The sequence below is a fragment of the Geodermatophilus sp. CPCC 205506 genome (assembly GCF_051383635.1).
In the GTDB taxonomy this organism is placed as follows: domain Bacteria; phylum Actinomycetota; class Actinomycetes; order Mycobacteriales; family Geodermatophilaceae; genus Geodermatophilus.
Genome location: NZ_JALPKP010000033.1, coordinates 1 through 55,515, shown reverse-complemented (window position 1 = coordinate 55,515; position 55,515 = coordinate 1). Strand labels below are relative to the sequence as shown.

Here is a 55,515-nt window from a genome sequence, read left to right as displayed (position 1 = left end):
GCGTTCGAGCTGCTGCAGCAGGACCCGGTGCTGGCCGGGGTCCACCTCGTCGCCGGACCGTGGGAGGACGGCGAGGCCGGGCCTGCCGCCGGCTCCGTCCCTGGGAAGTGGTGGGAGTGGAACGGCCGCTTCCGCGACACCGTGCGCCGGTTCTGGGCCGGCGCGCCGCAGCAGAGCGGCGACCTCGCCGGCCGGCTGTCGGGGTCGCCCGACCTGTACGGAGACGACGACCGGCGCCCCTCGACGAGCATCAACGTCGTCACCGCCCACGACGGGTTCACCCTCGCCGACCTCGTCAGCTACGAGCGCAAGCGCAACGAGGCCAACATGCGGGACAACGCCGACGGCACCGACGCCGACGACAGCTGGAACTGCGGCGTGGAAGGGCCGACCACCGATCCTGCGGTCACCGCCCTGCGGCGACGGCAGGTGCGCAACATGCTGCTCACGCTCATCCTCAGCCCGGGCGTGCCGCTGTTGCAGGCAGGTGACGAGCTGGAGCACACGCAGCTGGGCAACAACCACGCCTACTGCCAGGACAACGAGCTGACGTGGCTGGACTGGACGGCGGACGACGAACGCCGGTCGCTGTTCGACTTCACGCGGCGACTGCTGCGGCTGCGCGCGGACGAGCCGGTGTTCCGCCGTCGCCGCCACCTCTCCCCGGGCCGGCCGCTCCCCGGCGGGGACGTCACGGGCGTCTCCTGGCTGCACCCGGCGGGCCGGGAGATGCGGCAGGAGGACTGGACCACGCCGGTGCAGAGCCTGGGCGTCCTCCTGGTCGGCCAGGAGGTCGGCGAGCGGGACGAGCGGGGCCGTCCCGTCATCGGGAACAGCTACCTGGAACTCCTCAACGCCGCGGACGAGCGGGTCGACTTCGTGCTGCCGGCCGAGCTCACGGCCCTCGGCATCGACGTGGTGCTGCACACCGCCGGCACCGACACGGGGAGCCAGCGGGGAACGGGCGTCGTCGACCTGCCCCCGCACTCGGCGGCGGTCCTGCAGATCCGCCCTCCCGAGGCGGACTGACCGCCCACCCGGGCGGACGGACCGGCCGAGACGACTCAGGGGCCGACACGACTCAGGGCCCGGCTGCCGTCGCAGTCGGGCCCTGAGTCGCTGGTGGTGCTCAGTTCGCGGTCGCGTGCGACTTCTCCTCTTCGGAGAACACCTCGCGCAGCTTGTCCTCCTGCTCGTGGCTGAGGTTCGTCTCGACGAGGATCATCTGCTGGCCCTCGAAGGCCTCCCTCACCTTGTCGGTGACCGCGCCGGAGGAGAGGACGAACAGCGCCGAGGTCCCCGGCTGGATCTCGTCCCGCATCCGGCGGATGAAGGCGTCGTCGATGCCGACGTCGGTCATGCTGCCGGTCAGCGCCCCCATCCCGGCGCCGATCGCCATGCCCAGCAACGGCACGAAGAAGATCAGACCGAACAGCATCCCCCAGAACGCGCCCCCCAGGGCCCCGGCACCGGTCATGCTGGTGAGCTGGCGCGTCTTGGGCTTCTTCGCCCCTTCCGGGTAGGTGACGATGGCGGCGTCGTGGATCCGGATGAGCTCCTTCCGCTGAAGGGTCTTCAGCGTCTCCTCCGCTATCGCTGCGCCGTTCGCGGTCGGGAACTTCCAGACGGTCATGGTGGCCATCGATCTCTCCTTGGGTTGCGCGGCCGGAACCGTTCGGTCCGGGGTCATCGGGTCCGGGGTCAGGAGTTGAGGATCTGACTCTTCTGGAGCTCGAACTCGGCCTCGTCGAGGACGCCGGAGTCCCGCAGCTGGGCGAGCTCGCGCAGCTGGGCCAGCTTGGTGTTGGTGTCGGTGCGTTGCGGAGCCGGCTGGGCGTACTGCGGCTCGGGCGCGGCGGCGGCCTGCTGGCTCGCCCAGCGGTTGCCCTGGCGACGCGAGACGCGGTTGGACACGGCGGTGGCCGTTCCGGCGACAACGGCGGTGCGGGCCACCCCGCGGAGCAGTCCTGGCATGTCGACTCCTGTGTGGTCGGGGCAGCGCCGGTCCGCGGGCCGGCACTGCGGGGACGGGTCAGCTTCCGGTCGGAGTGGCCTCGCGTGCGCCGGGGTGCCAGAAGGCGGCGACGAGCAACAGCACGCCGAAGACGGCGATCTGCGCACCGAGGACGAGGGAGAGGACGAGCACGGTCGCCTCGGGCCAGAGGATCGCGAGCAGGCCGACGAACACGTTCACCGCGCCGGCGAGGGCGAGCCACCCCCAGCCGGGGATCTCGGCGCGACCGACCACGGCGATGCCGACCCGCGTCGCACCGTGGACGATGAGCGACAGGCCCGTGATGAGCGCCAGCGAGAAGAGGGTGATGCCGGGCCACACGATCGCGAGGACGCCGCCGAGCACCAGGACCGCACCCAGGACGAGCGAGCTCCACCGGCGCTGCTCCGCGCCGGCCCAGCCGACGGCGATCTCGAGCAGCCCTCCGACGACGAAGGAGAGACCGACCAGCAGCGCCAGGGTGCGCGCGGCGGCGACCGGCTGGAACAGCAGCACGATGCCCAGGACGACGGCGGCAAGGCCCAGCACGCCCACCAGGACGCGCACGCCGGTGTGCCTGCTCGGGGTCGAACCGGCGTAGTGGCTGGAGACGTTCGCGGTCATGCCGGCTCCTCCCCGGGCGGATCCATCGACGCCGACCCTGCCGCCCTCGGCCCCGGTCGACCTCATCCCCCGCGGATGACGCGGCCGCACGCCCCTGACCGGCACGGTCACGTCATGTCGATGCGTGTGGCCGCGGTAGCGACCGTGGTCGTCGGGGTGGGGCTCACCGCGTGCTCGTCGGACTCGGAATCGGGGACCTCCGCGGCGACCGCCACGACCCCCAGCGTGTGCGACTCCGCCGACGACCTGCGGACGTCGCTGGCCCAGCTGCGCGACGTCCAGGTGGTCCAGGAGGGCACCGGCGCACTGGAAGAGGCCTGGGCGACCGTCCAGGACGCCTGGGACCAGTTCGCGGACGCCGCCCGCACCGAGTACAGCGACGACGTCGACCGCGTGCAGGCCTCGGCCGACGGCGTCCAGGACGCGCTCGACGAGGCGCAGGACACCCCGTCCGCCGCCACGCTGAGCACGGCGGCCACCGCCACCGGGCTGTTCCTCCAGGATGCCGATGCCCTCGTGGACGAGACGGAGGCGACGTGCTGACCGTCGAACGCCCGGGACCTGCCCCCGAGGCCGCCACCACGCACGCGCGGCGACCGACCCCGAAGGAGCGGCGAGCCGCGGGCAAGGCCATCCGGGCGAGCGTGCCGCTCGCCGCGCACGCCGAGTTCTCCCGGACCCAGTCCTCGCCGGACCCGCTGACGCTGCTCGAGGAGCAGGCCGCCGACCGGCTCCCCGAGCTCGGGCCGATCCGGTACGGGCGCATGCTGCAGTCCCCGTTCGCCTTCTACCGCGGGGCCGCCCGGGTCATGGCTGCCGATCTCGCCGGCGCACCGCGGTCCGGCCTGACCGTGCAGATGTGCGGGGACGCGCACGTGTCCAACTTCGGCCTCTACGGGTCACCGGAACGACGGCTGGTGTTCGACGCCAACGACTTCGACGAGACCCTCCCGGGACCGTTCGAGCACGACGTCAAGCGGCTGGTCGCCAGCCTGGTGATCGCCGCGCGCGCCCAGGGTCTCGGCCGCAGGCAGCGACGCGTGCTCGCCGTGGCCGCCGGCGCCCGCTATCGGGAGGCGATGGCCCAGTTCGCCGGGCTCCGCGACATCGACGTGTGGTACTCGCACATCGACGCCGACGAGCTCCAGCTGAAGCTGGCCCCGCAGCTCGACGGCAAACCGCGCCGCCGGCTGGCGCGGGCGCTGGAGAAGGCGCGCTCCCGCGACACCCTCCAGGCCTTCGGCAAGCTCACCGAGGTGGTCGACGGCCGGCTGCGGATCCGCGCCGAACCGCCGCTGATCGTGCCGCTGCGGGACGTCCTCCCCCAGGCCGAGGAGCAGGACCTCGCCTCGGCGTTCCGCGGACTGATCCGGCAGTACCGGGGGTCCCTGCAGTCCGACCGCCGCACGCTGCTCGAGCGCTACTCGTTCGTCGACATGGCCCGCAAGGTCGTCGGCGTGGGCAGCGTCGGCACCCGCTGCTGGGTCGTCCTGCTGGTCGGCCGCGACGAGGACGACCCGTTGCTGCTGCAGGTCAAGGAGGCCTCGTCCTCGGTGCACGCGGAGTTCGTCGGCAGGAGCCGGTACACCAACCAGGGTCAGCGGGTCGTCGCCGGCCAGCGGCTGATGCAGCAAGCCACCGACATCTTCCTCGGCTGGCAGCGGACCACCGGCATCGACGGGATCCAGCGCGACTTCTACGTCCGGCAGCTGCGGGACTGGAAGGGCGCGATCGAGATCGAGGAGCTGCGTCCGGAGGGCCTGCAGAGCTACGGCGAGCTGTGCGCCTGGTGCCTCGCCCGAGCGCACGCGCGTTCCGGGGACCGCATCGCGATCTCCGGGTACCTCGGCTCCTCCGCGGGGTTCGAGGAGGCACTGGCCGACTTCGGGGAGACGTACGCCGACGCCAACGACGGCGACCACCGCCTCCTGGCCGAGGCCGTCGCCGCCGGTCGGGTGCAGGCGCACTCCGACCTCTGAGCGGCTCACCCGGCGCGGGTGACGCCGGTCCGGTCCCGCAGGGCGAGCATCCGGGCATGGACGCTGCCGCCCGAGACCGCCTGGAGCCGGAGCAGGGCGCCCCCGTCCCCGACCGGCGGGCCCTGCTCCTGGGCCTCGGCCGGACGTTGCTGACCGTCGTCGGCCTCCTCGTCCTCTACGGCACCCTGCCGCTCGACGGCCGGTTCGGCGCGCGGACCCTGCTCGCACTCGTCGCCGGCCTGCTGATCGTCGGTCTCCTCGTCGGGTGGCAGGTGCGCGCGATCCTGCGTTCCCGCCACCCCGCCATCCGGGCGGTGGAGGCGATCGCGCTGTCCCTCCCGCTGTTCCTGGTGCTCTTCGCCGCGGCGTACGTCGTCCTCGCGGGCACCGACCCGGACGCGTTCACCGAGCCGCTGAGCCGGATCGACAGCGTGTACTTCGTGGTCACGGTCTTCGCCACGGTCGGCTTCGGGGACATCTCGCCGGTCAGCGATGTCGCACGGGTCCTCACGTCGGTCCAGATGGTGGGTGACCTGGTGCTCATCGGACTGGTGCTCCGGGTCTTCCTCGCCGCGGTCGACCGACGCCGCCAGCGCCCGGAGGCGGACTCCGACGGCCTCCGCTGACCCGACGGGTCACGAGCCGAGGAGCTGGCCCTTCTCTCGACTGAACTCCTCGTCGGTCAGGACGCCGGCGTCGCGTGCCTCACCCAGCCGCACGAGCAGGTTGAGCCGGTCGTTGAGGGCCGAGACCGCCTCCGGCGTCAACGCGGTCCGCACCGGCGGCTCCGGAGCGGGCGCCGGGGGCGCCACCGTGTCGACCATGGTGAGGACCGACCCGTCCCTCGGGCTGCCGTCCGAGGACGGTGCCGCGACGGCGCGCGGGGACGGGACCGGGGACGCGACCACCGCCGACGGCACGGCAGAGGGGGTGCCGGGTGCGGCTGCGGACGTGGGCTCCGGCTCGCCGGTGACCGGCTCGGGGGCCCGGTTCTGCAGCCACTCCAGCGCGCCGAGGTAGAGGGCGACCAGCGCGGCGATCCAGATCAGCACCGACAGCGTCGGCTCGGGCCAGAAGAGCAGCACGACCGCGCCGATCACGATCCCGGTCCACCGGGCCGGGCCGAGGTGTGCGCGGACCTGCGCGCCGAGGCGGGCACTGCGCCGTGGCAGCTCCAGCCCGTCGGCGAAGGCCTGCGTCCACGCGGCGACCCGCCGGGTCCAGGGCTCCTCGGCGGCGGCGGCAGCGGGCTGGTCCGGCGTCCCGCCCTCGGCCGCGAGCGCCCGCGCAGCCTGGGCGTCCGCGCGCCGGCGTCGCAGCTGCGCCTGGGCCGACGCGATCCCGCTCCGCACGCCGGCCACGACGCCGAGCCGGCCCCACACCAGGGTCAGCACGAGCACCAGGAGCACGGCGGCCAGCAGCCACAGCGTCCAGGAGCGCAGGCTGCCGGCCACGACGTCGTAGATCGCGCCGACGGCGTCCCGGTTCTGCGGGCGCACCTGCGGGAGGAGCAGCCCTCGGGTCACCCGGAGGGCGGCGAGCACCAGCAGGGTGAGCACCGTGGCGGTCACCGCCCACGCGCGCAGGGTGCGGCGACGCCGGCGGGAGATGCCGAGGGCGCCGGCGAGCGTGCCCAGGGCGATCAGCCCGAGCCACCACCACACCGACCTCAGCAGGTCGATCGCCGTGTACAGCTGCGGCGCGTCGGCCGGGGTCACGATCGTCACGCCCACGTCGTCCGGCAGCAGGTCCAGCACCTGGCCGGCGATGCCGTCCTGGGCCGCGGCGGGCACCAGGTCCTTCGCCTGCCCGAGGGTGAACTGCACCGGCTCCCCGCCGACGAGCTGGTCGTGGGCGGAGGTCATCGCGGCGGTCGTGAGCGGCCGGAACGGGTCGTTGGACAGCAGCCGCTGCACGCCCGCCGAGATCAGTGACCGGATGCCGTTCTCCACGGTCGGCCGGAACTGCTGCAGCCGCTCCGGCAGCACCGTCACGGCCTCGTCGATGGCGTCCTGCACCTGCGGCTGGGCCATCACGGTCTCGGTCACGCGCTCGGTGATGCGGGTCTCGACCTCTGGCAGGTCGACCATGGTCTCGACGTTGGTCACGAACGTCTCGGTGTCGACGACGTTCTGGCGCGTCCAGAGCGACACGCTGGCCAGGAGCAGCGTGAGAGCGCTCACCAGGATCAGCAGGCCGGTGACGAAGCGGCGCATCGGCTCTTCCTTCCCGCAGCAGGCGGGCGGGGCGCCCGGTCGACAGGGATGAGGCTGGTCCCGGGGGGCGCGCCGCTCATCACCCATCGGGGATGATGACCACGAGGGGTCGGCGCACGGCCGGCGGGCGGCCGGGCGATCTCCCTCGGCCAGCAGAGCGGCGACTCCCCGCAGGCGTGCACGCACGTGGCCCTCGTCGACGCCACGGTCACCCGCGATGCGGCGCTCGACGGACCCGGCCCCCGCTGCCCATCGCGGCGTCGTCCGCACGGGATGAGGACCGACGGCGCGGCCTCTCCCGAGGCTGGGCACCGTAAGCCCCCGCCCGCTCAGGAGGAGCCATGACACAGACCACCCCGGACAACGCACTCGGCCGCATCGCGCAAGGCGAGGCCCCGGTCCTCGAGACGCTCCTGGCGATGAACCTGGACGCGCTGGAGCGCTCGGGGCTCGACGACGAGACCTACCTGCTCGTCCGGCTGGCCGCCCTCGTGGCCATGGACGCCCCACCGGTCTCCTACCTGATCACCCTCGGCGTCGCCGAGGAGGCCGGGCTGACCGTCGAGAAGGCGCAGGCCGTCCTGGTCGCGATCGCCCCCGTCGTCGGCAGTGCCCGGGTGACCGCGGCGGCCGGCGCCATCGTGCGCGGGGTGCTGGGGGCGGCTGCGCTCACCGAGTCGGGCCTCCCGGAGTAGCGCACCGGGTGAGGCGAACCCTCTCGCCCCGGCGCCGGCTCAGAGAGCGGGTTCTCGGGACGCAGGCCGCGGGGCGGGGCCCCTCAGCGCTCGTCCAGCTCCCAGCCGTGGACCGTCAGCGCGTAGAGGGCCACGACGGCCAGCGCGATCATGATCGTCGACCACACGGGCGAGGCACCCAGGAAGCCGAGGTTCACGACCGCGCTGACGCCCGCGACGACGATGGCCGTCCGCCGGGCCCACCGGTGGCCGCCCCACAGGATCCCGGCACCGGCGGCGAGCGCGAGCAGCCCGCCCAGCAGGTGCGCCCACCCCCATGGGGCGTACCCCTGGATGACGAACAGCTCGTTGGTCCGGTAGGTGAAGTACTCGTCGCCCAGCAGGGCGACCACTCCCAGCAGTGCCCAGACCATGCCCAGTACCGCCATCACGCCTGCGCCGAAGTACCCACGGTCCTGCCACGCCGGCGACGGCCTCCGCGCCGTGGCCGGTGAGCCGCGTGAGGCCTGGGACATGACCTGTCCTCCAGAGACGACGGACGGGTTCGGGCCGGCCGGACGCCGCGTCGCGGGCCGTCCGGCCGGAGGTCAGGCGCGTCCCGCCGGCACCATGTGGCGGTACTCCTCGGGCGTGATGGCACCGCTCTCCAGCAGTCCGCGGGCCTTCGCGAGCTGCTCGGCCTCCGCGCCGGCCGCCACGGACCGGACGTAGGCATCGGTCGCGGCCCGCTGCTGCTCGATCGCGCTCGCGGACCGCTCGACCATCCCCCGGCCCTGTCCGATCAGGTAGATGAACACCCCGAGGAAGGGCAGGACGAGGGTGAGGACGACCCAGCCGGCCTTCGACCAGCCGCCGATGTCGCGACGCGTGAACAGGTCCCCGTAGACGCGGAACAGCAGCATGAACCACAGGACCCAGCTGAAGATGATCAACGAGGTCCAGAACAGGTCGAGCAGGGGCATCGTTCCTCCTCGGAAGAGGGAGCTGTGGCAGATCGTGGCCACAGCGTCCCGTCGGCTCATCACCCCGACGGGGTGACGAGGTGCTCAGTCGCCGCGTTCCCGCGGCGCGTCGGGCAGCCTGGACAGGGCGGCCGTCAGGAAGGGGCCGACGAGGCGGTCGGCACTGTCGGCGCCGACGGCGATCTCCAGCTCACCGGCGTCCCTCAGGGTGAACCGCAGGGCGACCGGGTGCGCCCCCAGGCCACGGACCTCTCCCGGCTCGAGGGCCCGGACGGTCACGTCCCCGGCAACGCCGACAGGGAGCGGGTCCAGCCACAGCCGCAGCGCGCCGGCCCGGATCAGCAGCACGTCGCCGACCCAGGTGGCCCGTGTGCGCCGCAGGCGCCACCGCGCGCGGTCCCGGCGCCAGCCGGCGGCCGGCGGTCCGACGCGACAGGGGAAGGACGGCAGGCGGCGGGCGTAGCGGACCCTCCCCCACACCGTCAGGACGGCGAGGGTCAGCAGCACGGACGCGGCAGACCCGATGAGCACGGTCACCCCGGACGCCGCCAGGACGGGGGACACCGTCGCTCACGGGGAGCCGGTGTCGGACGGCTCCGGTCCCGCGGTGCGGACCTCCAACAGGTCCAGTCCCAGGCTGCGCAGCCGTTGCAACATGCCGTGCAGCCCCGGTTGGTCGGTCGGTTCCGTCCGCAGGATGGTCAGTGGCGGTTCCTCGCCGAAGTCCTCCGCGCCGATCTCCTCGAGCAGTTCGGCCGAGACTGGTCCACGCACCCGAAGCTCGTACACCTGACGTCCCATTCTGCGCGCTCCCTAGTGATCGGTGCGGGCTCGTGATCGGTGCGGGCACCATTCCGCAGGGCCCTGCCCCGAAGCCGCTCCGCCGGCCGAACCGCCGGGACGTCCGGCCCCGGGACGGTAGGCGGGTCCGATTCGATGGGCGGAGCCTCGTCCACCCCGGCGTCGGCGGCCTCCTCCAGCCCGGATGAGGCGAGCCTCTGGTCGCTCGACGGGCGTCGGCCACCGGTCGGCGGCAGGTGGTCGTCCCACCTCCGGTCCGGACCGGGCGTCCGGCCCCGCGCCGTCGGCATCACCGCCGGCCGGGCGCTGCGGCGGGACCCAGTCATCCAGGCGGGACGATGGTCGCCGGCCGGCTGGTCCTCATCCTGAGCAGGACGCATCTCTCACGGAGGTAGACCATGACCACGGCCGCTGACGACTACCCGCTCGTCGACCTGATGTGGACGTTCGTCCTCTTCTTCGCGTTGATGGTCTACTTCTGGCTGATCATCACGGTCTTCGGAGACCTGTTCCGACGACACGACCTCTCCGGCTGGGCCAAGGCCGGCTGGATCGTCTTCGTCCTCGTGGTGCCGTTGATCGGCTCGCTCACGTACCTCGTTTCGCAGGGACGCTCCATGGGCGACCGCGACGTCCGGCAGGTCCAGCAGGCGAAGCAGCAGACGGACGCCTACATCCGGTCGGTGGCTGCCCCTGGCTTCCACGGTGTCGACGAGATCGCCCGCGCGAAGGAGCTGCTCGACAAGGGCGCCATCAGCGAGGAGGAGTTCCAGCAGCTCAAGCGGCGCGTCCTCGTCTGAGCCCGGGGCCCACCACCCTGGCCCATGATCCAGCCGCGGACGGAGGGCCGCAGGATGACCGCACCACGGGACACCCTCTTCCGCCGGTCGCTGCGCCGGTTGACGCTCGGCTCCGGGCCGCTCAAGCGCCGCTCGGACCGGATCGAGGTGATCGGCCGGCTCGCCGTCGTCCTGTCGTTCCTCGTCGCCCCGCTGCTGGCCGTGGTCGCGTCGACCGCGACGACGGCGCACCTCCAGGCGGCCGCGGCCGCCCAGGCCGCGGAGCGCTCTCGCACCCACGCCGTCGTGCTGGTGGACGCTCCGGGACCGTTGCGGCCCGGGGGTGACGCCTACGGTGTCCCCTCGACCGACGACCCCTCGCCATCGGTGGTCCCGGTACGGGCCGCATGGTCAGCGCCCGGTGGGATCTCCCGGGAGGGCGTCGTGCTGGTGGAGCCCCGCACGCCGGTCGGCACGGCGGTGCCGGTGTGGGTCGACGGGGAGGGGCGCCTCACCTCGGCACCGCTCGACCAGGCGAGCATCTCGGTGTCGGCGACCGCGATGGGTCTGTTGCCGCTGATCGGCGTCCCCCTGGCGACCTGGACCCTCCACGTCTTCCTCACGATCGCCCTGGACAACCGCCGGGAGCGCGCGTGGGAGGACGAGTGGGCCGCGGTCGAGCCGGACTGGAACTCCCGGCTCCTCTAGGAGCCTGCGGGATGAGGGGCAGGGCGCCTCGTGGCAGTCTTCGCTGCAGTGCGGTCAGCAGCCAGGGGTGCGACAGAGAGGTCGCCCTGCCCGCGGCTCACGGTGGTGCGGCGGGTGGCGTGAGTCACGTGTTCAGCGCCCAGCGTCCGTCGGTGCCTGTCAGGCCGGGGATGAGCAGTCTGCGAAGGTCGGGCGCAGCGACCCGCGGGTGCAGCCAGGCGTCGTTGTCTGCCACTCCACGGTAGGACTCGCCGGTGGCCGCGGGTGAGCCAGGCGATGCTGCGTTCGTCCATCCTCCGGGTCGGGCACGTACTCGACGTCCTGCCCGTCGACCAGGGCCGCCCGGGCGGCCTCGTCCCAGGCGATCCGCGGCTTGCCGGTGAGAAGTAGTCGTGCCCCGCGGCGGTGCCCGCCGCGGTCGCGACCAGCTCGGCGCCGCCGGGTTGCGACCGACCCGGCGGATCGCCGCGTCAGCTGGGTGACGGAGTCCTGGGTGGCCATCGCGTCCTCCAGCACCGTGAGGTCCAGCGCCCGCCGCGTTCGCACCGACAGGTCACCGGTGGGGGCCACGACCTCCCGGACCGCGTCGAGGATCCGCTGCGGCCGCCTCGAGGCGGCCAGCCGGCGTCGCCAGTAGGTCAGCACCGTGGGATGGACCCGGCCGTGGCCACCGGCAGCCCGCAGGCGGCCCCGTTTCACCGCAGAGTGGTCATCGATCAGGGAGTGGTCGTAGCCGTCGCCGACTTCGGTGGCCCGGTCGTGGCTGGCGCTCCCGGCGCCGCAGCCGGTGCGCGCGCCGGCCACCACCATCGGGGATGCGCGGTCCGAGCAGCGGTGGGGAACCGACCTTGACCGAGCTCGTCGGGTCGACGTCCGGACCGCGCGTGGAGCGCACCTGCTGAGGGCGCCCCGTTCCACGCGGCCGGGAGATCTGCTCTCGGCCGATGCCGCATGGCTCCACGGGCACCGCCCGGCCGGCCCCAGCACACAGGGCGAGCCGGACGGCGCCCGGTCCGATCCGGAGGAGGGGCGGGGAGTGCCCGTGCCGTGGCCGGCGTCAGCCGACCGGTGCCCCCGGCGGAGAGGCGGGCACCGAGCCCACCGACTCCTCGGCCTCGACGGCGTCGAGGGCCGCGACGAGTGCCTGCACCGGGATGTGACCCGAGGCCACGAGCTGACCGCCGGAGCGGCGGAGCGCGGCGGCGAACGGGGTCGCCCAGACGTTCTCGTAGATGAGCACGCCGGCCGCCGTGCCGGGGTCGAGCGCCGCAGCGGCCTCGGCGACGTCGTCGGGCCCGAGAAGACCCGACGCCGCGCCGTCGAACAGCGCCGCCTCCAGGACCTTCATCTGGTCCAGGTCGACCTGGGTGAGCGTCGTGACGACGCCGTCGTGGTCCTTGCGCAGGAACACGAGGTCGAGGATGCGGATGATCCCCCGGTCGACCAGGTCGACCAGCAGGGGAAAGGCCTCACCCGTCATGCGGTCGGTCGGGAACGCCACCACGATGTAGTCGATCGGGCCCATCTGGTCGAGGTCGGAGGGCTGCTGTTCGAGGTCTACGGTCATGTCTCCCCCAGCTGACGAGGAACGGGAGCGGACGCCGCCCACCGTTCTGGAACCTGCGGACGGCGCACGTCACCCGCGGCGGACGATCCGGCTTCCACCGAGGCCACCGCGGCGGCCCGGGCGCACACGACGACACCTGCACTGCCGTGCACGGCCCGGGCGGGTGTCGCTCGTCGTCGACCGCCGATCACCGGGGACGACCGGTCCATGAGGAGGTGGCAGCGGTCTGGGTCACCGCCTGACGTCCCGCCCGTGGACCACGATCGCGTAGATCACGATCACATCGATGGTGATCATGATGGCCGACCACAACGGGTAGGCCGAGATGAACGTCATGTTCACCAGCGCGCTCAGGCAGGCGATCACGACGCCCACCACGCGGGCCACCATGTTCCCCGCGAGGAGTCCCAGCCCGGTGAGGACCCCGACGATGCCGATCGTCGTGTGGATCCAGCCCCAGGTGTTGTAGTCCACGTCGACGATGAGGCCCGCTGATGTGACCGCGTAGAAGCCGTCGTCGAACAGGGCCACGAGCCCTTCGATGATCTGGAAGGCGCCCAGCATGATCAACATGACGCCACCGAAGACCACCCAGCCGGCCCAACCCGACGTCGGTTCGCCGTAGGGGACGGCGGTCTCCGTGGATCTGCGATGCGAGGTGTCCGTCATCTGCCTGCCCTCCGAGGTCCGAGCCTGGCTCCGGCCGCCCCTGATCTGGAGACGGTCGGGCGAGGTCCTGATGGTGTGCGTCGACAGCGTGGGGACCCGGGCGGCCACCCCGCATCGTCCGCCCCGCATGAGACCGAGGACGACGGCGGGACCGAACTCTCCCCCAGGCGGGAGGATCCGCCGCGACGTCCTGCGGTGTGGGCTGCCCCCGCGGCCCGGGACTGCTCGATCGGTAACGACGTCCCCGCGCGCGAGGACGGAGGTCTGCGCATGCCGTCGGCCGGTTCCGACTCGCGAGCAGGTGATGACGCCTCAGCGGAGGCGCGACCGCGCCTGACCCGGGCCCGGGCGCGCGCGACCGGCGTCGCGCAGCGAGGCCGGCAGCGGGCGGCGGCCGCGGCCGAGCGCGCGCGGTCCGGGACCGTCGGCTCCGTGCGGGTCCGGATGCGCGATCTCCGGACGAGTCACCACGCCCTCGTCTTCAGCGCGCTGGGCATGGTCCTCTTCGTCCCGGCGATGATCACCTTGGCCACTGTGCTGCCGCTCGGCAGCGACCACGGTCTCGCCGACCGGATGGCCCACCACATGGCGCTGTCCGCGGAGGCCAGGGCGTCCGTCCGGGAGCTCTTCGCCACCGACGACACCGTCCGCACGGCGACCTCGGCCTTGGGCACCGTCGTCACAGTGCTCGCCGCCTACGCCTGGCCGGCCGAACTGCAGCGGTTCTACGCAGCCGTCTGGGAGCTGCCCGACCTGGGCTGGCGACACCTGTGGCGACCGCTGGTGTGGCTGGGCTCGCTCCTGGCGGTCCTGGCCACGGTGGCGGCCGTGGGCAGCCTCGCCGGCGGGGTCGCGGGCGCGCTCCTGACCGCCGTGCTGTGCTCACCGCTCGTCGTCCTGTGGGTCTGGTGGATGCAGCGGTTCCTGCTCGCCGGGCGCGTGGGCTGGGCAGCGCTGCTGCCGGGCGCGCTCGTGACCGCCGGCGGCCTGGCCGCGGTCAGCGTGGCGACGAGCGTCTACCTGTCGCGCGCGGTCGTCTTCAACGCCGAGCGGTACGGGCCCATCGGCGTCGTCTTCGTGCTGATGTCCTGGCTGACCTGGTTCAGCGTCGTGCTGCTCGGAGGTGCCGTGGTCGGCCACCTCCTGCACCTCCGGCGGATCGGCTCATCGGGCTGAGCAGTCCCTGGGGGGCCGGGCCCCCGTCCTCGGGACGAGCACCGGCCCCCGGCGTGGTGTCGTCCGCCGACCGGCCGTGCTCGGTCTCCGCCCGGAAGGGGACGACGACGCCGTCCTCGGCCGGGGTGGAGTCTCCGGTGTGCTGGTGGCACTCCCCCTCCGGGATCGGCGCCGGACCCCGGCCCCGGCGTGGTGGTTCGGGGCACCGGCGGATCTCCAGGACCTCCACGTCGCCCTCGATCAGCCGGTCGAGCACGTGGGAGAGGTCACGGTCGGCGGGGACACGGAACCGGTACAGCGTCTGGCGCGGCACCGCGGTCGATGTCACGGGGACCCGGAAGGTGGCGCACGCCGCATTGCTCACGAGCGTTCCCACACGGACCTCGTATCGGGTGGAAGCCGCCTCCATCACTACCGCCCCTCCATGACGTCTGCCCTCCATGCCATGTGCACCGACGTGAGGCCTCTGCCTGAGGTGGGTCCTCGGCCGGGACCTCTCCTGTTGGTCGTTCCGCTCGCGACGCTCCCGGGTGGGACGGAGCCGGGCCTCATCCGCAGCGCACGAGGCCGGCGGCGCCCCTCAGAGGAGGCCGTGCTCGCGCGCCTTCCGGACCGCCTGGTTGCGCCGGCTCACGGCGAGCTTGCGCAGGATGCTGCGGATGTGTGTGCGCACCGTGTTCACCGAGACGAACATCGTGGCCGCGATCTCGGCGGTGGAGAGCATCTCCGCCAGATGGCGGAGGACCTCCAACTCGCGCTCGCTCAGCTCCTGCACCACCTCGGACGCCGCCGGCGCCGCGGCCCTCTCGCCGGCACCGACCGGCTGCGCCCCGCTCGACGGGTTGAGCCACGCGCCGGGCGCCTGCAGCCGGGGGTGGGTGCGCAGCAGGCGGCGCGCCTGGGGCGGCGTGTCGACGAACGGCCAGCGGAGGAGCTCGGGGCGGGCACGTTCGAGTGCCACCGCGAGCTCCTCGGCCGCGGCGGTCACGAGACCGCGCTCCAGGAGCTGGCAAGCCCGGACCACCGTCGACTCCACCATCTCCGCGGCCGACCCTCCGGGCTGCTCGCCGAGCGGCACGTCGATCGCTGACGTCCCGGCGGCGAGGCTCACCGACGCCTGCAGGCGCCGGCTCCACGGCTCGTCGCGGCCCCGGTCCCGCAGCATGGCCAGTCCGTCCTGCACGTGCCCGCGTGCCATCGCCAGCCGCACCACCTCGGTGACCACCTGCTCCGCGACCCAGCGCGGCAGGGGCGGACCCTCCAGGTGGGGACGCAGCACCTGCTCCGCCAGCTCGTACTCGTGCCGCAGCCGGAAGTGCTGACCCTGCAGCACGGCTTGCAGCGCGCCGTGCCCGATCGCATCGGGGTGGGCGGCCCGTTCCCGCGCCCGGGCCCGTCCCAGCCACTCCCGCGCCTCGACCAGCGCGTAGCGGCGGAGGTGGACCCAGGCCAGCGCCGTCGCGGCGGCCGGGTCGAGCGCGGACTCGTCCGCGCCCTCCTCGGCGGCGAGCGCCTCTGCCTCCAGGGCGAGCCGGGCGGCCCGGGTGAGGTGCCCCTCGAGCGCCTCGAGGAGCGCGAGGTTGCCGACCGCACGGCACCGGAGCCGGCGCGCGCCGGCAGTGTGCGCCGCGGCCGCCGCCGCACGCAGCACGGGCAGCAGCTGGCGGGTGGGGGCATTGGTCCCGAGGACGGCGAGCGAGCGCAGGTGGCTCAGCACCGCCATGGCCTCGTTGCGCGCCCGTTGCTGGTGGTCCGGGAGCTCGGCGACCAGGGCGGCAGCGGCGTCGAGACGGGTGAGGAACGCCGTGGACGCGCCGTCCGTCCCTGCGCCGTCCGTCCCCGCACTGTCCGTCCCTGCACCGGCGGCCAGGCAGGCGAGGGTGGCCGAGATGCGCAGCGGCAGCCGGTTGCCGTCGTCCTGCGCGCCCATCGACACGGCGAGGTCGGACGGTGCCGGGTGGTCGCCTCCGGCGAGGGCGGCGACCACCCGGATGACCGCGGCTTCGGCGCCGCGCAGACCGGGCGGGAGCGACTGCAGCCCGCGCATGGCCGTGTCCGTGCCGTGCGCCAGCAGGCGCGGGACGAGGAGGTCGTCGATGAGCAGGCGAGTGGCGAAGCCCCAGTCCTCCGCGGCGACGGCGTGTCCCACCGCCCCCTGCGTCCGGCCGGCCGCCGCGTACCACGCGGCACACGTCCGGTGCAGCCCGGCGAGCTCTCCCGGGTGCTCGTAGGCGAGCTGGGCCTGCAGCATCTCCCGGAACAAGGGGTGCACGCGGAAGCCGCCGGGGGAACCCGGGGACTCCTCGACGAAGGCGTTCGCCCGCGCCAGCCCCGCGAGAACGCGCCGGGTGTTGCGGCGGCCAGTGAGCTGATCCACCAGGTCGGGCCACAGCTCCGGGGTCACGCTCGTGCGGAGCAGGACACGCCGGACGCTGGCCGCTTGACCCTCCAGGACCTCCGCGAACAGGTACTGCGCCACGCTGCCGTCGTCGTGCGCCAGCGACGTGACCAACCGCTCGGGTGGCACGCCCTGCTTGAGGGGGGCAGCGGCGAGCCGGAGGCCGACCGCCCAGCCCTCCGCCTCCGCACACAGGTCCCGCGCGACCTCCGCCGTCACCGAGACGCCCATCGCGGCGAGCAGGGTGCGGGTCTCCTCCGGAGTGAAGCTCAGCTGGTCACTGCGGATCTCCGACAGCGTGCCGGCGAGCCGGTACCGGTGCAGAGGGAGCAGCGGGTCGGCCCGCGTGCACACCACCAGCCGGAGCCGGCTGCCCGCGCGTTGCAGGAGCAGGTCGAGGCCGGCGGCGATGGACCGGTCGGTGATGTGGTCGCCGTCGTCGAGGACCAGCACGATCGGGCGGGGGCACGCGGCGATGTCCGCCACCAGGCGCGGGATCAAGGAGGCGGCCGGCGGCTTCCCCGGGATCAGCGCAGCGACCTCGGTCAACCGCACGCCGCCGCGGGCCAGGGCCTCGACCACGTAGCTCCAGAACGTGGCCGGGTCGTCGTCGTACTCGTCCAGCGCCACCCATGCGATCGGCCGTCCGGCCCCCTGGCTCTGACGCCACGAGGACGCGAGGACGGTCTTGCCCGAACCCGCGGGACCGCTGATGAGGGTGAGCGGGGACCGCTGCACCTCCCGTGTCAGCAGGTCCAGCAGGCGCCGGCGGAGCACGGTCGCGTGGGCCGGCTCGGGCGGCGCGAGCTTCGACGCCAGCAGCGCCAGGCCCTGCTGTTCGGCCGGCCCAGCCGGCTCTGCCATCGGGTCGGGAGCTCCCGCGGTCGACAGCCTCGTCACACGCACCCCCCGAGCTGCTCAGGAATCGCGTCCGTCCCGTTCCGTCCGCGGCCAGCTCGTGCCTCGGACTGCTGACCACCAGCGTCGCGAACGGCGATCGCTGCGGTCGGGGTCGGACGTCACGCGGTCGGGGTCGATTCGTCACGGCGCGGATCTGCTCCGCCGGGGCCACGTCGGCCCATCCGCGAGCATGGCCCGACCACCCCGGTGACCATCTCACCCATACCGGATGAGGGAGCCTCGCCTCCGCTTCACGATGCTGACGGCTCCGACGGACCAGGAGGCCGCATGAGTGGGGCAGCGGACGGCGGTCCACAGTGGCCGTGAATCGTGTGCACCCACCCCCGGGTGGGACCCGACGAGCCGGCCCGCCGGGTCCCCCGCGTGGCCCCGCGCTGCCGGCCGCCGGCAGCGCGGTGGACGACGCGGTGAACGGCGCCTACGCGGTCCTGGCGGTCGCGGCCGCACTCGCGCGGTGGGCCGCGGAGGCGGCCGCCGTCCACACGCGTCGCAGCCTCCTCCCTCGCCTGCCGTTCATCCGGCAGGACCCGGTCCGCCGGGCGTTGCACGGACCGGTGGCTCACGTGCTGGCGCATCCAGCGGCTGCCGCGGTGCGGGCCGTCACCGCGGCGGCGGACGAGCTGGTCCCCGACGTGGCCCGGGCGGTGCTCGCCCGGGTCGACGTCCCGAGCCTCGTCCGCGAGTTCGTCGACCTGGACCGGCTGGCCGCGTTGCTGGACGTGGACGGGATCGTGGCGCGGGTCGACCTCGACGCTGTGCTGCAACGGGTCGACCTGGACGCGCTGGTCGACAGGGTCGACGTCGCCCGGGTGATCGACCGGGTCGACCTCGACGAGGTCGTGGCCCGGGTCGACCTCGACCGGGCGGTGGCCCGGGTGGACCTGGACGCGCTGGTCGACAGGGTCGACGTCGCCCGGGTGATCGACCGGGTCGACCTCGACGAGGTCGTGGCCCGGGTCGACCTCGACCGTGCCGTGGCCCGGGTCGACCTGGACCAGGCGGTGGCCCGGGTGGACCTGGACGCGCTGGTCGACAAGGTCGACGTCGCCCGGGTGATCGACCGGGTCGACCTCGACGAGGTCGTGGCCCGGGTCGACCTCGACCGGGCGGTGGCCCGGGTGGACCTGGACGCGCTGGTCGACAAGGTCGACGTCGCCCGGGTGATCGACCGGGTCGACCTCGACGAGGTCGTGGCCCGGGTCGACCTCGACCGGGCGGTGGCCCGGGTGGACCTGGACGCGCTGGTCGACAAGGTCGACGTCGCCCGGGTGATCGACCGGGTGGACCTCGACGAGGTCGTGGCCCGGGTCGACCTCGACCGTGCGGTGGCCCGCGTCGACCTCGACGGTGCGGTGGACCGGGTCGACATCGACCGGGTCATCGCTCGCACCGACGTCGTCGGCCTCGCCCACTACATCGTCGAGGAGATCGACCTGCCGGGTCTGCTGCGAGCCTCGACGGGCTCGGTCACGGGCGAGGTGGTGCGCGGCGTTCGCGACCAGGGCGTGGACGCCGACCGGGCCGTCGAGCGGGTCGTGGACCGACTGCTGCACCGCAGCGGCCGGCGCACCGCGACCAGGCCCGCTGAGGACGGCACTCCAGGGGGTGCACCGTGACCCGCGCAGCGGAGCGCTCCTCCTACCCGTGGCACGACGGCCCGCACCCGGCGGGCGGCGTGGACGCGGTCCGGGCATCGGTCCGCGGGCGCCGCGCCGGCGTGGTCACGCGCTGCCTGGCGAACGTCGTCGACGCCGCGGTGGTGCTGCTCGTCCTGGCCGGTGGCTACGCCGTCTTCGCGGCGTCCCGTTTCCTCCTGTCGCCGACGAGCTTCCGGTTCCCCGCCCCGTCGCTCTCGCTCCTCATCATGGTGGGACTGGGGGTGCTGGCGGTCTACTTCGCCGTCACGTGGGCGGTGGTGGGCTCTACCTACGGTGACCGGCTGCTCGGGCTCCGCGTGGCGGACGACGAGGGTGGGAGGCTGGGTTGGGGCCGCGCGTGCGCACGAGCGGTCCTCTGCACGGTGTTCCTCCCGGGCCTGCTCTGGGTGCTGCTGAGCAAGGAGAACCGCTCGGTCCAGGACCTGGTGGTGCGTTCCTCGGTCATCTATGACTGACGGACACGGACCGGCGCGGAACGAGGCCGAGGCCGAGGGAGCTGAGCCGGAGGTCCGCGGTCCCCTCCCCCTCTGGCTCACCGTGGTGCTGGGTGTCGCGGGCACCGCCATCGCGTTGTGGGGTCTCCACGCCGCCTCCGCGATCCTCGGTCCGGTCGTCCTCGCGTTCGTCCTGGCCGTCGTCGTCCACCCGCTCATCGGTGCGCTGGTGCGCCGAGGGATCCGGAGGGGGGTCGCGGTCGCGGTCGCCGTCGTGGTCGTCGACGGCGGGTTGATCGCCTTCGCCGTCGCCCTCGCTGTCTCCATCGGCCAGTTCGCGACCGTGCTGCCCCAGTACTCCGCCGAGTGGCGGGCGCTGGTGGACGGCGTCCGCTCCCTGCTCGTCGGGGCGGGGGTCGGCCCCGAGCAGGTGGCGGACATGCTGCCGTCGGTGGAGCTGCAGTCGGTCCTCGCGGTCGTCGGGGACCTCCTCGCGGGCATCGCCGGCTCGGTCGGCGCCCTGTTCCTGCTGCTGGCGACGGCGCTGTTCATGACCGTCGAGGCGGCCGGGCTGCCGGAGCGCCTGGCGGCGGTCCCAGGGACCACGCGTCTTCGCGCGGCACTCGGGGACTTCGCGCGGTACACCCGTCGCTACGTGGTCGTGACGACGGTCTTCGGCCTCCTCGTTGCCGTGGTGGACACCCTGGCGCTGATCGTCCTCGGGATCCCGTTGCCCCTCGTGTGGGGCCTGCTGTCGTTCCTGACCAACTACGTCCCCAACATCGGCTTCTTCCTCGGGCTGGTGCCGCCCGCGCTGCTGGCGCTGCTGGTCGGGGGCCCCGGACTCGCCGTCCTCGTGATCGTCATCTACACCGTCGTCAACTTCCTCCTGCAGTCGGTCCTCCAACCTGTGGTGGTCGGGAGCGCCGTCAACCTCTCGGTCACGCTGTCGTTCCTGTCCGTCATCGTGTGGACGGCGGTCCTGGGTCCGATGGGCGCGATCCTCGCGGTCCCGCTGACCCTGTTCCTGCACGCGGTCCTCATCGGGCAGGACCCGGACCGCCGGTGGGCCAGGACCCTCCTCGCGGGCCCGTCCGGCACCGCGACGACCGGGGGACGAGGCTCCGCATGGCGCCGCCCCGGCCGGCCGGCACCGGCTCGTCGTGACGGGGAGGACGGCGGCGAGCCGGGAGAGCCGGTCCGACGCGGGCATCAGCCGAGCCGGATGAGCGGCACGGCCCCCGCCGCGCCGGGCGATCGGATCGCGGGAGCGTGAGGGCCCCGTGTCGTCTGCCGAGGACGATGCCGCCTGCCTGGGGTGGCGTCACGCTGGACTCTCCGAGCGGCATCCGAAGCGGCCGCTCCGATCCCCGGAAAGCGACACGACACGACCACCAGCGGGAGTCCCGCCATGACAGCGCCCGCGCCGCCCCTGGAGGGTTTCGCCCTCCTCGACCGGCTCATCCTGGAAGCCTTCACCGATCTCCGCTCGGCCCGGGCCGCGGCAGCGCGGGCGGGCAACCGCCAGAACCTCGACCTCCTGACACGGGCCGAGGAGCACCTGAACGCGTTGCTCGAGTACCGCCACGCCGCCGCGCGCCGGTTCCCCCCGGTGGGGGTCGGCCTGGCGGCGGAGCCCCGCGGCCGCCGCACCCGACCGCGGTGACCCTCCGACCTGGCGGCCCGTCCTCGTCCACCACGGGCGAGGAACTCAGCCGCCGCCTCCGTAGTACTCGGTGAACAGGAGCTGAGACCATGTCCGAGTCTGCACCCGACGAGATCGTGGCGACGCCGGTGCCGGACGCGATGCCCGTGCTCAACCGGGGCAAGCACCGGAACCCGTCCCGGGGCGCGTGTTTCATGGAGTACACGGCGCTGCTGGCCGGCGAGCCCTTCACCGACCAGCCCCGCTGCGTGGACGGTCAGCTGGCCGACGTCCTCCGCGTCTCCAACGACCTGCTGTCGGACGTCGACCGCCACCTCCTCGTGCCGCTCCTCGGGCGGGCCATCGGCCTCGCGGTCGTCCCCCCGCCGCCGGGCCCGACGGGGTACCGGCGCGCCGCGCGCCGGTACCGCCGCGAGGTGGTGGATCCGTACCGGGAGCGGACCGCACGGTTGCGCCGCGAGGCGACGCGCCGGTTCGTGGCGACGATCGGACCGTCGTCCTCACTGGCCACGAGGGCCTGGTCCGGGCGCAGCGGAGAACTGTCCTGGGCGTTCTGGGAGCTCATGGCCGAGCCGTCCCTGCTGCCCACGTCGCCGGAGTACGTGCGAGAGCTCATCCACCGTCTGCACGTCCTCCACGACTGCTACGAGCGGGCCATGGACGACCTCGGCCTCCCGCGCGCGGCGCCGACCAGGTGCGTGCCGGCCGACGAGGGCTCGACGGTCGGGACGTGACGTCCGGACCCTCCTGCGGATCGGCTCAGCGGCGGGCAGCGGCGTACCGCCGCAGGAAGACGGCCTCCGTGAGCGCCAGGTCGGCGATCTCCTCCGGGGCCACGCTCTCGTTCGGCGCGTGGATGGAGGCCGACGGCTCCTCCACCCCGATCAGCACGATGTCCGCTCCGGGGTAGGTGTCCGCGAGGACGCTGCAGAGCGGGATCGACCCGCCCTGACCCAGCTCGACGACCGGCCTGCCGTACACGGCCTGCATGGCGGCGGCCATCGCCCGGTGCGCGGGTCCGTCCGTGCTCGCTCGGAAGGGCGGGCCGGAGGCCTGGACCTCCGCCGTCACCCGGACCTGCCAGGGCGCGACCTCGTGCAGGTGGTCGACGAGGGCGGTCCCCGCCTGCTCGGGAGCGACCCCCGGGGGGATGCGCAGGTTCAGCCGCGCGCTGGCCCGGGGCACGATGGCCGCGGCCGACCCGACGACAGGAGGGCAGTCGATGCCGACGATGGTGATCGCCGGCCGCGTCCACAGCATGTCGGCGACCGTTCCGTCGCCCACCAGCGAGACGCCGTCCAGGACGCCGGCCTCGCGTCGGAACCTCTCGGCCGGGTAGGGCGCACCGGTCCAGACGCCCGTGCCGGGCAGGCCGTGCACGGTGGTGTTGCCTCTCTCGTCCCGCAGCGTCGCCAGCATGGCGACGAGCGCCGCCAGGGCGTCGGGTGCGGCGCCACCGAAGATGCCGGAGTGCCGCTCCGTGGCCAGGGCCTCCACCGTGACGACGACGTCGACCGTGCCCCGCAGGCTGACGGTGACCGCGGGGTGCCCCACGGCGGCGTTGCCGGTGTCGGCCACGACGATGGCGTCCGCCCGGAGGAGGTCGGCATGGCCGGGGACGAACGCCTCGAGTCCCCCGGTGCCCTGCTCCTCGGATCCCTCGACGACCAGGACGAGGTCGACCGGGACGTCGTTCCCCAGTGCCCGCAGGGCGGTCAGGTGGACGACGACGTTGCCCTTGCAGTCGGCCGCGCCGCGGCCGTACCAACGGCCCTCGACCTCGGTGAGGCGGAACGGTGGGGTGCGCCAGGCCGTCTCGTCCAGCGGGGGCTGCACGTCGTAGTGGGCGTACAGCAGCACCGTCGCGGCGTCCGGATCGCCACACGGCCGTGCCCCGATGACCGCGTTGCTCCCGTCGGGTGTCTCCACGAGCCGCACGCCGGCGAAGCCGACACCGGCGAACCGGTCGGCCACCCACTGCGCCGCGCGCAGGCACTCCTCGGGCGGGAACAGGCGCGGGTCGGCGACCGACGGGATGGCGACGAGCTCCGACAGCTCCTGGCGCACTGTCGGCATCAGCTCGGCCACGCGGGCGCGCAGGCGCTCGACCTCGCCCGTCGCGGTGCTGTCCGGGAGGGTCACCTGCCGTCGACTCACGCGGGGACGGCCGGCCGGAACGGCTGGACGTCGTGCTCCCCTCGCCGTACGAAGCCCCACGAGCCCTCGGGGACCTCGTTCCACGCGCCGGGGAGGTCCCGCAGCGGCTCGGAGACGATGAGGCGGGTGTCCGTGCCCAGGCCGTCGAGGACCTCCAGCTCCGGGTACAGCCGGCGCAGCTGGGAGATCTCGGTCGAGTAGTAGAGCGAGCTCGTGTCCTTCTCGCTGGAGTAGCGGAAGACCCAGACGGACTCGCCGTCGGTCGTCGCCACGGTCATGTGCACCGGGTGCTCGATCCCGTGGCGCCGGCCGACGTCCTCCACGAGGCCCACGGCGCGGGCGACCGCAGCGGGCGGGTCGTCGGTCAGTCCGTGGGTGAGCGCGAGGTAGAACAGGGTCTCGGTGTCGGTCGACCCCTCGATCCCCGGGTACAGCGACGGGTCCACCTGCATCACGAGGTCGTGCTTGACCTCCTGGAACCCGGCGAGGGACCCGTTGTGCATCCACAGCCAGCGCCCGTACCGGAACGGGTGGCAGTTGCTGCGCTGCACCGGCGTCCCGCTCGAGGCTCGGACGTGCGCGAACAGCAGCGGCGTCCGGATCTGGCCGGCGACCTCGCGCAGGTTCTCGTCGTTCCACGCCGGATGGGTGCTCTTGAACACCGCCGGCGTCGTACCGCCACCCTCGCCGTACCACCCGATGCCGAAGCCGTCCCCGTTCGTGGTGAAGCCCCCGAGCTCGGCGTGCAGGCTCTGGTCGATGATCGAGTGCCGCGGCCGGTAGAGCAGGTCGTGGGCGAGGATCGGGTCCCCGAAGTAGGCCATCCACCTGCACATCGCTCCCACGCCCTCTCGACGTCACGACTCGGACCAGGGCGCCAATGGACCACCTGGCGGCGTCCGGCGCGTCACTCGGCGAGGGTGAGCAGGCTCTCCGGGGCGTGCCCGTGTCCCTGGTCGGGTGCGGGCCTACGCGTGGCCCGGATCGTCCGGGTCCTGCACGCGTGGACCGCTCCGGTGTCGTGCCAACCCCTCACCGTCGCCGATGCCCCTGCGGGTGAGCGCCCGCTCGTACCGGGATGCCAGCGGTGCAGCGGTGAGCCCGTGCGCGAGGACGCTGAGGAGCACGGTCACGCCGATGATCGCGACGGCCCCGTCGGCGGCGTCCCCGAGCTCCTCGAGGGTGAGCAGCGCGAAGACCAGGGAGGCGAGCCCCCGGGGTCCGAACCAGCCGACGAAGAGCACGGTGTCGCGGTCGAGGCCGGCACCGAGACAGGCCAGCGCGACGGGCACCATCCGCACGACCGTGAGGCTCAGGCCCGCGTAGAGCACGATGGAGAGGTCGACGTGGTCGACCGCGATCGGGATGGCGAGCGCGCCGAACGCGAGCCAGACGAGCAGGGACACCAGCCCGCCGGCCTGCTCGAGGAAGACCAGCTCGGCCGGCCCCCGTCGGCCCGCTGCCGCGCCGAAGGCCAGCCCGCCGCAGAACGCGGCGACGAACCCGTTGCCGTGGACGACGAGCGCGCCGGCGTAGGCGACGAGGGCGAGGGCCAGCACGGCGACGCCGACGACGTCCTCGGAGGCCCACCCCCGCCGACGCGCCCACTGCAGCAACCAGCCGCCACCCAGACCGACACCGGCGCCCACGACCACGCCGACGCCCAGCTCGACCAGCGCCTCTCCCAGCCAGGCCGCGCCGCTGTTCCCCTGGACCGCCGTCGCGCCGGCGAGAGCGAACAGGACCACGGGGGTGACGATGCCGTCGTTCACCCCGCTCTCGACGGTGATCAGCTGCCGGACACGTACGGGCACGGCGGGGTTGGTGACGACGGGGAGTCCCAGCGCGGCGTCGGTCGGCGCGAGGGCGGCGCCCACAAGCAGGGCCAGCCAGATGCCGAGGTCCGGGAACAGCGAGTCGGCCAGGACCCATCCGGCGAGCACGGTCAGCGGCAGCCCGACCGCCAGCAGCCGCAGGTAGCGGCCGGCATCACGACGAACCTGACGGAACGGGACGCCGGCGGCGTCGGAGAAGAGCACCCACACCAGCGCCACCTCGACCAGCGGCTGCAGCGCCTCCGGAGCGGACCGGGCGTCCACCAGGCCGGCGGCGGCGAAGAGTCCACCAACACCGACGAAGACGATCGGTGCGGTGAGGTCGGCGTGCTGGAGGCGGGCGGACAGGACGCCCCACAGGAAGATCACCGCGCTGGTGATCGCGATGGTCGAGACGGCCATGGAGCCTCCCCGTGCGTCCGGGCGGGATGACGCCGGTCGGCCCGGCGGCGCCGGGTGGCGGACGGTCCGCGGCGCCCGCCGTCACCCGGCGGCCTGGCCGTACCGGAGGTGCAGGTCGGCGAGCACGTCCAGGTCGAGGAGCTCGCCGCCGTTGATGCGGTTGTCGTAGTTCTCGCTGCCCAGGAACAGCTCCCACCGCTTCCGGGTGCCCGCGTCCCAGGTGCCGTCCGGTTGGCCTCCGTAGAAGCCCTGGGCCGCCATGAGGCCCTTCAGTTCGACGGCGAGTTCGGGGCCGATCGGGACCAGCCTCGCCGGGTCGCTCGGGAAGTAGGCGAGCCGGTGCAGCGCGTAACACCTGGTGAGCTCGTCCAGCGGCTGCGGGTGGTCGTAGACGGAGATCACCACGTGCCGGTCGTCCAGTCCCCCGTAGCCACCGTCGCGCCGCAGGACCAGCAAGGCAGCGGACTGCTGGCCGCGGATGTCACCGCCGGCCCGCCGGCCGGCCTCCAGGGCCGTCGTCAACCGGTCGGCGAGCGAGGCGTTCGAGCCCTCGAACGTCCGCACCATCTCCTCGACGACCTGGCGTCCGGCCAGCCCGTTGCCGAGGGCGACGCAGTGGCGGCCTGCTGCGCTCCCGGACCAGCCGTCCCAGTCGTGGAGGTCGGCACCCGTGTGGGCCGCGGCGCGGCCGCCCCGGGCGACGAGGGCGAACTGCCGCTGGTGGGCCTGCGGGTCGTCGTTGAGCAGGACATCGACCGCCTGCTGCGGCGTGGCGCCACACCTGAGCAGCGCCAGCCCGACGGAGCCGTGCCGGGGGTTGCCGAATCCCTGCGTCGCGACGACGCCGACCTCGGCCTCGCCGTACGGCACGAGGCTGCCCACCCCGGGGAACTTGGAGGCACACGCCACACCCAGATCGCCGTCGGTCGTCTGCCAGCCGAGGATCGAGTACGTCATCGGCGTCCTCCCGGTGCGTGGCTCCCGACCGCCGAAGCCGACCGAGGCCGGGCTCGCTGGTGCGGAGCTCGGCGATCAGCCAGGTCCCGGATCCGCCGGGACGGGTGCGCCCTCCGCCGGCAGCACATGACGGTCCAGGCGCAGCAAGGTCAGCGCGTACTGCAGCGAGGGCGACGCGCCGACCACGGTGATCCGACGGCCGTGCCGCAGTGCCCGGCGGTACGCGACCAGGAGCGCGCGCAGCCCGGCATCGTCGACGTCGGTGAGTCCGCCGACGTCGAGCGTCCAGCCGGGGTGATCCGCTCTGAGCAACGCCGAGACGGCGTCGTACAGCAGATGAGTGGTGCGCACGTCCAACCGCCCGGTCAGCGTCAGGCGACCGGTGACCAGGTCGACGTGCGCCCCGGACTCCGACGGTTCCCCAGCGGCGAGGGCGCGGGGGCGGCCGGCGGAGGACGTGGCGATCGCCCGCGCCCCTCTGCGGCGGGCCGCCGGACGCCGCAGCGGACCGGCCGGCCCCCGGACGGAGTCAGGCCCCGGACGGAGGATCGACGGCACCACGCCGAGCGACGTCTCGGTGGGATCAGCGGCCACAGCATGCCCTTCGGGTGGACAGACGCGGGGGTGCCCCGACATGGCCGACACACCCCGGGGCAGCCTGGCGGGGACCCCGCTCGCGGGCCTCATCCTGTGCGGATGAGCGGAGCGTCCACGGGTCGGCGGCGGACGTACGGGTGCGCCGGCGGGGCGGGCACCGACGGTCTCCGGGAGGCGGAACCGACGTCGGGCCGGCCGGGACACATCCGACCGGCTCCGGAGGGTGGCGGGCCCCGCCAGGCGGCCGCGCCACGGACCCGCGGGCCCTCTGTCGGCCCCCTGGCGGGGGTGCGACCAGTGTGACACCCACCTCGGGTGGTCACCCGTTCAGTCAGAGGAACCCGGTCGGGGCACGATCGCGAGGACCCCGAGGTGCTGAGCTGCCTGCACGGCCGCGCCCCGACCTGCGACGTCCAGTTTGCTCTGCACCCGGCGGATCCTGGTGCGAGCGGTGTTGCTCGACACCGAGAGGCTCGACGCGATCTGGGCCGTCGACCTCCCGCGAGCCAGGTGGGAGAGGACTTCGAGGTCGCGGCGGTTCAGCGCCGACGCCGGAGCCGGACGTGGGAGGTCCCTGACCGGTTGCGGATCCGTGGGTCGCTCTTCACCCCCACGACGCGGAGAGCCGGACGAGGCGAAGCTCCAGACCGCCGGTGGGGCGGGGCGGGGCGCCGGCAACGCGCCCGCAGGAGGGACATCGTGGCGGGGAGCTCGACGACGCGTCATCCGGGACCTCCCAGGTCCTCTGTGCGCCCCCCTCCGGCTCGGGCCGCTGAAGCGGCGCAGGACGAACCGGTACGAGACTGAGCGCGCCACCGAAGCTAGGAGAAGGGCGCCGACGCCGCTTTACCCATCCGGTCGTGGCCCTTATCTTTCGGCGCAGCGCGGAGGGAACCGGTCATGCGCCCTCGCATTCGGACGAACGTGCTCACCGAGTACGCGGGGTTGGCCCGATCCTCGGGGCTCGACCCAGCGGTCGTGCTCGGACGGGTGGGTCTGGACCTCGCCGACCTCGCCGTGCCCGACCGCTGGATCCCGGCCGCTCCGGTGGCGCGGCTCCTGGAACTGTCCGCACAGCAGTCGGGCTGCCCCGACTTCGGCCTGCGCCTGGCGCAGCTGCCCAGACTCGGGACCCTCGGTCCCCTGAGCGTCGCACTCCGCGACGAGCCCGATCTGCGCAGTGCCGTGGCCCTGCTGACGGAGTACGCGCCTGCCTACAACGAGGCGCTGCACCTCCGTCTGAGGGAGGACGGCGACCGGGCCGTGATCGAGGTCTGGCTCGAGTTCGGCGAGCCCGCACCGCGCGATCAGGTGCTCGATCTGGTCATGGCGGAGCTGTCGGGGATCATCCGGGCTCTGCTGGGCAGCGGTTGGCGACCCCGGTCCGCCGGCTTCGTCCGCTCCCCGCCCGCGGACGCGGAACCGTGGCGCCGGCTCTTCGGCCCCCGCGTGGTCTTCGCCCGCCGGTCCAACAGCCTGGTCCTCCAGGCGCAGGAGCTCGGCGCCCGGGTCATCACGTCGGATCCCTCGCTGCGGCCGTACACCCGGCGGTTCCTCGACACGGTGGTGGCCCCTCGACCACCGGCTGCCACCGCGGGCCTGGCGGACGTGGCGGAAGCCGTGGAGCTCCTGCTGCCGCTCGGGCGCCTGTCGTTGACGCGGGCGAGCCGGCGCCTCGGCCTCCGTCCCCGGGAACTCCAGCGGTACCTGGCCCAGCAGGACCAGACCTTCTCCTCCGTCCTGGACACCACCCGGGCGCGCCTGGTGGAGCGCTTTCTCACGAACGGGCGGTACTCGCTGACCGAGGTGTCACAGCTGCTGGGGTTCAGCGCACCGAGCGCCTTCTCGCGCTGGTTCCGCCGGCAGTTCGGCACGAGTCCCACGGAGTGGCGGCGGGCGGCTCGCGCCAGGTCGGAGAGCGACGCCACGTCGGCGTGGGAGTCGAGGGGCTGGCCGTAGGCGACGCACGTGGCTGACCCCGGGCTGGGTCACGAGGCTGCGCTGCCCGGCCGTCGCCGGGCCGGTGTCGGTCCAGACGCTCGTCCCGGGCACGACCGTCCGGACGGGGTGATCCCCCCGCGCAGCGGAACGGCCATGCTCCCTCGGACACCGAGGATCACCGCTGGAGGTGCGCCGTGGGATCGATGCGTGCCAGGCGGTGGTGTGCCCGGTGTGGCTTCGCCCTCGTCGCGATCGCCTTCGTCGTGCTGCTCGCGTTCGCCGGCCGTCGCGGCCTGTGGCTCGTGCTGCTCACCGCCGGAGCGGCCGTCGTGGTCGTCGCCGCTCTCTACTGGTTCCTCCTGCGACGTGGGCCGCTGCGCTGGCTGGCGCTGGCCCTCGCCGTGGGCGCACCGGTGGCGGTCATCGCGGTGTTCGTGGCCGACCGGCTGCTCTGGGTCGCCGTCGTCGCCGCTGCGCTGCTCGCCACCGGGGTCGCCGCCGCCCGCCTGGCGCTGCGCCCCGACCGGTCGCGCTGGACGATGGAGGTCACCGACGCGCCGGCACCCCGGCACCCGTTCTTCGTCATGAACCCGCGGTCCGGCGGGGGCAAGGTCGGCCGCTTCCGGCTGCGGGAGCTGGCCGAGGAACTCGGTGCCGAGGTGGCCCTGCTGGACCAGCCGGGCACCGACGTCCAGGAACTCGCCCGACGTGCCCTGGCCCGGGGTGCCGACCTCATCGGCGTGGCCGGTGGCGACGGCACGCAGGCGCTGGTGGCCCAGGTCGCAGCCGAGCACGACGTGCCGTTCCTGGTCATCAGCGCCGGTACCCGCAACCACTTCGCCCTCGACCTGGGGTTGGACCGGAGCGACCCCTCCCGGTGCCTCGACGCCCTGCGCGACGGCGTGGAGGCACGGATAGACCTCGGCGACATCAACGGCCGCACGTTCGTGAACAACGCGTCCTTCGGTGCCTACGCGGAGATCGTGGAGAACCCGGCCTACCGCGACGACAAGCGCGGCACGACCCTCGACGCCCTCCCGGACCTGCTGGCCCGGCGACGCGGCGCCCACCTCGTCGCCGAGGTCGGCGAGTCGCGGATCGACGCGCCGCAGGCCCTGCTGGTGAGCAACAACCCGTACGCGGCCTCCGACCTCGCGGGGACGGGACGTCGGTTCAGGCTGGACCGGGGGGTCCTCGGCGTGATCGCCGTCCGCGTGGACAGCACGCGGCAGGCCGTCGGCCTGCTGAACGGCGCCCACCGGGAGGGACTGCAACTGGCGGAGGCACCCGAGGTCGTGGTCACCGCGGACGTCGCCGAGGTCCCGATCGGCATCGACGGCGAGACCGTGCGGCTGACGACCCCGGTGCGCTGCACGATCCGTCCCGGTGCCCTCCGGGTCAGGCTCCCCCGCAACCGGCCGGGGGTGCCGCCGCCGCGGGCGCGTCTGGACTGGGCCGCGCTGTGGGGTCTGGCAGTCGGCCGGCCGGTCGCGCTCGACGGTTCCTCTGGAGTGGACCGCGGCCCCGTGGGCCCCGACGCCGCCGCCCCGTCGAGGAGCCGCGAGAACTGACGCCCCGGCGGCCTGCCGGCCCCGGCGCCCTCACCCGGGGTGCTGAGGGGGCGCCTGTGGCTCCGGGAGAGCGGTCGCCTGCGGCGTCGTGCCGGTGGTCCCGTCGGTCCAGCTGGCGCCGGTCTTGGCGCGGAAGGCCTCGACGGCGGCCTCGACGGTCGGGAAGAAGTGCTGGGGCTCGATCTCGCGGGTCAGCCCGTAGCGCTCGATCTTGCGCCGCACCGGGTCCTTGAGCTCGGCGAACACCAGGGTCTGGCCGTTCTCGTCGAGCAGCCGGTCCAGGTCGAACAGCATGTCGGCCGCCGTGGTGTCGACGTCGGTGATGGGCTCGGCCGCGACGACGATCCAGCGAGGCGGCGGCTCGCCACGGGAGAGCGTCCTGCACTCGTCCCGGAACGTCTTCGCGTTGGCGAAGAGCAGCGGCGCGTCGAAACGGTAGATGACCAGCCCCGGGAGCCGGCGCGCCTGCGGGTACGAGCGGACGTCGTGGTAGCCGGCCACGCCGTCGACGAGCCCGAGCGTCGTCTGGTACGGCCGCCACGCACGGCGGAAGACGTTGAGGATCGACAGCCCGACCGCGATCACGATCCCGGGCAGCACGCCGAGCAGCGCCACCCCGGCGAAGGCGATGATGGAGAGGCTGAACTCGACCTTGCGCTGGTGCCACAGCCGTGCTGTGCCCGGCAGGTCGGCCAGCGAGAGGCACGCTGTGATCACGACCGCGGCGAGCGCGGCCTGGGGCAGGTTCCGGAACAGCCCCGGCAGCAGCAGGATCATCAGCAGGATCAGCGCGGCGCCGGTGACCCCGGTCAGCTGGGACCGTGCGCCGGCGCGCTCGGCCACCGCGGTGCGGGATCCACTGGTGCTGACCGGGAACCCCTGGAACAGGCCGGCCGCGAGATTGGCCGTGCCGATGCCGATCATCTCCTGGTTGCCCCGGACGTCCTGCCCGGTCCGCTCGGCGAACGACGACGCGGTGGAGATGGTGTCCGCCAACGCCACCAGCGCGATCGCGACCGCACCCCCCGCCAGCGGAACGAGGTCGGACCAGGCGACGTCGGGGACGGTGAGCGGCGGGAAGCCCTGCGGCAGCACGCCGACCAGGTCCACCCCGTGCTGCTCCAGGTCCAGGAGGTTGGTGAAGGCGATGGCGAGGACGACCATCACCAGCACCGCAGGGACCCTGGGCCACCACCGCTGGAAGGCCAGGATCACCACGACGCCGCCGAGCCCCACCGCGGCCGCGGCCGGCACGACGTCCCCCTGCGTCACGCCCCGCGCGAACCCGGCGATCTCCCCCAGGAGTCCGTCCGCGTCGACGGAGAAGCCCAGGAGCTTCGGCAGCTGGCCGACCAGGATCGTGAGGGCCAGCCCGTTCATGTACCCGATCATGGTGGGCCTCGACAGGAGGTCGGCGACGAAGCCGAGACCCGCCCACCCTGCCGCGACCATGACGATCCCGACCATCAGCGCGAGCATCGACGCCAGCGCGACCGCTCGCCCGGGATCCCCGCCTGCGGCCACCAACGGCAGGATCGTCGCCGCGATCATCGGGCCGAGCGAAGAGTCCGGCCCGAGCACGAGGATCCGCGAGGGGCCGAACACCGCGTAGCCGAGGAGGCACGTGATCGTCGTGTAGAGGCCGGTGATCGGCGGCAGGCCGGCCAGCTCCGCGTAGGCCATCCCCTGCGGCACGAGCAGCGCGGTCAGCACCACCCCGGCCACGAGGTCCTTGACCAGCCACGAGCGGCGGTACCCGCGGAGCGCTCGGACACCGGCCGGCAGCAGGCGCACCGGCGGGCTCACCGGTGATGGCGGTCGGTGTCGGCCGGCGGACCCGGCCGGACGTCCGGCGCCCCGCCCGACTGCGGTGTCCCGCCCCGGTGACGCAGCGCCCGGTAGGTGTCGCGGAGCTTCTTCTCCACCAGGATGGGGACGAACGCCTGCACACGAGCGGTCGCGAAGGTCTCGAGCACCTCTGTCGCCAGGCGGCGGATCTCGTGCCGGTCCACGCCGTACTCGGCGTGCAGCCGCCCGACGAGTGAGTCGACGAAGGACGCGGCGACCGGCACCAGGCCGTTGAGCGGATCATCGTCCTCGGCAACGACCACGGTGGCGGTCACGGTCATCTCGCGCCTCCTCGCGCCGCCGTCCTCCCGGCGGAAACGCCCCGAGTGTGGTGTGCGGCCCGGGCACCGGTCCTCATCCGTGCCGGATGACGGCGTCCGATCAGCCCTGCCGGTCCAGCCGCCAGGCCACCAGACCGAACAGGACGCCGAGGGCGTTCGTGGCCCAGTGCGCGGCGACGCTGGCGAGGACGCTGCCGCTGCGCCGGCGCAGCTCGCCGAAGACCAGGCCGCCGATCGCGGTGAACGCGACGGTTCCCGCGACGACGACGGCGCTCCCCGCGCCGCCGACCGCGTCGGACACGCCGCGGTTGGTCTCTCCCAGGCCCAGCGACGGGAGGATGTGCCACAACCCGAAGAGGGCCGAGGTGGTGACCAGGACCTGCCACTGCCGCAGGTGCCGCGCGAGCACGCCCCAGAGGACCGATCGGAAGGCGAGCTCCTCGAGCGCCACGGTGCCGAACGGGATCACGACGAACGCCTTGTGCAGCGCCCCCGGGACGGGCAGGTCGTAGCGGACGTCCTGGAACGCCGGCCGGGTGGCCGGCAGCAGCAGGCCCACCACGTAGACGCCCGCGACGACGGCGATCGCACCCAGTCCCCACCGGGCCCCCGACCCCAGGCGGTCGCGGCCCAGCCCGAGCTGCGACCAGGTCAACCCCTCCCACCGCGCCCAGGCGAGGAGGGCGGCCCCCTCCAGCCCGCGGACCCACCAGGGCGGGTGCAGCAGGTGGTCGACGACGTTGATCGCCGCGAGCGCCACCACGACGGCGCCGGAGACGACGCGGTAGCGCGCCCGGCGGGCGGCGGACGTGGTCACGCGCGCCCTCCTGCGCGTCCCCCCGCCACCGGGTCAGTTCCCGCCGAGCAGCTGCCGCAGCCGGTCGGTGTCGGCGTCGGTCCAGCCGGGTGGCTGTGCGACGTCCGCCCAGCCGTCCACGTAGTCGGCCTGGTACTTGTGCCCGTGCCCGTCCGGCACACCGGTCGAGAACACCAGGTCCGCGGTGACCTGCCAGAACGTGACGAACGGCAGCCACACCGTGCTCTCGGAGACGTCGGGTCCCCGTTCGCCGCGCAGCCAGTCCGGCCGGCCCAGGATCAGCCGCGGCGACCACCACACGATCGGGTCCGAGGCGTTCTGCAGGTACACGACCCGCGGCTCGCCCCAGGGACCCGGCGGGCTGCCGAGGTCCGGCGCCTCGTCGGCGAAGCGCACCGTGCGGCCGTCGTCGTAGACCGGCAGCCACTCCGGGGACCCGGCCTCGCGGTCGGCGACCAGTCCGCGCCACAGCTCGTTGAAGTTGGGCGGCCCGGCCCACAGCACACCACTCGTGCGGTTCTGGATGTCCGCGAGTCCGCTGAAGGCGGCCTCCCCGCCGAAGGTGCCGAGGCTCTCCCCGAAGACGTACAGCTGCGGCCGGCTGCGCTCGGGCAGCCTCGACCAGGTGCCGTAGACCGCGTCGAACAGCGCGCGGCCGGCGTCGCGCGCCTTGGCCTGGTCGACCAGGAACGACAGCCAGCTGGGCAGGTAGGAGTACTGCATCGCCACCATCGCGGTGTCGCCGTTGAACTCGTACTCCAGCGACCCGCTCGCCGCCGGGTCCACCCAGCCGGTCCCCGTCGTCGTCACCACCACGAGGACGGCCCGGTCGAAGCCGCCGGCCCGCTCGAGTTCGCGGGCGGCGAGGGCGGCGCGATCCCCGACGTCCCCGGCCGACGCCAGCCCGACGTACGCGCGGACCGGCACCTGGGCCGGCCGGCCCGAGAAGTCCGCGAGCTCCTCGACCGTCGGCCCCGTGCCGACGAAGTTGCGTCCCTGCAGCCCGAGGTCCTCCCACGGCACCAGGGAGTCCGGGCTCCCCGACCGCTCGGGCGCCGCGGGCTCCACCGCGCCCTCCTCCGTGCCGTCGTCCTTGACGCTGAACGCCGAGTTGGCCGCGCTCACCAGCCCCTGGAACAGCACGCCGTTCAGGAGGAAGACGACCAGGACGGTCACCGCGATGACGCCCAGGGGCCGGGCGACCCGCGACGGCAGGACCCGACCGAGCACCCGGACCAGCCAGTGGGCCAGCCGCCGGACGCCCCGGCCGATGGCGACGACGCCGGCGAACACGAGCACGGCGACGACGACGATGCCGAGCGACGAGTAGCCCTCGGGCGGCGTCAGACCCATCAGCTCGTGGATCTCCCGCTGCCAGCCCGCGCCGAGCCACAGCATGACCAGGCAGAGCAGGGTGCCGGCCACGGCGAGCACCTGCCAGGCACGGTGGCGGACACCGGCCGGGACCCGGCTCTCCGTGACCTCTGCGACGAACCACGCGACGGTGACGCCTGCGCCGTAGCCGATCGCCGCGGTGATGCCGGCGATCAGCCCCTGCAGCAGCCAGCCCCGGGGCAGCAGCGACGGCGACAGCGAGCTGCAGCCGAACAGGAGTGCGCCGAGGGTGCCGCTCCAGGTGTAGCGCGGCAGCCTCCTCCGCCACCCGCGGGAACGGTCCCGGCCCGGCGCCGACCCCTCCGGGGAGGACGAGGGCCCGACGACCATCCTGGCAGGAATGGGCCTCGCCGTCGGTTCCGCCGTCATGCCCCGCTCCGCTCGTCGGACCACCGACGCTAGGGGCCCTCCGGCGGAGCGGACTCCTACCGGCAGGATGAACCGCGGTCGCCGCGCGGGGCCCACCATCCGGTCATGCCACGTTCGCGATCACGGTCGGTGCGGCCGGCCCGCGGGAGTCTGCCCGGGACGAGCACCGCGGCCGATGTCGGTCTGGTCGTGGCCGCGGCGACGGCCCCCGGCACGTTCGCCCCGTCGCTCTCCCACCGCAGTGCGGTGGACCAGGGCCTGGTGACCGGGCTGGCCACGGGTCTGCACCACCTGCTCACGGCCGGGGCGCAGGACGCGCTGGAGACGACGGCACGGTTCCTCGTCGGCGGAGCGGCGTCCCCGTCCAGGCAGCGCGCCACCACGATCGCGGTCGACGCCGCGGCCGTGCCTCTCGGGCTGGCGGCGCTCAAGGCGTTCCCGCCGCGGCCCGACGACCCGCTCCGCGGGGTCGTCCGCCAGGCGGCGTGGCGGCTCGGCGCCACGGGCCTCGGCGGCGCGCTCCTCGGCGGAGCCGAGATCGGCGCGCAGGCGCTCGACGACCGACTGCGGCTGCACGGACGCCTCGCCGCCGTACCGCTGGCGGTGCCCGTCGGCCTCGGCATCGCCTACGTCGTGGACCGGCTGCGCTCGGAGGAGCACGCCGAGGCCACCGACGGGGCGGAAGCTCCGCCGCCGCTGTCGTCCCTCGGCGTCGCGGCGGGGGTCGTCGGGTGCCTGGCCGGTGTCGCCTACGGCGAGCACGCACTCGCCGACCTCGCGGCACGCCGGCTGGCCGCGGTGCTGCCCGGGCCGCCCGAGCTCTGGCGGCTGGCGGGCCACGCGGGCTTCCTCGTGGGGCTGGGGGCCGGCGCCACCTCGCTCTGGCACCGGGCGATGCGGCGGATCGAGGCGATGACGGCGGCCGACGTGCCCGTGATCGAGGCGGGCGAGGCCGACAGATGGGTGCCGTCGACGGTCAGCGGTGGCCCCGGCAGTCTGGTGTCCTGGGCGGGGATGGGCCGCGACGGCCGGCTGCACGCCCTCGCATCCGTGCGGCCGCAGCCGCTCGCGACCCGCCCGGACGGCGTGCCGGACCTGTCGATCGAGACCGTCATGGGCACGCCCGCCCGCGGTGCACCCGTGCAGGTGTACGTCGGGCTGGACAACGCCCCGACCCCGCGTGCACGGGTGGACCTCGCGATGGCCGAACTGGAGCGGACCGGCGCGTTCGACCGGTCGCTGCTCGTCCTGGTCTCGCCGACCGGCACGGGGTACGTCAACTACGTCGCCGTCGCCGCGCTCCAGTACCTCGCCCTCGGTGACGTCGCCACGGTGGCCCTGCAGTACTCGCGCCGCCCGTCGCCGCTGTCCCTCGGCATGGTGCCCGGGGCCCGGGAGCAGAACCGGCTGCTGTGGCTGCGGATCCTCCAGCGCCTCCGCGATCGGCCGGGCCCCCGCCCGCGCATCGCGGTGTTCGGCGAGAGCCTCGGCGCGCACACCAGCCAGGACGTGTTCCTGCACTGGGGAACGCTGGGGCTCGACGCCATGGGCATCGACCGGGCGCTGTGGATCGGGACGCCGTACGGGAGCGGGTGGATGCGCCAGGTCACCCGCGGCAACCGCCTCGACGTCGACGCCGACGCCGTCGCCGTCGTCAACGACCACGAGCAGTTCGTCGCGCTCCGCGAGGAGCGCGGCTGCCCGCCGCGCTTCGTCCTGGTGAGCCACGACAACGACGGTGTGACGAAGTTCGGCCAGGACCTGCTCTGGTACCCCCCGGACTGGCTGGGCCCCTCACGCCCGCGCCCGGAGCCGGTCGCCGCCGGGAGCCCCCGCGGCATCCCCCCGGCCATGCGGTGGCGGCCGGTGACGACGTTCTTCCAGAGCCTCATCGACATGAAGAACGCGCAGACGTCGGGGGCCTTCGGGGCGTGGCAGCACGACTACCGCGCGGACCTGCCCCGCTTCCTCAGCGACGTGTTCGGGCTCCCCGCGTCCCCGGAGCAGCTGCTCCGCATCGAGGAGACCCTCCAGGTGCGCGAGACTGTGCGGGAGCGGCTGTTCGCCGTCGTCCCGGGCGCCGTCGGTTGACCGTCCCCACATCCTCCGCGGCGGACGGTGTCCCGCCGGGCCGGCCCGGGGAGGCTGCGACGCATGCGGGTGAGCCTCGAACAGCACCTCGGGTCCCGGCAGGTCGGCAGGGTGGTCTACGGCTCGATCATCGGGCTGGCCCTCGTCGTGGCGATCGAGAGCCACCCCCCGAAGCCGTGGGTCATGGCGGTCTGGCTGGTCGGGACGGCCCTGGCGGTGGGGCTGGCGGAGGTCTACAGCGAGGTGGTGGGCACCGAGACGAGGACCCGCCGGCCGGTCACCCGCAGGCAGGTCGGGCACATGGCCGAGGACGCGGTGGCGGTCGGCTTCGGAGTCGCCTTCCCCGCCGTGTTCTTCCTGCTCGCCGCCTTGGGGCTGTTCGACGTCGACGCCGCGTTCACCGTCGCGAAGTGGACGGGGCTCGGCCTGATCGGCTTCTACGGGTACTGGGCGGCGCGCTTCGCCGGCTCGGCGCCCCACCAGGCGCTGCTCAAGGGTGCCGTCGTGGCCCTGATCGGAGCCGGGCTGATCGCCCTCAAGGCCCTGGTCCACTGACCGTGGTCCCCGTCGCGGTCGCCCCGGCCGGGCACCGGGACGACGGTCGCCGCGGTCAGGGGGTCCGCTCCGCGACCCGGGCGAGGCTCCCGGGATGGGCCGCACGGCCGACCAGCAGGGCGACCAGCGCGCCGACCGCCGCCACCGGCACGATGCGCATGGCGCCGACCAGGCCGACCCGGTCGGCCAGGATGCCGGTGACCACCGGTCCCGCGGCGAGGCCGAGCAGGTTGTTCGCCAGCGTCAGCGTGCCGAGCGCGGTGGCGCGGATGGACTCCGCGGTCAGGGTCGCGACCATCGCGCCGGCCGGCCCCGAGGTGCCGGCGGCGACGAACACGCCGACGGCCAGCAGGAGCAGCTGCACGCCGCCCGGGTCGAGGGAGAACCCGAGCCCGAGGAAGAGCAGCGACGCGGCCGAGTAGACGATCGCCGTCGTCCACGTGCGGATCGGCACCCGCCGGCTCAGCCGGTCGGTGACGGCACCGCAGACGATCATGCCGACGCCCATCAGCAGGATGGCGATGGCCGCGATCCCCGCCGCCTCGCCCGGCGGCAGGCCGTAGGCGCGGTTGAGGTAGCTGGGCAGCCAGGCGAACAAGGTGCCGGCGACGAACAGCTGCAGCCCGCTGCCGACGTAGGCGCAGAGGACCGCCGGGGTGTCGACGAGCGTGCGCAGCCGCGCCCGCCCGCCCGTCGGTGCCGACGGGTCGCCGTCGGCGGCCCGGTGGCGGCGGAGCTTCTCTTCGGTGATGAGCAGCCGGTACACCGCCACGAGGACGAGACCGAGGATCGCCATGGCGCCGAAGGCCCAGCGCCAGCCGAACCGGACGGCGAGGGCGCCGCCCAGGGCGACCCCGATGACGCTGCCGAACGAGCCGCCGGCCATGAAGGCGCCGGTGAACGAGGCCCGGCGGTAGGCCGGGAACACGCTCAGGACGACGGCCAGGCCGACGCTGCCGTAGGCGGCCTCGCCGACCCCGATGAACAGGCGGGACAGCATCAGCTCGCCGTAGCCCGCCGATACCGCGGACGCGGCGGTGGCCAGGCTCCAGACGACCGCCATCAGGACGATCGCGCGGACCCGGCCCCAGCGGTCGGCGAGGAGCGACAGCGGTACGGCGAGGATGCCGACCGTGATCGCGACGACGCCGGTCAGCGCGCCGAGCTGGGTGTCGGTCAGCGCCCACTCGGTCTTGAGGATGGGGAAGACGGCCGAGAGGACCTGCCGGGACATGTAGTCCGACAGCAGGAGGGCGAAGGTGAGGGTGAAGACGAGCCAGGGGAAGAACCGGCGAGCGCGGGTCGAGGGCGCCTGGCCGCTGACCAGGCCTGGAGAAGCCACGACGGCCATGGTGGACGGTCCGCTGCCACGAGTCGATGCCATGAGGGCAGGGGCCCCGTCGACCGGGTCGTCCACCGTCGAGAACGCCGCGTGGGGCGCGGGAGGGGGGCCCACCCCCACGCGGCTGGCTCGAGCTTGCCAGGTCGGCGCCAGTGTGCTGTACCGAACCGGACGACTGTCATGGCCGTTTCGGACACGTCCTGGCAGCCGGCCCTCCACGACGGGCACTGCGGTCGATCACCCCCGGGGGATGAGGTACCGCCGACCTCCGTGACCGACGGTCACCGGCATGACCGAGACCGTCCGACGCGAGACCGCGATCGCCGACCACGGCATCGTCGGTGACCTGCAGACCGCCGCACTCGTCACGACCGACGGGTCGATCGACTGGTTCTGCTGCCCACGGTTCGACTCCCCCAGCGTCTTCGGTGCGCTGCTCGACGACGAGCTCGGCGGACACTTCCGCATCCACCCGGCCGGGACGTCCTACACGTCCAAGCAGATGTACCTGCCGGACACCGCCGTCCTGGTCACCCGGTTCTTCTCCGACGACGGCCTGGGTCAGGTCGTCGACTTCATGCCCCCGACCGACGCGACCGCGACCGACCAGCACCGGATCGTCCGGATCGTCCAGTGCGTGCGCGGCCGCATGACCTTCGCGATCGACGTCGCACCGCGGTTCGACTACGGCCGGCACCCGCACCGACTCGAGGCCACGGACCAGGGCGTCACGTTCGTGGCGAACGGCCAGCGGCTCACGCTGCACATCGTCCGTGAGCCCGAGGACGAACGGCTGGCCGACGTGCGGGTCGAGGACATCGACCTGCACGGCACCCTCAGCCTGGTGGCAGGACAGACGCGCGGGGTGGTCCTCGAGTCCGCCGCCGACGGGCCACCCCGTGAGATCCGCCTCAGCGAGGTGCAGGCCCTCTTCGACGCGACCGTCGCCTACTGGCGCTCCTGGGTCGGCCGGTCCACCTACACCGGGCGGTGGCGGGAGGACGTCCAGCGGTCGGCGATCACCCTGAAGCTGATGACCTACGCGCCCTCCGGCGGTCTCGTGGCCGCACCGACCGCCGGCCTGCCCGAGCAGATCGGCGGCGAGCGCAACTGGGACTACCGGTACACGTGGGTGCGCGACGCCTCGTTCTCGGTGCACGCGCTGCTCAAGCTCGGGATGACCGACGAGGCGGCGCGCTTCGGGGCCTGGCTCGGGGACCGGATCCGCGAGCGGCTCAGCAGCGACAGCGGGCCGCTCAACATCATGTACCGGATCGACGGCTCCTCCGACCTCAAGGAGGACGTGCTGGACCACTGGCGCGGGTACCGGGGTTCGGCACCGGTGCGCATCGGCAACGGCGCGGCGGAGCAACTGCAGCTGGACATCTACGGCGAGGCCATCGACAGCATCTACGCCGGTGTCCGGGCCGGGCTCCCCCTCCCCCACCAGGGGTGGACGGCGACCGCCCGGGTGCTGGACTGGCTCGCCGACAACTGGGACCAGCCGGAGGAGGGCATCTGGGAGACCCGCGGCGGTCGTGAGCCGTTCACCTACGGGCGGGTCATGTGCTGGGTGGCCTTCGACCGCGGGATCCGGATGGCCACGGAACACGGCCGGCCGGCGGCCGTGGACCGCTGGCGGGAGGAGCGGGACCAGATCTACCGGCAGGTCCTCGACCGGGGGTTCCACTCCACCCGCAGGGCGTTCGTGCAGCACTACAACACCGACGTGCTCGACTCGGCGCTGCTGCGCATGCCGACCGTCGGCTTCGTCGACGGGCGGGACCCGCTGTGGCTGTCGACCCTGACGGCGATGGACAGTGAACTGGTCACCGACAGCCTGGTCTACCGCTACGACCCCGATGCCTCACCGGACGGGCTGCGCGGCTCGGAGGGCACGTTCTCGCTGTGCACGTTCGCGTACGTGGACGCCCTCACCCGCGCCGGGCGGCTGGACGAGGCCCGGAACGCCTTCGAGAAGATGCTGACCTACGGCAACCACGTCGGTCTGTACTCCGAGGAGATCGCCCTCACCGGGGAGCAGATCGGCAACTTCCCGCAGGCGTTCACGCACCTGGCTCTCATCGACGCCGCCGTCACCCTGGACGCGGCTCTCGACGGGCACCGCCCTGGCTGACCCATCGCGGCGTCGTCCCGTCGGGTGGTACCCGACGGGACGAACGCCGCCGACGCCGGGTGGCCGCCGCCCCCGTCGAGGAGCCATGACACGGACCCGCCCGGCCGTCGCGAGCGCACGGATGACCGCGGCGGCCGGCGCGATCGTGCGCGCCGGCCGACACCAGGAGGACACACCATGACGAGGACCGTGGCCGGATCCAGGGGCGTGGCCTCGGCGGGATCGGTCATCCTGCCGCTCGCCCTGGCCCAGTTCATCGCCAGCTATGCCGCCTCGAACATGAACGTGGCGATCAGCACGATCGCCGACGACCTGGACACCGACGTCGCGGGGATCCAGACCACCATCACGCTGTTCACTCTGACGATGGCCGCCCTGATGATCCCGGGGAGCAAGCTCACCGACATCTGGGGCCGCAAGTACTGCTTCATCCTGGGCCTGCTCATCTACGGGGCGGGTGCACTCCTGGCCGCCCTGGCACCGGGGCTGGCCCTGCTGACCGTCGGCTACTCACTGCTCGAGGGCGTCGGCTCGGCGCTGCTGATCCCGCCGATCTACATCCTCGTGACGGTGTTCTTCGACGACCTGAAGACCCGGGCCAAGTGGTTCGGCGTCGTCAGCGGGGCCGCGGGGCTCGGCGCCGCGGCGGGACCACTGATCGGGGGCCTCATCACCAGCTCCGTCGGTTGGCGGGCCTCGTTCCTGCTCCAGGTGGTCGTGGTGGCCCTGATCGTGTTCCTGGCGCGGCGGATCGACGACCCACCGCTGCCGGCCGAGCGGCCGCGCTTCGACGTCCTCGGCGCGGTGCTGTCGGCGGCCGGGCTCTTCCTCGTCGTCTTCGGCGTCCTCCAGACGAACACCTACGGCTGGGGGCTGTCCCGGGTGTGGCTCTACGTCGCCCTGGGCGTGCTCGTCCTGGCGGGCTTCTTCGTGCACGCGCGGGCCCGGGAGCGCGGTGGCCGCACACCGCTGGTCTCCGTCCGGCTGTTCCGGAACCGGACGTCGAACCTGGGCCTCGTGACGCAGACCGTGCAGTGGCTGGTGATGCAGGGCTCGTTCTTCGTGATCTCGGTCTTCCTGCAGCAGGAGCGCGGCTACTCGGCGATCCAGACGGGGCTCATGCTGGTACCGGCCACCGTCGGGGTCCTGCTGGCGTCCGCGATGGCGCAGCGGATGGCCAGCCGGCACCCGCAGCGGCTGCTGATCCGGGGCGGGTTCACCCTGACCGTCGTCGGCCTGGCCCTGCTCCTCGCCCTCTCCCGGCAGGACTCGGCCGTCTGGACCTTCGCGCCCGGCCTGTTCCTCATGGGCTTCGGCATCGGCGCCATGCTCACCGCGTCGGTGAACGTCGTGCAGTCGGCGTGGCCGGAGGAGGTCCAGGGCGACATCTCCGGGGTCTCGCGGAGCGTGTCGAACCTGGGCTCGTCGTTGGGTGTGGCCATCGCCGGCTCGGTGATCGTGGCGGCGACGGCCGGCGGCAACCCGCCGTTCCTCACCGCCATCCTGGTCGTCGGCTGCTTCGCCCTGGTCGGGTGGGTCGCCGCGCTGCTGCTCCCGCGCGCACCGCGCCGGGTCCCGGCCACCTGACCCGACCGACACCCCCACAGCCCTGGTCGCTCGCGCCCACGGCACGGCCGGCCGGGTGCTCCGTGTGGGAAGCGGAGGTCCGCTGCGGGGACGAGCGGCGCGGTCAGGTCACAGGATGCCGCGCTCGCGGGCCCGCCGGACCGCCTGGTTCCGCCGGCTGACCGCGAGCTTGCGCAGGATGCTGCGGATGTGCGTGCGCACGGTGTTCACCGAGATGAACATCGTGGCCGCGATCTCCGCTGTGGACAGCATCTGCCCGAGGTGCCGGAGGACCTCCATCTCCTTCTCGCTGAGGTCCTGGATCACCTCCGGCACGGGAGGACCCGCCACGGGACGGTGCCCGCCGGGCATCGGCTGCGCGGTCGACGACGGGCTCAGCCACGCGGCGGGCTCCTGCAGCCGGGGGTGCGTGCGCAACAGACGCCGGGCCTGGGGCGGGGAGTCGAGGAAGGGCCAGCGCTGCAGCTCCGGCCGGGCCAGGTCCAGAGCCGCGGCGAGTTCCTCCGCCGCGGCGGGCACCCGGCCGGCCTCCAGGAGCTGGCACGCCCGGACGACGACGGTCTCCACCGCCGCCGCCGGAGTTCCCGAGGGCTCGTCCTCGGACGCCGCGGCGCGCACTGCCGGGTCCCCGGTGACGAGTCCCACCGTGGTTCGCAGGCGCCGGCTCCACGGCTCGCCGCTGCTCTCGTCCCGCAGGATCGCCAACCCCTCGCCGACGTGCCCCCGGGCGATGGCGAGCCGGACCACCTCCGTGACCACCTGCTCGGCCACCCACGGTGGCAGGCGCGGTCCGCGGAGGTGGGGCGCCAGACCCTGCTCCGCGGAGTCGTACTCGTGCCGGTTCCGGGACAGCTGGCTCTGCAGCACGGCCAGCAGCGGTGCCGTCACCGTCGCCGCGGGGGTGTCGACCCGGTCCCGCCCGCGCACCCGCGCCCGGCCCACCCACTCCCGCGCATCACCGAGGGCGTAGCGGCGCAGGTGGACCCACGCGAGCGCCGCCGCCGCGGCCGGCTCCAGCTGGGCGTCCTCCCTGCCCTCCTCGCGCCCGAGCTCCTCGGCCTCGTTCGCGGCGTGCACCGCCCGGGTCAGGTGTCCCGCGAGCGCCTCCAGGACAGCGAGATGGGCGAGCGCGAGGCTGCGCAGGCGGCGGGAGCCCACCGACTGGGCGGCTGCCGCGGCGCCGCGCAGCCCGGTGAGGACGTGTGCGACCGGTGCGTCGGTCCCGAGGCCCGCCACGGCACGCAGTGCGCCGATCACCGCCGCGTACTCGCGCCACTCGCGCCGGTCCTCGTGGGGCAGGTCGGCCGCCAGGAGGGCCGCGGCGTCGGCTCCGGCGAGCAGCGCGACGGGGTCGGCGCCCGCGGCGGCGTCGGCCGCCAGGCAGGCGAGCGTGGCCGACGCGCGCAGGGTCAGACGCTGCTCCGCTCCACGCGCGCTCGCTGCCTCGACGAGATCGGCGGGTGCCGGCACGTGCCGGCCGCCGAGCGCGGCGGCGGTGCGGAGGACGGCGGCCTCGGGACCGGGGAGCCGGGCCAGCTCTGTCTGGAGTCCACGCAGCGCGGGATCCGTGCCGTGCGCCAGCAGGCGCATGACGACCAGGTCGTCGATCAGCAGGCGCGTGACCGAGTTCCAGTCCTCCGCGGCGGCCGCGTGCACGACGGCCTCTGCGGACCGCCCCGCTTCCGCGTACCAGGCGGCACAGGTCCGGTGCAGGCCGGCGACCTCACCCGGGTGGTCCCAGGCCAGCTGGGCCTGCAGCATGTTGCGGAACAGCGGGTGGATCCGGAACCCGCCGGGCGCGGCGGGGAACTGCTCGACGAAGGCATTGGCGCGGGCGAGCCCGGCGAGGACGCGCCCACCGATCGGCCGCCCGCAGAGCCGGTCGACCAGGTCCGGCCAGAGTTCCCCGGTCACGCTGATCCGCAGCAGGAACCGCCGGACGGTCGCCGGCTGCCGCTGCAGCACCTCCTCGAACAGGTACTGGGCCACGCTCCCGTCGTCCTGCGCCATCCGGGTCACCAGGTGCTCCGGTGACGCACCCTGCTTCAGCGGAGCGGCAGCCAGCCGCAGGCCCACCGCCCACCCCTGCGTCTCCGCGCACAGCGCCCGGGCGACCTCCGGCGACACCGGCACGCCCAGGGCGGTGAGCAGGTCACGGGTCTCGTCCGGCGTGAACGCCAGCTCATGACAGCGGATCTCGGAGATGGTCTCGGCCAGCCGGTACTGGTGGAGGGGCAGGAGGGGGTCGGCGCGAGCGCACAGCACCAGCCGCAGCCCCCGTCCTCCGTGACGGACGAGGCTGTCCAGACCGCTGGTGATCGACCGGTCGGTGATGTGGTCGGCGTTGTCGACGACGAGCACCACCGGCCGCGGCTGCCCGGCCAGGTGCGCGGCGAGCCTCGGCAGGAACCAGCTCGGCGGCGCCTCCCCGGGCACGAGCGCGGGGAGGTCGCTGCACCGGACACCGGCGCCGGCCAGCACCTCGACCACGTAGCTCCAGAACGTCGCGGGGTCGTCGTCGTAGTCGTCCAGCGTGAGCCAGGCAACCGGCCGGGCGTGCCCCTGCGCCTGTCGCCAGCAGGTCGCCAGCACGGTCTTCCCGGAGCCCGCGGGCCCGCTGAGCAACGTGACCGGGGACCGCTCCACCGCGCGCGACAGCAGTCCCATCAGGCGCGGCCGCAGCACGGTCGCGTGCGCCAGTTCCGGAGGTGCCAGTTTGGACGGGAACAGTGCGACGCCGCTCCGGCCGGCCGGCGAACTCGCGCCCGGGGTGTTCGCTCGGGCACTCGACGACCTGGTCATTACCCGTCCTCCAGGTGCTGGTCCTCGTCACCCGACCTGGCCCGATCGCTCCGGCGCCCGACAGATGTGTGATCGCTCGGTGCCCCAGGGTCGTCCCGTCCCCGGCGGTCTCTCAGGGTCGAAGGTCCCGAGACGGCCCAGCCTGACGGTGGCGGGCGGACGACGGCGCACCCGTCGTCCATCGCGGACGATGACCAGCTCCCGGCACGGGATCCACGCTCGCCACGTCCGGGGACGTCACAGGGCGTCCGCTCCGACCCGTTCCGCGGCCCGGACGACCAGCCGGAGGTACGCCATGACGACCATCGCGTCCCCCTCGGACCGCTTCGTCGTCCTGGACTCCCTCATCGTCCGTGCCCTCGCCGAGCTGCGCGCGGCCCGGCGTCCGTGCAGGAGGATGAGCGACCGGGAACTCCTCGACTCCCGGAGGCGGGCGGAGGCCGACCTCAACGCCCTCCTGGAGTACCGCCACGCCGCGCGGCAACGGGCGGTGCGGTCGGCCGCGGACGACGCGCCGACCCGCTGATCGACGGGGAGGCACGCCGGCGGCCGGCGGCCGGCGGCCGGCGGCCGACAAGGACCCTTGACATCCATGGGCGGTGTCAAGCATCCTTGTCGTGACAAGCACGCTTGACCTCCTGAGGTGTCCGTGAGGAACGACGTCCGCGAGCTGCGCCTGGCCGCCGGGCTCTCCCAGCGCGAGCTGGCGCAGTCGCTGGACGTCTCCCGGCAGACGGTCAACTCCATCGAGACCGGCCGGTACGACCCTTCTCTCCCCCTGGCCATCGCCATCGCCCGCCACTTCCACCGCACCGTCGAGGAGATCTTCCATGTCGGCTGACCGACGCACCGCCACTCGGACGACCCTCGCTCTCGGCGGCGTCCTGGCGGCCCTGGCGCTGGTGATCGCCACCGGCCTGCTGCTCCGGGAGTACGGGCCGGGCAACATGGGCGTGGGGATGCTGCAGGGTGCCGGGATCGGACTGGTCGGCGCCGCCGTCATGGCGTGGCGCGTGAGCAGGCGCCCGGGACGCGCCACGACGTTCGAGCGGGCGTGGACCCAGACCGGCGACGAGCGGGACGACGACCTGCTCACCCGCGCCCTGGCCGTCCTGGGCATCCTCGCCTTCCCGCTCACCAGTGTCGCGGCCATCGCGATCGGGTTCGGCGCCGCCGTGGAGATGGTGATCGCCCTGCTGCTCGTCGCGGAGGTCGGAGTCGGGGCGGTCGCGTTCGCCGTCATCAGCCGGCGGAGCTGACCCCCGCAGCGGCTCCGGTCCGTGCCGGCCGGGCCGACGGCAGGGTCAGTTCGTGCCGAGTCCCGGAGCCGCTCCGCCGAGGCCGGCGTCGCGGGCGCGGGCCACGGCCTCGGCGCGGTTGGCGACCTGCAGCTTGGCGAACAGGGTCGAGACGACGTTGCGCACCGTCTTCTCCGAGAGGAACAGCCGGCCGGCGATCTGCCCGTTGGTCAGCCCCGTCGCGACCAGGTCCAGCACCTCGCGCTCCCGGTCGGAGAGACCGGGGAAGGCGTCGAGCGCGTGCCGGGCCGCCGGCAGCCGGGACAGCGCCGCGCCCACGCCGCGGCCGAGGATGGTCTCCCCGTCGGCCACCGCCTCCAGTGCCCGGGAGATCTGCGCCCGGCTGGCCCCCTTCACCAGGTAGCCCCGCGCGCCGGCGCGCAGGGCCGCGGCGACGGCGTCCTCGTTCTCCACCATCGTCAGCACCAGCACCGCGGTCCCGGGCAGCTCGCCGGTGATCCGCGCGGTGGCGTCCAGGCCGTTGCCCGACGGCAGGTGCAGGTCCATCAGGACGATGTCCGGCCGGTGCTCCCGGGCGAGGTCCACCGCCTCGACGGCGTCCTCGGCCTCGGCCACCACCGTCGCCCAGTCAAGCGAGTCGACCAGCGCGGCCAGCCCGGCGCGGAACATCGGGTGGTCGTCGACGACGAGGACGGTGCGCGATGCCGTCACGACGTCCCCGTCGGCAGCGTCGCCCGCACGGTGGTCCCCCGGCCTCCGCTGACCACGCAGCTCCCGCCGAGCTCTGCCGCCCGTTGGTGCATCGACCCGAGGCCCACCCCCGTCGCCGCGCCCGGCCGGACGCCGACCCCGTCGTCCACCACGGTCAGGTGCAGCGCTCCGTCCCGGTGGTGGATGGTGGCCCGCACCCGCGAGGCCTGCGCGTGCCGGGCCACGTTGGTCAGCGCCTCCCCCATGATCCGGAAGGCTGCCACCTCCACGGCGGCCGGCAGCGGACCCGGCTCCTCGGGCACGTCGACGGTCACGTCGATGCCGCCGTCCCCCAGCCGCGCAGCGTGCGCCCGCACGGCACCCACGAGCCCGAGGTCGCCCAGCGCCGCCGGCTGGAGGTCGTCGACGATCCGCCGCACCTCCGCCACGCTGCCCCGCAGGTACTCCGCCGCCGAGTCCAGCATCGCCGCCGCCCGGGCCGGCTCGCTGCCCACCAGCTCCGCGGCCGCCTCCAGCTGCATGGCCGTGGCGGCGAGACCCGGGCCGAGGTCGTCGTGCAGGTCGTGCCGCAGCCGGCGGCGCTCCTCCTCGCGCGAGGTCACGATGGACTCGCGGGAGCGCTGCAGCTCCTCCGAGAGCAGGACGGCGTGCGCCGCCTGCGCCGTCTGCCGGACGAGCTCGTCGAGCAGCGAGCGCAGCCGGGGGCCGAGGCCACCGGCGGGCAGCTCCAGGTCCAGCTCCCCCACCGCACGGCCCTGGTGCACGAGCGGCACGGTCTCGGTGCGGGACGACGGCGACCCGACGGTCACCGCGGCCCGCCCGGGCAGCCGCAGCGCGACGTGCCTCAAGCGCAGCGTCCGCGCCAGCACCTCCACCACGCCGGGCAGCACCTCCGACGGCGAGGCGGCCGAGTCCACCCGCCGCCCCAGCTGGCCGACGGCGACCTCCGGCTCGAGCACGTCGCCGTAGAGCAACCGGTTCACCGCCCGCTCCAGCCCGTCCCGCGCCGGCTGCACGAGCACCGCGGCCAGGGCGAAGACCAGCAGGTCCGACCGCCCGGTCAGCCGGCCGAGGACGGAGCTGGCGAGCACCAGCAGCCCGCCGTACAGCGCGAGGGCCAGCAGGCTCATCGTCAGGTAGACCAGCGTGCGGCCCAGCGCGGCGTCGACGTCCCACAGCCGGACCCGCACCACCGCCCAGGTGACCGCCGCCGGCAGCGGCAGGAGCGCGGCGGCGATGAGCAGCGTCTGCGCGGCCGGCACCACCCAGGCCAGGACCAGCAGCAGCACCGTGCCCAGCGCGCCGGCCAGCACCCACAGCACCTGCTCGCGCTCGCGGCCGGCGCTGCGCCGCAACCGGACGACGAGCGAGGCGACGCCGAGGACGGCGCTGACGACGACGAGCAGCAGCGAGGCCCCGACGACCGACCACGCGCCCTCGATACCGACCGGGTTCGTGACCCCGCCGTAGGCGGCCGGCACCGGCTGGTCCTGCTCGCCGTACGGCGTGACCGCCCAGGCCACCGGGGCCAGGACGTTCGCGACGACGGCCACGGCGAGCGCGACCCGCCACCGCGCCCCGGGCAGCCGGCCGTCCGGCAGCAGCTGCAGCAGCAGGGTCGGCACGGGCACGTAGGCCGGCACCCACAGCCAGGTCGACACCCAGAACGCCAGGGACCCGAGCGGCGAGGACGGGTCACCGGGCAACAGCACGGCGGCGACCGTCGCCGCGAGGGACACCCCGCCGCCGGCCAGCCCGACGAGCAGCATCAGCCACCCGGCCGCCAGGCGCGGCCGCCGGCTCGCGACGACCGCGCCCAGCCCGCCGAACCCGGTCGCACCGACGACGCCCCAGACCAGCGCCGCGACATCCGGCTCGGCCGCCCGGGTCACCGCGAGCACCACCGCGGCCAGGGCGCACGCGACCGCGAGCCCCGCGGCGAGCACGGCGGGAAGGGTCCGGGCGGTGATCACGGGCGACATGGTGGCAGCGCCGATGTCCCGGAGGGCAGGGACACGGCACCCGCCCGAGGGAGGGACAGCCGGCAGATGCCGGCGGGACGGCGCCCCCGCGACGGTCGTCCCCGTCCGGCGACCCCGCCGGCCCCGATCCCTGGAGGACCCGACATGCACACCACGACCCGACTCGGCACCGGTCTCGTCGCCCCGCAGGCCACCGCCCCCGCGACCGACTCCTCGGCGTCGGAGGCAACCCCGCCGCACCCGCGCCGGCGCCTGCTGGCAGGCGCAGCGCTGGTGGCGCCGGTCGCGCTGGCCGGTCAGTTCCTGCTGTCGTCGGCCGGCCTCCCCCGCGACGAGGCGGCGACCTGGCTGGCCGGCCTGGCGGAGACCTCGACCCGGTCGACGCTGTCGGTCGTCGTGTACCTGCTCGGGATGGCGGCCGGCCTGGCCGTGGCGGCGTCGATCGCCCTGGCCGGCCGCGCGCGGGCACCGTGGCTCTCCGGTGCCGCCGCCGCGCTCTTGGCGCTCGGCGCCGTCGGCGGCGGTGGGTTCGCCGGGATGCGGTTGATCGCGATCGTCCTCGCCGAGCGGGGCGGGCCCGACGCCGTCGCGACGTGGACCGCCGTCCAGGACGGCGCTCCGTTCCTCGTGCTGGGCCCGCTCGTCCTCATGGCCGTGCTCGGCACGCTCGTGGCGACGGCCGCGCTGGTCCGCGCCCGGCGCGACGTGACGGTGTGGGCCGGGCCGGCGTACCTGGCCGGCTTCGTGCTCTCCAGCGGCGAGTTCACGGCGTGGGTCGCGGTGCTCGGCTGCGCCGTCCAGCTCGGGGCCCTGCTGCCGGTGGTGCGCGCCGCCGTCCGCGCCTGATCGGGCGGCGGAGGTGCTCCCGGCCCCGACGGGCGGGGAGCGCCTCCGCGGAGGAGGATGCGGCGTGCCCATCGACCACACCGTCACCTTCACCGCCGGCCCGGACGACGTGCTCGCCGTCCTCACCGACGAGGGGTTCCTCCACGACTACGCCGCAGCGCTCCAGGCCGAGCTGCAGAGCGTGGAGACCGCCGAGGTGGACGGCGGGCCGCAGACGACGCTGCGGCTGCTCGTCCCGACCACCGGCATCCCCGCGGCGTTCACCCGCTTCGTCGGGCGCGAGCTGGCCGTCGTCGACCGGCGGAGCTGGACGCCGGACGGCGACAGCGGGCACCACGGCGTGGTCCACGTCGGCGCGGAGGTCTTCGGGCGGACGGCGGTGGTCCGGGGCGAGCGGCGGCTCACCCCCGTCGAGGGCGGCACCCGCTCGACGGTGACCGGCGAGGCGGAGGTGGACGCACCGCTGATCGGCCGGCACGCGGAGGCCGCCGTCCGCCAGCTCGTCCTGGTGGTGCTGCGCCGCGAGGACGAGGTGCTGCGCCGCTGGCTCGGCGACCCCTCGTAGCCCGGGTCAGCCGACCGGGGCTCGCTGGGCCGCCGCCTCCCGGCGCAGGTGCAGCCGGTGCCGGTGGGCCTGCGGCGAGTGCACCACGGTCACCGGGCACGGCGCGTGCAGCGCGCACTGCATGCTCACCGAGCCCAGCAGCATGCTGGAGAACCCGCCGTGGCCGCGGCTGCCCACGACCAGCAGGTCCGCGCCGGTCGAGGCGCGTAGCAGGGCCTCGGCGGGCGCGCCCATCACCGCCGTGACGCGCACCTGGGCGGCCTGCTCCGGCACCACGTCGGCGACGAACGCCCGCGCCTGCTCCTCCGCGGCCACGCGGAGCTGGTCCGGCTGGAACTCGCCCACCGCGTAGAAGTCCATCCAGGCACCCGGCGGCCGGTAGGCGGTGACCGCCTCGACCGGCACGCCGCGGCGGGCGGCGTCCTCCACGGCGAACCGCAGGGCCGCCCGCGCACCGTCGGAACCGTCCACACCCACCACGATGCGGGAGCCCGTCGTCCCGTCCCGCTCGGCCATGACCCGCCTCCTCGGCCGCCGGCGCCCCCGGGGCGCCCGTGCCCCACGACCGGTCGGCACAGCCCCGAGCATGCGCGGGCCGACGGCGGTCGGACAGGGACCTTCGTCGCGCAGCCGGGCTCGCCCGGGCGGCGACGGCGGCCCGCTCAGGGCGGCATCGGCCCGCGCTCCGGCGTACCGTCCGCCCATGGCCGCGGAGCCCACAGCAGCAGACCGCCTGGTCGGTGGTCGCTACGCCCTGCGCCAGGTCCTCGGCCGCGGCGGCATGGGCGTCGTGTGGCTGGCCACCGACGAGAAGCTGCAGCGGCCGGTCGCGGTCAAGGAGGTCACCTTCGCGCTGCACCTGTCCGAGCAGGAGCGCCGGGTGCTGCGCGAGCGCACGCTGCGCGAGGCCCGCACCGCTGCCCGCCTCGACCACCCCTGCGTCACGGCCGTCTACGACGTGGTGGAGGAGGACGGCCGGCCGTGGCTGATCATGGAGCACGTCGAGTCCTGCAGCCTGCAGCAGATCGTCGACCAGCAGGGTCCGCTGCCCTGGTCCGCGGTGGCGCGGATCGCCCTCGACGTGCTCGCCGGCCTGGAGGCCGCACACCGGGCCGGGATCGTGCACCGCGACGTCAAGCCGGCCAACGTCCTCGTCTCCCCGGACGGCCGGGCCTGCCTCACCGACTTCGGGATCGCGACCGCGACCGGCGACCCGACGATCACGACGACCGGCGCCATCATCGGATCACCGTCGTACATGGCCCCGGAGCGCGCCAACGGCGAGCAGCCGCAGCCTCCGGTGGACCTGTGGTCGCTGGGCGCCACCCTCTACACCGCGGTGGAGGGCCGGCTCGCGTTCTCCCGCGGCGAGCCGATGGCCACGCTGCTGGCCGTGGTCTCCGACGAGCCGGCGCCGATGGAGCGTGCCGGACCGCTCGAGCCCGTGCTGCGCGGGCTGCTGACCAAGGACCCGGCCGCCCGGATGACCGCCGACCAGGCCCGCGGGTACCTCGAGCAGGCCCTGGCCGGCGCCGGCGTCGCGCCGGCGTGGTCGCCGCCGACCCGGGACGCCAAGGCAGCCCCACGGACCACCGACGACGGCAGCCGGGTGGCCCGGTTCGACGCCGCGGACCTCCGGGCGCTGGCGTCGGCATCGGCGTCGGCGCTCGGCTCGGTCGCCCGCGAGCAGGCCCGTCACCTCCGCGACCGGCGGCGCGACCGCCGCTCCCCCGAGGCCGTCGACGCCCGTCCGGCCGCGCCCGAGCACCCTCCGCAGCGGGTCGTGGAGGCGACCCCGTACCGCCGCCGGTTCAAGCGCCGCTGGGTCGTCGTCCCCGTGCTGCTGGCGGTACTGCTGACCATCGCCGCCATCGGCGGCCTGGTGGCCCTCGCCGCCTTCCTCCTCGGCTGGCTGTGAGGGCTCGCCGAGAGCGACGAGCGGCGGGCGAGCCCCATCTGCGGCACGCTCGCGGCATGACGACGCCGGAGCCCGAGCAGCCGCAGCCGCGCGACATCGCGCTGGAGCAGCAGACGCCCGAACAGGCCGATGACCTCGAGGCGCAGAGCGAGCCGGAGGCCGACCGCCCCGGTTCCCCCTCCTGATCGGGGCGGACCGCCGTGCAGAGCCGGGACCTCCTCCTGTACGCCTACGGCCAGGTCGCCGAGACCTTCCGGAGCACGGTCGAGGGGCTGACCGCCGAGGACCTCGCCCGGCGGGTGGGGCCGGACGCCAACCCCGTCGGCTGGCTGGCCTGGCACCTGCTGCGCGTGCAGGACGACCACGTGGCCGACGTCGCCGGCACCGAGCAGGTGTGGACGGCCGACGGCTGGGCCGGCCGGTTCGGCCTGCCGGTCGCGACCTCGGCGACCGGGTACGGCATGAGCGGCGAGGAGGTCGCCGCGGTCCGGGTGCCCTCGGCCGAGCTGCTGCTGGGCTACTCCGAGGCCGTGCACGCCCGGACGGCGGAGTTCCTGCGGGGCCTGTCCGACGACGACCTGGACCGGGTGGTCGACGAGCGCTGGGACCCGCCGGTGACCCTCGGCGTCCGGCTGGTCAGCGTGCTCTCCGACGACCTGCAGCACCTCGGGCAGGCCGGCTACGTGCGCGGGCTCCTCGGCGCGTGAGTCAGCGACCCCGACCGAGCTGGGCGGGCTCGATCCGCCGTCCGGCGACGTAGTACAGCGTCGCCCCCTCGGGGACCGCCGCGTCCCAGCCCGGGCTGACCTCCAGCCCACCCTCGGTGCGCAACGCGAGCACCGTGGCACCGAAGGTCCGGCCGAACCAGGTCTGGCAGTCGCCGAACGTGGTGTGCGGGAAGCCGGCCGGCACGCGGGTCGAGTACGTGTTGCCGTGCCCGCCGCTGGTCATGAGGTCGTTGTAGACCTGCGCGATCCCGGGGTCGTTGGCCTCCTCGGTGAGCAGGTACGGCATGTGCCACTGCACCGCCTGCACCTCCCGGTGGACGTAGCGCAGCGTGCCCAGCCGGCCGAGGTCGCGCAGCGCGACGACCAGGTGGATCCGCGGGTTGGCGTGGGCGACCGCCAGCGCCACGGCCAGGGCCTCGTTGTCGTCGCGGACGTCGACGACCGCCGTCCGCGCGCGGGCGACCGCTGCCCGGACCATGACGTCCTCCGACGAGAGGTCGCCGCGCACGAAGTGGACGTCGGGCAGCTCGGGCAGCGGGTCCTCGGCCACCTCGTCCCAGGCGCAGAGCACCACCTGGACGTCCTGCTCGGCGGCCAGTTCGCCGATGATCCGCGCGGTGCGGCCGGGCGAGTAGCCGAGCAGGACGACGTGGTCGGCGAGGTCCAGCGTGACCAGCCCCCTCAGTCTCTTGCCCTTCACCGACTGCAGGGCGGCGGCCAGCGAGGTGAAGAGCAGGGTGAGCGTGACGATGCCGCCGACGATGACGTAGACCCCGACGAGCCGGCCGGCGGGCGTCGCCGGGAAGAAGTCGCCGTAGCCGACCGTCGCCGACGTGACGACGAAGTACCACCAGTAGGTGCCGGGTTCGGCGATGCCGCTGCCGGCCGGCTCCAGCAACGCCATCGCCAGCCAGCTGCTGAGGAAGACGAAGACGGCGACCGCCAGCGGCAACCGCCAGCCGCGCAGCCGCAGCCGCAGCAGCCGCACGACCCGCACGATGAAGAACGGCACCCGACCTCCCCGACGGCGACCCGGGGCAACGTAGCGGACGGGCGTCGACGTCGGTCGCGGGAGCGTCGTGACCGGGCTCGACACAAGGCCACCGCTGGATCTGTGGACAGCCCGCTGATTTGGGGATTCGCTCCGACCGCTGGCGCGTGCCCCGGTAGACTTCGAACACCTGATCGAAGCGCGGTGGGAGGCGCACATGGGTGAGTTGGCGGTCGCGCTGGACGGGCTGGCCGACGACGAGCTGGACTCGTTGTTCGGGCCGGCGCTGCTGGACCGGCTGCGGGAGCTGCTGGTCGCGGAGAACCGGCTGGCCGCCGAGATCACCCGCACCGTGCGGCAGTGCGAGCTGGCCGGCGCCGCCGAGTCCGACGGGCTGACGACGATGCCGTCCTGGCTGCGCGGGCACGCCCGGCTCGCCCCGGCCGCGGTCCGGCGGGTGGTCGGCAACGGCCGGGCGCTGGAGCACCTGCCGGCCCTGGCCGCCGGGTTCGCCGCCGGTGCGATCACCGCCGACCAGGTCACGGTGGTCGCCCCGCTCACCCGCGCGGACCGGCGCGCCGCGGC

The 55,515-nt window shown here is 74.2% G+C and carries 55 protein-coding genes and 1 pseudogene (1 of these 56 only partly in view); 28 read left to right on the top strand and 28 right to left on the bottom strand.

What is annotated here, in order from left to right:
• Window positions 1–1,029, top strand: partial view of a glycogen debranching protein GlgX gene (gene glgX, locus MY520_RS18475; protein ID WP_436694024.1) — the final stretch only. The gene continues 1,095 nt to the left of window position 1, outside the view; 1,029 of the gene's 2,124 nt are visible here — the last part of the coding sequence; the start codon falls outside the window, past its left edge; the stop codon is at window positions 1,027–1,029.
• A gap of 100 nt (window positions 1,030–1,129) precedes the next feature.
• On the opposite strand, the gene MY520_RS18470 is transcribed toward glgX, so the two are convergent.
• From MY520_RS18470 to MY520_RS18460, 3 genes are read right to left on the bottom strand one after another with little or no spacing between them, the layout of a single operon-like run.
• Window positions 1,130–1,642 (bottom strand): DUF1269 domain-containing protein, encoded by a 513-nt coding sequence (locus MY520_RS18470; RefSeq protein ID WP_436694023.1) that lies wholly within the window; start codon window positions 1,640–1,642, stop codon window positions 1,130–1,132.
• A gap of 59 nt (window positions 1,643–1,701) precedes the next feature.
• Window positions 1,702–1,974 carry an SHOCT domain-containing protein gene (locus MY520_RS18465; RefSeq protein WP_436694022.1) on the bottom strand — a complete coding sequence of 91 codons (273 nt, stop codon included), beginning with the start codon at window positions 1,972–1,974 and terminating at the stop codon, window positions 1,702–1,704.
• A gap of 58 nt (window positions 1,975–2,032) precedes the next feature.
• Window positions 2,033–2,617 (bottom strand): HdeD family acid-resistance protein, encoded by a 585-nt coding sequence (locus tag MY520_RS18460; RefSeq protein ID WP_436694021.1) that lies wholly within the window; start codon window positions 2,615–2,617, stop codon window positions 2,033–2,035.
• A 114-nt stretch (window positions 2,618–2,731) separates the two neighbouring features.
• Here MY520_RS18460 and MY520_RS18455 point away from each other — a divergent pair, with 114 nt between their 5' ends.
• Genes MY520_RS18455 through MY520_RS18445 form a run of 3 tightly spaced genes read left to right on the top strand, consistent with a single transcriptional unit; the run spans window position 2,732 to window position 5,222 of the window.
• A complete protein-coding gene (locus MY520_RS18455; RefSeq protein WP_436694020.1) occupies window positions 2,732–3,160 on the top strand; it encodes a hypothetical protein in 429 nt (142 codons plus the stop codon).
• Window positions 3,154–4,596 carry a DUF2252 domain-containing protein gene (locus MY520_RS18450; RefSeq protein ID WP_436694019.1) on the top strand — a complete coding sequence of 481 codons (1,443 nt, stop codon included), beginning with the start codon at window positions 3,154–3,156 and terminating at the stop codon, window positions 4,594–4,596. Before MY520_RS18455 ends, MY520_RS18450 begins: the two co-directional genes overlap by 7 nt.
• A 56-nt stretch (window positions 4,597–4,652) precedes the next feature.
• Window positions 4,653–5,222: a potassium channel family protein gene (locus MY520_RS18445; protein WP_436694018.1), complete on the top strand. Its 570-nt coding sequence runs from the start codon at window positions 4,653–4,655 to the stop codon at window positions 5,220–5,222.
• Window positions 5,223–5,231: 9 nt separating this feature from the next.
• Here MY520_RS18445 and MY520_RS18440 read toward each other — a convergent pair whose 3' ends face one another.
• Window positions 5,232–6,812 (bottom strand): hypothetical protein, encoded by a 1,581-nt coding sequence (locus MY520_RS18440; protein ID WP_436694017.1) that lies wholly within the window; start codon window positions 6,810–6,812, stop codon window positions 5,232–5,234.
• A gap of 341 nt (window positions 6,813–7,153) precedes the next feature.
• Here MY520_RS18440 and MY520_RS18435 point away from each other — a divergent pair, with 341 nt between their 5' ends.
• Window positions 7,154–7,507 (top strand): carboxymuconolactone decarboxylase family protein, encoded by a 354-nt coding sequence (locus tag MY520_RS18435; protein WP_436694016.1) that lies wholly within the window; start codon window positions 7,154–7,156, stop codon window positions 7,505–7,507.
• An 83-nt stretch (window positions 7,508–7,590) separates the two neighbouring features.
• Here the strand turns inward: MY520_RS18435 and MY520_RS18430 are convergent, their stop codons facing one another.
• The 4 genes from MY520_RS18430 to MY520_RS18415 all read right to left on the bottom strand — a co-directional run bounded on the left by MY520_RS18430 (window position 7,591) and on the right by MY520_RS18415 (window position 9,243).
• Entirely contained in the window at window positions 7,591–8,022 is a 432-nt protein-coding gene (locus MY520_RS18430) for a DUF7144 family membrane protein (RefSeq protein WP_436694015.1), read from the bottom strand.
• A gap of 72 nt (window positions 8,023–8,094) precedes the next feature.
• Window positions 8,095–8,469, bottom strand: a complete 375-nt coding sequence (locus MY520_RS18425; RefSeq protein WP_436694014.1) for a PLD nuclease N-terminal domain-containing protein — start codon at window positions 8,467–8,469, stop codon at window positions 8,095–8,097.
• A gap of 84 nt (window positions 8,470–8,553) precedes the next feature.
• Entirely contained in the window at window positions 8,554–9,033 is a 480-nt protein-coding gene (locus MY520_RS18420) for a hypothetical protein (protein ID WP_436694013.1), read from the bottom strand.
• Between the two features lie 6 nt (window positions 9,034–9,039).
• Window positions 9,040–9,243 carry a hypothetical protein gene (locus tag MY520_RS18415; RefSeq protein WP_436694012.1) on the bottom strand — a complete coding sequence of 68 codons (204 nt, stop codon included), beginning with the start codon at window positions 9,241–9,243 and terminating at the stop codon, window positions 9,040–9,042.
• 425 nt (window positions 9,244–9,668) lie between these two features.
• Between MY520_RS18415 and MY520_RS18410 the strand changes: the two genes are divergently transcribed.
• Window positions 9,669–10,070, top strand: a complete 402-nt coding sequence (locus MY520_RS18410; protein ID WP_436694011.1) for an SHOCT domain-containing protein — start codon at window positions 9,669–9,671, stop codon at window positions 10,068–10,070.
• A gap of 54 nt (window positions 10,071–10,124) precedes the next feature.
• A complete protein-coding gene (locus MY520_RS18405) occupies window positions 10,125–10,757 on the top strand; it encodes an Rv1733c family protein (protein WP_436694010.1) in 633 nt (210 codons plus the stop codon).
• 324 nt (window positions 10,758–11,081) lie between these two features.
• Here MY520_RS18405 and MY520_RS18400 read toward each other — a convergent pair.
• The 3 genes and pseudogenes from MY520_RS18400 to MY520_RS18390 all read right to left on the bottom strand — a co-directional run.
• Window positions 11,082–11,446, bottom strand: a pseudogene (locus MY520_RS18400) (IS5/IS1182 family transposase); the annotation flags it as partial.
• Window positions 11,447–11,814: 368 nt separating this feature from the next.
• The gene (locus MY520_RS18395) at window positions 11,815–12,324 is read right to left on the bottom strand and encodes a DUF6325 family protein (RefSeq protein WP_436694009.1); all 510 of its coding nucleotides are present in this window, start codon (window positions 12,322–12,324) and stop codon (window positions 11,815–11,817) included.
• 231 nt (window positions 12,325–12,555) lie between these two features.
• Window positions 12,556–12,993 carry a DUF7144 family membrane protein gene (locus MY520_RS18390; RefSeq protein WP_436694034.1) on the bottom strand — a complete coding sequence of 146 codons (438 nt, stop codon included), beginning with the start codon at window positions 12,991–12,993 and terminating at the stop codon, window positions 12,556–12,558.
• 432 nt (window positions 12,994–13,425) lie between these two features.
• Between MY520_RS18390 and MY520_RS18385 the strand changes: the two genes are divergently transcribed.
• Window positions 13,426–14,169 (top strand): YhjD/YihY/BrkB family envelope integrity protein, encoded by a 744-nt coding sequence (locus MY520_RS18385; RefSeq protein ID WP_436694008.1) that lies wholly within the window; start codon window positions 13,426–13,428, stop codon window positions 14,167–14,169.
• A 580-nt stretch (window positions 14,170–14,749) separates the two neighbouring features.
• Here MY520_RS18385 and MY520_RS18380 read toward each other — a convergent pair.
• A complete protein-coding gene (locus MY520_RS18380; protein ID WP_436694007.1) occupies window positions 14,750–17,431 on the bottom strand; it encodes a LuxR C-terminal-related transcriptional regulator in 2,682 nt (893 codons plus the stop codon).
• 452 nt (window positions 17,432–17,883) lie between these two features.
• On the opposite strand from MY520_RS18380, the gene MY520_RS18375 reads away from it, so the two are divergent.
• The 5 genes from MY520_RS18375 to MY520_RS18355 all read left to right on the top strand — a co-directional run bounded on the left by MY520_RS18375 (window position 17,884) and on the right by MY520_RS18355 (window position 21,980).
• A complete protein-coding gene (locus MY520_RS18375; protein WP_436694006.1) occupies window positions 17,884–19,104 on the top strand; it encodes a hypothetical protein in 1,221 nt (406 codons plus the stop codon).
• Window positions 19,101–19,601: an RDD family protein gene (locus MY520_RS18370; protein WP_436694005.1), complete on the top strand. Its 501-nt coding sequence runs from the start codon at window positions 19,101–19,103 to the stop codon at window positions 19,599–19,601. Before MY520_RS18375 ends, MY520_RS18370 begins: the two co-directional genes overlap by 4 nt.
• On the top strand, window positions 19,594–20,856 hold the full coding sequence (locus MY520_RS18365; protein ID WP_436694004.1) for an AI-2E family transporter: 1,263 nt from the start codon (window positions 19,594–19,596) through the stop codon (window positions 20,854–20,856). Before MY520_RS18370 ends, MY520_RS18365 begins: the two co-directional genes overlap by 8 nt.
• Before the next feature lie 135 nt (window positions 20,857–20,991).
• A complete protein-coding gene (locus tag MY520_RS18360) occupies window positions 20,992–21,246 on the top strand; it encodes a hypothetical protein (protein ID WP_436694003.1) in 255 nt (84 codons plus the stop codon).
• Window positions 21,247–21,335: 89 nt separating this feature from the next.
• Window positions 21,336–21,980, top strand: coding sequence for a hypothetical protein (locus MY520_RS18355; protein WP_436694002.1), 645 nt, complete (start codon window positions 21,336–21,338; stop codon window positions 21,978–21,980).
• 25 nt (window positions 21,981–22,005) lie between these two features.
• Here MY520_RS18355 and MY520_RS18350 read toward each other — a convergent pair whose 3' ends face one another.
• The 6 genes from MY520_RS18350 to MY520_RS18325 form a co-directional block, all read right to left on the bottom strand.
• Window positions 22,006–23,403, bottom strand: a complete 1,398-nt coding sequence (locus MY520_RS18350) for a dipeptidase (RefSeq protein ID WP_436694001.1) — start codon at window positions 23,401–23,403, stop codon at window positions 22,006–22,008.
• Window positions 23,400–24,227 carry a class II glutamine amidotransferase gene (locus MY520_RS18345; protein ID WP_436694000.1) on the bottom strand — a complete coding sequence of 276 codons (828 nt, stop codon included), beginning with the start codon at window positions 24,225–24,227 and terminating at the stop codon, window positions 23,400–23,402. Before MY520_RS18345 ends, MY520_RS18350 begins: the two co-directional genes overlap by 4 nt.
• Before the next feature lie 144 nt (window positions 24,228–24,371).
• On the bottom strand, window positions 24,372–25,640 hold the full coding sequence (locus MY520_RS18340; protein WP_436693999.1) for a cation:proton antiporter domain-containing protein: 1,269 nt from the start codon (window positions 25,638–25,640) through the stop codon (window positions 24,372–24,374).
• Between the two features lie 81 nt (window positions 25,641–25,721).
• Window positions 25,722–26,597, bottom strand: coding sequence for a DUF1028 domain-containing protein (locus MY520_RS18335; protein ID WP_436693998.1), 876 nt, complete (start codon window positions 26,595–26,597; stop codon window positions 25,722–25,724).
• 75 nt (window positions 26,598–26,672) lie between these two features.
• Window positions 26,673–27,191, bottom strand: a complete 519-nt coding sequence (locus tag MY520_RS18330; protein WP_436693997.1) for an STAS domain-containing protein — start codon at window positions 27,189–27,191, stop codon at window positions 26,673–26,675.
• Window positions 27,192–27,521: 330 nt separating this feature from the next.
• Window positions 27,522–27,920 carry a response regulator transcription factor gene (locus MY520_RS18325; protein ID WP_436693996.1) on the bottom strand — a complete coding sequence of 133 codons (399 nt, stop codon included), beginning with the start codon at window positions 27,918–27,920 and terminating at the stop codon, window positions 27,522–27,524.
• 174 nt (window positions 27,921–28,094) lie between these two features.
• Between MY520_RS18325 and MY520_RS18320 the strand changes: the two genes are divergently transcribed.
• Window positions 28,095–29,153 (top strand): AraC family transcriptional regulator, encoded by a 1,059-nt coding sequence (locus MY520_RS18320; protein WP_436693995.1) that lies wholly within the window; start codon window positions 28,095–28,097, stop codon window positions 29,151–29,153.
• Window positions 29,154–29,338: 185 nt separating this feature from the next.
• Window positions 29,339–30,706 carry a diacylglycerol kinase family protein gene (locus MY520_RS18315; protein ID WP_436693994.1) on the top strand — a complete coding sequence of 456 codons (1,368 nt, stop codon included), beginning with the start codon at window positions 29,339–29,341 and terminating at the stop codon, window positions 30,704–30,706.
• Between the two features lie 30 nt (window positions 30,707–30,736).
• Here the strand turns inward: MY520_RS18315 and MY520_RS18310 are convergent, their stop codons facing one another.
• From MY520_RS18310 to MY520_RS18295, 4 genes are all read right to left on the bottom strand, one after another.
• Window positions 30,737–32,500, bottom strand: a complete 1,764-nt coding sequence (locus tag MY520_RS18310) for a SulP family inorganic anion transporter (protein ID WP_436693993.1) — start codon at window positions 32,498–32,500, stop codon at window positions 30,737–30,739.
• A gap of 8 nt (window positions 32,501–32,508) precedes the next feature.
• On the bottom strand, window positions 32,509–32,835 hold the full coding sequence (locus MY520_RS18305) for a three-helix bundle dimerization domain-containing protein (protein ID WP_436693992.1): 327 nt from the start codon (window positions 32,833–32,835) through the stop codon (window positions 32,509–32,511).
• 100 nt (window positions 32,836–32,935) lie between these two features.
• Window positions 32,936–33,652 (bottom strand): CPBP family intramembrane glutamic endopeptidase, encoded by a 717-nt coding sequence (locus tag MY520_RS18300; RefSeq protein ID WP_436693991.1) that lies wholly within the window; start codon window positions 33,650–33,652, stop codon window positions 32,936–32,938.
• A gap of 33 nt (window positions 33,653–33,685) precedes the next feature.
• Window positions 33,686–35,377, bottom strand: coding sequence for an alpha/beta hydrolase (locus MY520_RS18295; RefSeq protein WP_436693990.1), 1,692 nt, complete (start codon window positions 35,375–35,377; stop codon window positions 33,686–33,688).
• Between the two features lie 144 nt (window positions 35,378–35,521).
• On the opposite strand from MY520_RS18295, the gene MY520_RS18290 reads away from it, so the two are divergent.
• Both MY520_RS18290 and MY520_RS18285 read left to right on the top strand, forming a co-directional pair.
• Window positions 35,522–37,507 carry an alpha/beta-hydrolase family protein gene (locus tag MY520_RS18290; RefSeq protein ID WP_436693989.1) on the top strand — a complete coding sequence of 662 codons (1,986 nt, stop codon included), beginning with the start codon at window positions 35,522–35,524 and terminating at the stop codon, window positions 37,505–37,507.
• Between the two features lie 63 nt (window positions 37,508–37,570).
• The gene (locus MY520_RS18285) at window positions 37,571–38,062 is read left to right on the top strand and encodes a hypothetical protein (protein ID WP_436693988.1); all 492 of its coding nucleotides are present in this window, start codon (window positions 37,571–37,573) and stop codon (window positions 38,060–38,062) included.
• A gap of 55 nt (window positions 38,063–38,117) precedes the next feature.
• Here the strand turns inward: MY520_RS18285 and MY520_RS18280 are convergent, their stop codons facing one another.
• Window positions 38,118–39,404, bottom strand: coding sequence for an MFS transporter (locus MY520_RS18280; RefSeq protein ID WP_436693987.1), 1,287 nt, complete (start codon window positions 39,402–39,404; stop codon window positions 38,118–38,120).
• A 289-nt stretch (window positions 39,405–39,693) separates the two neighbouring features.
• Between MY520_RS18280 and MY520_RS18275 the strand changes: the two genes are divergently transcribed.
• Window positions 39,694–41,541 (top strand): glycoside hydrolase family 15 protein, encoded by a 1,848-nt coding sequence (locus tag MY520_RS18275; protein ID WP_436693986.1) that lies wholly within the window; start codon window positions 39,694–39,696, stop codon window positions 41,539–41,541.
• A gap of 177 nt (window positions 41,542–41,718) precedes the next feature.
• Window positions 41,719–43,128 carry an MFS transporter gene (locus MY520_RS18270; protein WP_436693985.1) on the top strand — a complete coding sequence of 470 codons (1,410 nt, stop codon included), beginning with the start codon at window positions 41,719–41,721 and terminating at the stop codon, window positions 43,126–43,128.
• Window positions 43,129–43,236: 108 nt separating this feature from the next.
• On the opposite strand, the gene MY520_RS18265 is transcribed toward MY520_RS18270, so the two are convergent.
• Window positions 43,237–45,795, bottom strand: coding sequence for a LuxR C-terminal-related transcriptional regulator (locus MY520_RS18265; protein WP_436693984.1), 2,559 nt, complete (start codon window positions 45,793–45,795; stop codon window positions 43,237–43,239).
• Between the two features lie 430 nt (window positions 45,796–46,225).
• Here MY520_RS18265 and MY520_RS18260 point away from each other — a divergent pair, with 430 nt between their 5' ends.
• The 3 genes from MY520_RS18260 (at window position 46,226) to MY520_RS18250 (ending at window position 47,189) form a co-directional block, all read left to right on the top strand.
• Window positions 46,226–46,456 (top strand): hypothetical protein, encoded by a 231-nt coding sequence (locus MY520_RS18260; RefSeq protein WP_436693983.1) that lies wholly within the window; start codon window positions 46,226–46,228, stop codon window positions 46,454–46,456.
• 123 nt (window positions 46,457–46,579) lie between these two features.
• On the top strand, window positions 46,580–46,771 hold the full coding sequence (locus tag MY520_RS18255) for a helix-turn-helix transcriptional regulator (protein ID WP_436693982.1): 192 nt from the start codon (window positions 46,580–46,582) through the stop codon (window positions 46,769–46,771).
• Window positions 46,761–47,189, top strand: coding sequence for a hypothetical protein (locus tag MY520_RS18250; RefSeq protein WP_436693981.1), 429 nt, complete (start codon window positions 46,761–46,763; stop codon window positions 47,187–47,189). The genes MY520_RS18255 and MY520_RS18250 overlap by 11 nt, the downstream gene beginning before the upstream one ends.
• A gap of 45 nt (window positions 47,190–47,234) precedes the next feature.
• On the opposite strand, the gene MY520_RS18245 is transcribed toward MY520_RS18250, so the two are convergent.
• Window positions 47,235–47,900 (bottom strand): response regulator, encoded by a 666-nt coding sequence (locus tag MY520_RS18245; RefSeq protein WP_436693980.1) that lies wholly within the window; start codon window positions 47,898–47,900, stop codon window positions 47,235–47,237.
• Window positions 47,897–49,873, bottom strand: a complete 1,977-nt coding sequence (locus MY520_RS18240) for a sensor histidine kinase (protein WP_436693979.1) — start codon at window positions 49,871–49,873, stop codon at window positions 47,897–47,899. Before MY520_RS18240 ends, MY520_RS18245 begins: the two co-directional genes overlap by 4 nt.
• A gap of 153 nt (window positions 49,874–50,026) precedes the next feature.
• On the opposite strand from MY520_RS18240, the gene MY520_RS18235 reads away from it, so the two are divergent.
• Both MY520_RS18235 and MY520_RS18230 read left to right on the top strand, forming a co-directional pair.
• A complete protein-coding gene (locus tag MY520_RS18235; RefSeq protein ID WP_436693978.1) occupies window positions 50,027–50,728 on the top strand; it encodes a hypothetical protein in 702 nt (233 codons plus the stop codon).
• Window positions 50,729–50,792: 64 nt separating this feature from the next.
• The gene (locus MY520_RS18230) at window positions 50,793–51,293 is read left to right on the top strand and encodes a DUF2505 domain-containing protein (protein WP_436693977.1); all 501 of its coding nucleotides are present in this window, start codon (window positions 50,793–50,795) and stop codon (window positions 51,291–51,293) included.
• Between the two features lie 6 nt (window positions 51,294–51,299).
• Here MY520_RS18230 and MY520_RS18225 read toward each other — a convergent pair whose 3' ends face one another.
• Window positions 51,300–51,809, bottom strand: a complete 510-nt coding sequence (locus MY520_RS18225; RefSeq protein WP_436693976.1) for a universal stress protein — start codon at window positions 51,807–51,809, stop codon at window positions 51,300–51,302.
• A 187-nt stretch (window positions 51,810–51,996) separates the two neighbouring features.
• Between MY520_RS18225 and MY520_RS18220 the strand changes: the two genes are divergently transcribed.
• Genes MY520_RS18220 through MY520_RS18210 form a run of 3 tightly spaced genes read left to right on the top strand, consistent with a single transcriptional unit; the run spans window position 51,997 to window position 53,918 of the window.
• Window positions 51,997–53,211 (top strand): serine/threonine-protein kinase, encoded by a 1,215-nt coding sequence (locus tag MY520_RS18220; RefSeq protein WP_436693975.1) that lies wholly within the window; start codon window positions 51,997–51,999, stop codon window positions 53,209–53,211.
• A 56-nt stretch (window positions 53,212–53,267) separates the two neighbouring features.
• A complete protein-coding gene (locus MY520_RS18215) occupies window positions 53,268–53,396 on the top strand; it encodes a hypothetical protein (RefSeq protein WP_436693974.1) in 129 nt (42 codons plus the stop codon).
• 15 nt (window positions 53,397–53,411) lie between these two features.
• Window positions 53,412–53,918 carry a mycothiol transferase gene (locus tag MY520_RS18210; RefSeq protein WP_436693973.1) on the top strand — a complete coding sequence of 169 codons (507 nt, stop codon included), beginning with the start codon at window positions 53,412–53,414 and terminating at the stop codon, window positions 53,916–53,918.
• A 1-nt stretch (window position 53,919) separates the two neighbouring features.
• On the opposite strand, the gene MY520_RS18205 is transcribed toward MY520_RS18210, so the two are convergent.
• On the bottom strand, window positions 53,920–54,951 hold the full coding sequence (locus MY520_RS18205; RefSeq protein ID WP_436693972.1) for a potassium channel family protein: 1,032 nt from the start codon (window positions 54,949–54,951) through the stop codon (window positions 53,920–53,922).
• 196 nt (window positions 54,952–55,147) lie between these two features.
• On the opposite strand from MY520_RS18205, the gene MY520_RS18200 reads away from it, so the two are divergent.
• Window positions 55,148–55,515: DUF222 domain-containing protein (locus MY520_RS18200; RefSeq protein WP_436693971.1), on the top strand; the 368-nt coding region annotated here is incomplete at its 3' end.

Bases quoted from the DNA above. Each gene is read 5' to 3' on its own strand.
- MY520_RS18470 (WP_436694023.1), bottom strand. From the start codon at position 1,642: ATGGCCACCATGACCGTCTGGAAGTTCCCGACCGCGAACGGCGCAGCG.
- MY520_RS18465 (WP_436694022.1), bottom strand. From the start codon at position 1,974: ATGCCAGGACTGCTCCGCGGGGTGGCCCGCACCGCCGTTGTCGCCGGA.
- MY520_RS18460 (WP_436694021.1), bottom strand. From the start codon at position 2,617: ATGACCGCGAACGTCTCCAGCCACTACGCCGGTTCGACCCCGAGCAGG.
- MY520_RS18455 (WP_436694020.1), top strand. From the start codon at position 2,732: ATGTCGATGCGTGTGGCCGCGGTAGCGACCGTGGTCGTCGGGGTGGGG.
- MY520_RS18445 (WP_436694018.1), top strand. From the start codon at position 4,653: ATGGACGCTGCCGCCCGAGACCGCCTGGAGCCGGAGCAGGGCGCCCCC.
- MY520_RS18440 (WP_436694017.1), bottom strand. From the start codon at position 6,812: ATGCGCCGCTTCGTCACCGGCCTGCTGATCCTGGTGAGCGCTCTCACG.
- MY520_RS18435 (WP_436694016.1), top strand. From the start codon at position 7,154: ATGACACAGACCACCCCGGACAACGCACTCGGCCGCATCGCGCAAGGC.
- MY520_RS18430 (WP_436694015.1), bottom strand. From the start codon at position 8,022: ATGTCCCAGGCCTCACGCGGCTCACCGGCCACGGCGCGGAGGCCGTCG.
- MY520_RS18425 (WP_436694014.1), bottom strand. From the start codon at position 8,469: ATGCCCCTGCTCGACCTGTTCTGGACCTCGTTGATCATCTTCAGCTGG.
- MY520_RS18410 (WP_436694011.1), top strand. From the start codon at position 9,669: ATGACCACGGCCGCTGACGACTACCCGCTCGTCGACCTGATGTGGACG.
- MY520_RS18405 (WP_436694010.1), top strand. From the start codon at position 10,125: ATGACCGCACCACGGGACACCCTCTTCCGCCGGTCGCTGCGCCGGTTG.
- MY520_RS18395 (WP_436694009.1), bottom strand. From the start codon at position 12,324: ATGACCGTAGACCTCGAACAGCAGCCCTCCGACCTCGACCAGATGGGC.
- MY520_RS18390 (WP_436694034.1), bottom strand. From the start codon at position 12,993: ATGACGGACACCTCGCATCGCAGATCCACGGAGACCGCCGTCCCCTAC.
- MY520_RS18380 (WP_436694007.1), bottom strand. From the start codon at position 17,431: ATGGCAGAGCCGGCTGGGCCGGCCGAACAGCAGGGCCTGGCGCTGCTG.
- MY520_RS18365 (WP_436694004.1), top strand. From the start codon at position 19,594: ATGACTGACGGACACGGACCGGCGCGGAACGAGGCCGAGGCCGAGGGA.
- MY520_RS18360 (WP_436694003.1), top strand. From the start codon at position 20,992: ATGACAGCGCCCGCGCCGCCCCTGGAGGGTTTCGCCCTCCTCGACCGG.
- MY520_RS18355 (WP_436694002.1), top strand. From the start codon at position 21,336: ATGTCCGAGTCTGCACCCGACGAGATCGTGGCGACGCCGGTGCCGGAC.
- MY520_RS18345 (WP_436694000.1), bottom strand. From the start codon at position 24,227: ATGGCCTACTTCGGGGACCCGATCCTCGCCCACGACCTGCTCTACCGG.
- MY520_RS18340 (WP_436693999.1), bottom strand. From the start codon at position 25,640: ATGGCCGTCTCGACCATCGCGATCACCAGCGCGGTGATCTTCCTGTGG.
- MY520_RS18335 (WP_436693998.1), bottom strand. From the start codon at position 26,597: ATGACGTACTCGATCCTCGGCTGGCAGACGACCGACGGCGATCTGGGT.
- MY520_RS18325 (WP_436693996.1), bottom strand. From the start codon at position 27,920: ATGACGCGTCGTCGAGCTCCCCGCCACGATGTCCCTCCTGCGGGCGCG.
- MY520_RS18320 (WP_436693995.1), top strand. From the start codon at position 28,095: ATGCGCCCTCGCATTCGGACGAACGTGCTCACCGAGTACGCGGGGTTG.
- MY520_RS18315 (WP_436693994.1), top strand. From the start codon at position 29,339: ATGCGTGCCAGGCGGTGGTGTGCCCGGTGTGGCTTCGCCCTCGTCGCG.
- MY520_RS18305 (WP_436693992.1), bottom strand. From the start codon at position 32,835: ATGACCGTGACCGCCACCGTGGTCGTTGCCGAGGACGATGATCCGCTC.
- MY520_RS18295 (WP_436693990.1), bottom strand. From the start codon at position 35,377: ATGGTCGTCGGGCCCTCGTCCTCCCCGGAGGGGTCGGCGCCGGGCCGG.
- MY520_RS18290 (WP_436693989.1), top strand. From the start codon at position 35,522: ATGCCACGTTCGCGATCACGGTCGGTGCGGCCGGCCCGCGGGAGTCTG.
- MY520_RS18285 (WP_436693988.1), top strand. From the start codon at position 37,571: ATGCGGGTGAGCCTCGAACAGCACCTCGGGTCCCGGCAGGTCGGCAGG.
- MY520_RS18275 (WP_436693986.1), top strand. From the start codon at position 39,694: ATGACCGAGACCGTCCGACGCGAGACCGCGATCGCCGACCACGGCATC.
- MY520_RS18270 (WP_436693985.1), top strand. From the start codon at position 41,719: ATGACGAGGACCGTGGCCGGATCCAGGGGCGTGGCCTCGGCGGGATCG.
- MY520_RS18265 (WP_436693984.1), bottom strand. From the start codon at position 45,795: ATGGGACTGCTGTCGCGCGCGGTGGAGCGGTCCCCGGTCACGTTGCTC.
- MY520_RS18260 (WP_436693983.1), top strand. From the start codon at position 46,226: ATGACGACCATCGCGTCCCCCTCGGACCGCTTCGTCGTCCTGGACTCC.
- MY520_RS18250 (WP_436693981.1), top strand. From the start codon at position 46,761: ATGTCGGCTGACCGACGCACCGCCACTCGGACGACCCTCGCTCTCGGC.
- MY520_RS18235 (WP_436693978.1), top strand. From the start codon at position 50,027: ATGCACACCACGACCCGACTCGGCACCGGTCTCGTCGCCCCGCAGGCC.
- MY520_RS18225 (WP_436693976.1), bottom strand. From the start codon at position 51,809: ATGGCCGAGCGGGACGGGACGACGGGCTCCCGCATCGTGGTGGGTGTG.
- MY520_RS18220 (WP_436693975.1), top strand. From the start codon at position 51,997: ATGGCCGCGGAGCCCACAGCAGCAGACCGCCTGGTCGGTGGTCGCTAC.
- MY520_RS18215 (WP_436693974.1), top strand. From the start codon at position 53,268: ATGACGACGCCGGAGCCCGAGCAGCCGCAGCCGCGCGACATCGCGCTG.